This window comes from Butyrivibrio sp. YAB3001, assembly GCF_900112195.1.
In the GTDB taxonomy this organism is placed as follows: Bacteria; Bacillota; Clostridia; order Lachnospirales; family Lachnospiraceae; genus Butyrivibrio.
Genome location: NZ_FOKR01000023.1, coordinates 1 through 57,671, shown reverse-complemented (window position 1 = coordinate 57,671; position 57,671 = coordinate 1). Strand labels below are relative to the sequence as shown.

Here is a 57,671-nt window from a genome sequence, read left to right as displayed (position 1 = left end):
TTTACACTTGTCCATTTGGCAAGAAGCCACAGCGAGGAAATGCTATGCATTTTTTAGTGCGGAACTGAATGGCTAAATATAAAAACCAAATAAGGTAGGAGGAATCAAAATGGCAAGAAACATGAAAACCATGGACGGTAACGAAGCAGCTGCATATGCTTCATATGCTTTTACTGAAGTAGCTGCTATGTACCCGATCACACCATCATCTGTTATGCCAGAGCATGTAGATGAATGGGCAACAGCCGGAAAAAAGAACATTTTCGGTCGTACAGTTCAGATTACAGAGATGCAGTCTGAGGCTGGTGCAGCAGGCGCTGTACACGGATCACTTGTAGTAGGTGCTCTTACATCTACATACACAGCTTCACAGGGACTTCTTCTTATGATCCCTGATATCTACAAGGTAGCCGGTGAGAGACTCCCTGGAGTATTCAACGTATCAGCTCGTTGCGTAGCTTCACATGCATTGAACATCTTCGGTGATCATTCCGACGTTTACGCTTGCCGTCAGACAGGTGCTGCTATGCTTTGCGATTCTAGCGTACAGGAAGTTATGGATTTAACACCTGTAGCATATTGCGCAGCAATCGAGGGAAGAATTCCTTTCATTAACTTCTTTGATGGATTCCGTACATCACATGAAATTCAGAAGATTGAGGTTTGGGATTATAAGGATCTTGATGAGATGGTTAACCATGAGGCAATTGATGCATTCAAGGCTGGCGCTCTTAATCCAAATCATCCTTGCCAGATGGGATCTGCACAGAACCCTGATATTTTCTTCCAGACAAGAGAAGCTTGCAACACAGGCTATAATGAACTTCCTGACATCGTTCAGAAGTACATGGATAAGGTTAATGCTAAGATCGGTACAGATTACAAGCTCTTTAACTACTATGGAGATCCTGATGCAGAGGTAGTTATCGTTGCTATGGGTTCTGTAAACGATACAATCGAAGAGACAATCGATTATCTTGAAAAGCAGGGTAAGAAGGTTGGTGTTGTTAAGGTTCGCCTTTACAGACCATTCTCAGCTAAAGCTCTTGTTGATGCAATTCCTGCATCTGTTAAGAGAATCGAAGTTCTCGACAGAACAAAGGAGCCAGGATCATATCGTGAGCCTCTTGCTCTTGATGTTATCGCAGCTCTTAAGGGAACAAAGTTCGAGTCAGTTCCAGTATTCTGTGGACGTTATGGACTTGGTTCAAAGGACACGACACCTGCACAGATCGTTGCAGTATTTGAAAATGACAAGAAGGAAGAGTTCACAATCGGTATTGAGGATGATGTAACAAATCTTTCACTTGATGCTGGTGCTCCTCTTGTTACAACTCCAGAGGGAACAACAAACTGTAAGTTCTGGGGACTTGGCGCTGATGGTACTGTTGGTGCTAACAAGAACTCTATCAAGATCATTGGTGATAACACAGACATGTATGCTCAGGCATACTTTGATTATGACTCTAAGAAGTCAGGTGGTGTTACAATGTCTCACCTTAGATTTGGTAAGAAGCCTATCAAGTCAACTTACCTCATCAAGAAGGCAGACTTCGTAGCATGCCATAATCCATCATATATCCGCAAGTTCAATATGGTTCAGGAACTTGTTGATGGTGGTTCATTCCTTCTTAACTGCCCATGGACAGTTGATCAGCTTGAGGCTGAGATTCCTGGACAGGTTAAGAAATTCATGTATGATCACAAGATTAACTTCTACATCATGAATGGTTCTAAGATTGGTGTTGAAGTTGGTATGGGACCTACAAGAATTAACACAATCCTTCAGTCAGCTTTCTTCAATATCACAAAGATCATTCCTGAAGCTGATGCTATTAAGTTCATGAAGGATGCAGCTCAGAAGACATACGGCCGTAAGGGTGAAGATGTCGTTAAGAAGAACTGGGATGCTATTGATGCAGGTGCTGATCCTAAGAACCTCATCAAGGTTGAGATTCCTGAGAGCTGGAAGGATGCACAGGACGAAGGTCTTGACTTCAAGAAGGCAGAAGGCTCAAGAAAGGATGTTATTGACTTCGTTAATAATATTCAGGCTAAGGTTAATGCTCAGGAAGGTAATACACTTAAAGTTTCAGATTGTCTTCCTTACGTTGATGGTGCTACACCTTCAGGTTCAGCAGCATACGAGAAGAGAGGAATCGCAGTTAATGTTCCTAAGTGGGATTCTACAAAGTGCGTAGAGTGTGGATTCTGTTCACTCGTTTGTCCTCACGCTGCAATCCGTACTATTGCTCTTACAGATGACGAAGTTGCTAAGGCTCCGGAAGGACTTGAGACAAAAGAACTTACAGGAATGCCTGGTTACAAGTTTGCAGTTGTTATTTCTGCTCTTGACTGTACAGGATGCGGTTCTTGCGCTAATGTATGTCTTGGAAATAAGCAGGGTGAGACACTTAAGATGGGTGCTATCGCTGCTAATAAGGAAGAACAGAAGTACTTCGATTATGCAGTTACACTTCCAATTAAGGAAGATGTTGTTGCTAAGTTTGGTGAAGGAACAATCAAGGGCTCACAGTATAAGCAGCCTCTCCTTGAGTTCTCAGGCGCTTGCGCAGGTTGTGGTGAGACACCTTATGTTAAACTTGTTACTCAGCTCTTTGGTGACAGAATGTATGTTGCAAATGCTACAGGATGTACATCAATCTGGGGTAACTCTTCACCTTCAACACCTTACACAGTAAATGCTAAGGGACAGGGTCCTGCATGGGATAACTCACTGTTCGAAGATAATGCTGAGTTTGGTATGGGTATGGTTCTTGCTCAGAATGCACTTCGTGATGCAATCAAAGAGCAGGTTGAGAATATCGTTGCTGCAGGTGGTCCTGCTAAGGATGCTGCTCAGAAGTGGCTTGATACATTCAACATCGGTTCTGAGAACACAGCAGCTACAGATGCTCTTGTAGAAGCACTTAAGGGCGACAGCTCAGATGCTGCAAAGTACGTTCTTAAGAATAAAGACTTTGCTGCTAAGAAGTCACAGTGGATCTTCGGTGGTGACGGATGGGCATTCGATATCGGATTTGGTGGTCTTGACCATGTACTTGCTTCCGGTAAGGATGTAAACGTTCTTGTTGTAAACACAGAGGTTTACTCAAATACTGGTGGACAGTCATCAAAGGCTACTCCTACAGGTGCTGTTGCACAGTTCGCTGCAGGCGGTAAAGAGATTAAGCAGAAAGACCTTGCTTCTATCGCAATGAGCTATGGTTATGTATATGTTGCACAGATCGCTATGGGTGCTAACATGCAGCAGACCATCAACGCAATTAAAGAGGCTGAGGCTTATCCAGGACCTTCACTTATCATCGCTTATGCTCCATGTATCAACCAGGGTCTTAAGGCTGGTATGAACAAGGTTATGGACGAAGAGAAGAAGGCTGTTGCTACAGGATATTGGGATATGTTCAGATTCAATCCTCAGGCAGAGAAGAAGTTTACTCTTGATTCCAAGCCTGCAACAGAAGACTTCCAGAGCTTCCTTGATGGTGAGGTTAGATACCTTTCACTTAAGCTCAAGAATCCTGAGAGAGCAGCTAAGCTCAACGCTGCTGCAGCTCAGCATGCTAAGGAGCACAGAGCTTATCTTGAAAAACTTGTTAACCTTTATGGAAATGAGTAATTCATAGGTAAGAGCATAATATAATCACAATCGGGCAGGAGACGGTTCGTCTCCTGCCTGTTTTTATCAATTACTTTCTGCTTAATAAATAAATGTTCTGATATGAACGTTGCTGGTTACAAAGAGTTACAAGCAATTATTTGTTCTAATACACATTTTATGTAACAGATAGTTTTGTACGCGATTGCATATGAAAAGAAAAAGACCGATTCAAATGAACCGGTCTTTTTTAAATCATATTCAAATCTTAGAAAGTGTCTGCACAGCATTATCTTTAACAAGAGTTGTATAATGTTCATCTAAGTATTGAACTTCTGCTGTACTGCCAAACTCTGTCTTGCCATATTCTGTAAGTAAAGAACAGATATTGGCGAAAATGTTGTCATCCAGATCTCCCTGATGAAGAATGAGATAATATTTATTGTTATTCTCGTTCTTATAAAGAGTGTTTAAACCATTGAATTTCTTGCTGACTATTGCTGCAAATTTTGTAACTTCATGAATGGAGTCGAAAGAAAAGATCTTGAAGCCTTTTTTGCTGAGCTGTCCTTTCTTCTTTGTGTTTGCAGTTTTTTCCTTAAGCTTTTTTGAATCGGAGAAAGAACCACTAAATGACGGTTCAAAATTGTCATTCATATTACTGTGCTGTAACCGTCTGAAGAGTCCCATAACATCCTCTTCATCGTCTTCCTCGTAATCGTCGTCCTCATCGTAATCATAGTCGTATTCATATTCGTCATCATCTTCGTGAACTGATGGGGCGAAATTGGAGAACCTGGTGTCAAGTTCTTCCGGATCTTCAACCTTGGTGATGATCAGGACGATGCATTCAGAGTTGATTGGGATAGCTTCTATCATAAGAGGCGTATCCTCTGCATCAAAACCATATTGTAAATTAGCCTGTTGCATCATGTCCTGAAACAGCTCTTTGGCCTTATCGGTGCCATATGCAAGCTCTGTAATCTTAAGGTCACGCTTCGCAAGGTCATCTTTGGTAAGTGTGCATCTGATCTGGTGATCATTGACTTTTTCAATTTTCATGATGCTTACCTCCTGACTTTGGAATACATTGATACTAATTTAAAGACTATTATATGTCAATAGATGTATCGTCATAAATGGGAAAAATTATTATTTTTTTTCCATCTACATAAAATCTTAAGAATTTTCGATGGTAAATCTTAAGAATTTTATGATAGCATTGTTTTTGTGAGGCGCCTGACCGAGTATTTGAGCCCGGAAAGGAGGAGTCTGATTTAGAACATTAAAGTCTTACTTTTCAACTATTCCGTTAAAAAACGGGATGTCTTACTAGAAAGTTTCGATTTAAGTTCTTAAAATTATTCACAAACAACAAACGCATAGACAAATAATAGTACTTTCCTACTATTATTATACCATATTTGGTATGACGACACATACAATATACTAAGGGTTTGGTGAATGGCGCTTCTTTTTATTAATTTACGTCAACTGTTGAAAAGGTCTTTTGCGGCTTTTATGGGATTTATCACGGCAAGACAGCCTTTTGGTTCATAAGCGCAAAGCTTATTCAGGAAAAGAAGTTGCAAAATATCAAGAAAAAATGTTACAGTTCATGCAGGAATGCTCAAATCAGATTCTGAAGCGAGTTGATTGTGAGTGAACGGTAACGAAAAATTATTGAATAGATAGAGGACCCCGCCTTGACATATACAATGATCATTAATATATATAATTTACTTTTTATATTATTGTTTTGATAGATAGCAACATGACTTTCATAATGACGTAAACTTAATAGTCTGTTATAATAAAGGGCGATTGTAAAGGAGCCAGGAAAATGAAAAAGAAAGTGATTCCGGCGATTATTATAATCGCCCTTATTTTTGTTATTGGCGGAGTGTATGCCGCTCAGATTTTTATGAAAAAGTATTCATACAGCACAGAAAAAGCAGACCTTAATGATTACTTCGACATTCAGGATGATACAGATGTCGCGATCATTCTTGGTAATGAGCGTATAGAAGAAAGAGCAAGACTTTTTGATGATCATTATTATATGGATTTTGCTTCAGTTCAAAAATATCTGAACAGAAGATTTTTTTATGGAAAAGCTGATAACTTAATCTTTTATACCACAGCAACTAAAGTTATACATTCTGAGATTGGAACTTCTATTTGGGAAGATTCAGATGGAAATAATGAAGATGTGGGATATGCAATTTCAAAAATGGAAAACGATACATTGTATCTTGCATTGGATTTTGTAAAGAAGTTCACCAATTTTGAATATGAAGGCTTTACAGGTCCAAATCACATGCAGCTTACAACTAAGTGGGATGATGTGACAGTGGCAACCGTTTCCAAGGATACACAGCTTAGATTACGTGGCGGAATAAAAAGCGAAGTTTTAGAGGAACTTAGTAAGGGCGACAAGGTTATTGTGCTTGAAGAGCTCGAGAACTGGTCCAAGGTAAAATCGGGAGATAGCTTTATCGGTTATGTTGAAAACAAGAAGCTTTCCGACACTACAACAGAGAGTCCGATTCCTGTGGAGGATTATGTTGAGGAAGAATATACTTCTTTAAATAGAAATAAGAAGATAAACCTTGGCTTCCATAATATAGGCGGCCCGGCAGGAAATGATACATTAGTTTCTACTGTGTCAGGGGCTAAGAGCCTTAATGTTGTCTGTCCGACCTGGTACAAGATTGGTAGTGAAGATGGCACTATAGAGAGCATTGCTTCTACAGCTTATACTAAGAAGGCACATGAACTTGGGCTTGAAGTGTGGGCACTTGTGGATAACTTTACAAGTAGTCAGGAGGTGTCTACCTCAGAGTTTTTATCCAGATTTTCCAGCAGACAAAATGCTATAAATAATCTTATGTCACTTGCGGCTGAGAATGGCGTTGACGGAATCAATCTTGATTTTGAGACTATTTCTACAGAAGATGGACAGGCTTATATAGAGTTTGTAAGAGAATTATCAGTTGCCTGCAGAAAGAACGGACTTGTTTTTTCTATAGATGATTATGTACCTATGAATTTCAATGACCACTATGACATTAAGGAGCAGGGAATAGTTGCGGATTATGTGATCATAATGGGGTATGATGAGCACTATGCAGGTTCTGCTGAGGCAGGTTCTGTGGCATCACTTAGTTATGTTGAAAACGGACTTAAGAATACTGTAGCGAAGGTTGATCCTTCAAAGGTAATTAACGCAGTTCCTTTTTATACAAGAATATGGCATACTACAAACGGAGCGCTTTCAAGTGAAGCGGTTTCAATGAAGGTTGCTCAGGAATACATAGCAAACCATAATATAGAACTGACATGGAATCCTGATGAAGGACAGAATTATGGTGAATTTAGATCTTCTAATGGCACCTTAAATCAGATATGGGTTGAGGATGCTACTTCTATCAAACAGAAGATTGATTCAATGAGAGCTCAGAATATCGCGGGAATCGCAGAATGGTCACTTGGAATGGAGACCAGTGATATCTGGGATGTGATAGCAAGTTATATCGAGGAATAAAAAGTGGAAACAAAAGTAATAGTAATAGATGAAAATGATATAGATGAAACGGCGCAGGCCGGACTTGAAGAGGCAGGAAGAATAATAAAAGAGGGCGGTCTTGTTGCTTTTCCTACAGAAACAGTATATGGACTTGGCGGAGATGCGCTTAATCCTGAATCTTCCAAAAAGATATATGCTGCAAAGGGAAGACCTTCGGATAATCCACTTATTGTGCATGTGGCAAATATGGAGGATCTTGCTGATATTGTAAAAGAAGTACCGGAATCAGCAAAAAAGCTTGCAAAGGCATTTTGGCCCGGACCACTCACAATGATAATGAATAAAAATGAAAAAGTGCCCTATGAGACTACAGGCGGACTTGATACTGTGGCGATAAGAATGCCAAATAATAAGATAGCGCTTGAACTCATAAGACAGTCAGGCGGCTATATTGCAGCTCCAAGCGCTAATACTTCCGGTAGGCCTAGTCCTACAATAGCAAGGTATTGCGAAGAAGATCTTTCGGGCAAGATTGAGATGATAATTGATGGCGGCCAGGTGGGAATTGGCCTTGAGTCAACAATCGTTGATCTTACATCAGATGTCCCAATGATATTAAGACCGGGATATATCACTGCTTCTATGCTTAAAGATGTGCTTGGTGAGATAAGCATAGACAGGACGATAATAGATGGTTCTTCTGCGGAGAAACCCAAAGCTCCGGGAATGAAATACAGACATTATGCTCCAAAGGGCCAGCTTATGATCGTGCAAGGGCAGCAGGACAATGTTGTCGATTATATAAATAAGAGCACGAAAGAAGCAATGGCAGAGGGCAAGAGAGTAGGCATCATCGGTACTGATGCTACGATGAAGCTTTATAGTGCTGATGTTGTCAAAAGCGTTGGCAACAGAGAAGATGAGAGAACTATTGCTCATGAGCTTTTCAAGGTCTTAAGAGAGTTTGATGATGAAAATATTGATGTGATGTTTTCAGAATCTTTTGATGATAGCGGAATCGGACAGGCTATTATGAACCGATTATTAAAGGCAGCAGGACATAACGTAAAAGTGGTATAATCATTAGTAAATGTCATTACTGTTTATAAAGAAATGATTCAGTAACTAAATGTCAGAAAATCTGTCGTTTAGTTTATAGAAAAAATCATAATGAAAAGGAAGATAAGGAAATGATAGCAATAGCAAGTGATCATGGTGGATTGGAATTAAAGGAATCAGTTAAAAAACACCTTCAGGAGAGAAATATAGAGTACAAGGATTTTGGAACATATGACAACAGTTCCTGCGATTATCCTGATTTTGGAGCAGCAGCAGCTAAGGCAGTAGCAGCAGGAGAATGTGAAAAAGGCATTGTTATCTGCACTACAGGAATTGGAATTTCAATCGTTGCAAACAAGATAAAAGGTATCAGATGCGCTCTTTGCTCCGAGACAACAACAGCGAGACTTACAAGAGAACACAATGATGCAAATGTCCTTGCTATGGGTGGCGGTCTTGTAGGACCTCTTCTTGCAAATGAGATTGTAGATACATTCTTAGATACTCCATTTTCAAATCTTGAAAAACACAGCAGAAGAATAGCTAAGATTGCAGAACTTGAGAAATAATAGTTACCGGGCAGACAAAAAATGCGCACTGTTCTGTGTGGGTTGTGAAAAAAGATTTAATAGTGATATAGCAAAAGATAAAAATGATAATCTTTGTTTTAAAAATAGGAGGCGAATATGGGAAAAGTAGTTATTATGGATCATCCGTTAATACAGCATAAGATAGGTTTTATCAGAAGAACTGATACAGGTACGATGACTTTCAGACAGACTATCAGCGAGATTGCTATGCTGATCTGTTATGAGGCAACAAGAGATCTTCAGCTTAAGGATGTTGAGATTGACACACCTATCTGCAAGACAACTGTAAAAGAGTTAAAGGGAAGAAAACTGTGCGTTGTTCCGATTTTAAGAGCAGGTCTTGGAATGGTTGATGGAATGCTTGCACTTATTCCTACAGCCAAAGTCGGACATATCGGTTTGTATCGTGATCCTGAAACACTTAAGCCTGTCGAGTATTATTGCAAGATGCCGGCTGATGTTGCAGAGAGAGAAATCTTTGTAGTCGATCCAATGCTGGCAACAGGCGGTTCATCTGTAGCTGCTATTCAGATGCTCAAGGACAGAGGCTGCAAGCATATTCATTTCCTTTGCATCATTGCTGCGCCTGAGGGACTTAAGGCTATGCAGGAAGCTCATCCTGATGTTGATATCTATGTAGGTTCTTTGGATGAGAAGCTTAATGAGCATGGATATATTGTTCCGGGTCTTGGAGATGCAGGCGATAGAATATTTGGAACAAAGTAAGGACGGATGGGAATTACTGTTCAGACAAAAAAGTCGCGAATTAGTTACTGGAGTAAGCCGGTAGCGAGTGAACAGTAACTGATGAATCTTCGGAGGATTTAATGAAAAGAGAAGATTATATTAGTTGGGATGAATACTTTATGGGAGTGGCAAAGCTTGCCGCTATGAGGTCCAAGGATCCTAACACTCAGGTTGGAAGCTGCATAGTAAGTGAGGATAACAATATCCTTTCTATGGGATATAACGGTTTTCCCAAGGGATGTTCAGATGAGGATTTCCCATGGGAGAGAGACGGAGAGGATGAGATGTCAACTAAATATCCTTTCGTAACTCACAGTGAACTTAATGCAATTCTTAACTATCGGGGCGGAAGTCTTGTAGGAGCTAAGATTTACGTTTCTTTATTCCCATGTAATGAGTGCGCCAAAGCAATCATTCAGGCGGGAATTCGCACTGTTGTTTATGATAGTGATAAATACAGTGATTCAGTGACAACTAAGGCATCCAAGAAAATGTTTGATGCTGCAGGGGTCAGATATTATAAATATCAGCCAAGTGGCAGAAATATAAAGATTACTATTTGACTTGAACTATGCAAAAAAGAGATGCCAGGGGAAGCAATTTCATAAAGAGATTAGCAGGCACAGGGGTGGTGCTTTTGAGCGTTCTTGCTTTATCTATGACTTCTGTATCAATAAGAGCTGATGCTACAGAATCTACAAGAAAAAAGCTTGAGGATGCAAAAGAAAAAAAGAAACAATCCCAGAATGAGCTTGATAATACAAAAGATGATATCGTGGAGATGAACGAAGAAAAGTCATCACTTCAGGGGCAGCTTAACAAGTTGAATACACAGCTTTCTGAAGTGAGCAGTAATCTTGCAGATCTGGAAGAGCAGATTGGAGATAAAAAGACTGAAATAGAAAATACAATAATGGAGCTTGAACTGGCAAGAAAGACTGAAGAAGATCAGTATGCCAGCATGAAAAAGCGTATTCAGTTTATTTATGAAAAGCAGCGATTTGTTTTTGTGGATATGCTTTTGGGGGCTACAAGTTTTGCGGATTTTCTAAATCAGAATAATTATATTGAACAGCTCTCAGCCTATGATAGGAAAATGTTTTTGAAATATATCGAGAACAGGGAAAATATCGAGGCAAAGGAAGCGGCTTTGCAGCTTGAAAGGGAAGAACTTGAAGATTATCAGGTAAAAGCCAAGGCTGAACAGAGCAGAGTTTCTGGATTGGTGTCACAGACTTCGGGTTCTATCCAGCAATATGCCAATGATATTTCAGGCGCAGAGGCGAAAGCCCAGGCACTTGAAAATCAGATAAAGGCACAGGAAGAAGATATTAAGAACCTTGAGGCTAAACTTGCAGAAGAAATACGTTTATCCAAGCTGGCAGCTTCGTCTGCGTGGAGAAATATTTCTGAGGTGACATTTGCTGAGGGAGACAGATATCTTTTGGCAAATCTGATCTACTGCGAAGCAGGTGGTGAACCCTACGAGGGAAAAGTTGCTGTTGGCGCAGTCGTAATTAACAGAGTGCTCAGCTCAGTTTATCCTGATACTCTCGTTGGTGTTATTTACCAGAACAAACAGTTCTCACCGGTAGCTAGTGGAAGACTTGCTCTTGCACTGGCAGAGGGAAAAGCATCTGCAGCTTGTTATCAGGCGGCGGATGAGGCTATGAGCGGATATTCAAATGTTGGAAACTGTGTTTATTTTAGAACGCCGGTTCCGGGGCTTTCCGGAATAAATATTGGAGGGCACGTATTTTATTAAATAGGAGATTAAGCATTTTCTGAGATTATTTTCTCTATAGGAGCAGTAAGCGAAGAAATGTCGTTTTCGTAAAGATCATTAAGGAGCTTGTTCAGTGAGAGCAGGCTCTTTTTAAGAAGAGTTTCATCTATAAGTCTTTGCTCAAAGGCTTCTGATAACTCATCGAGATCTACTATTTTCATTTGTCCGTCAGGGAAGATTTTGACATCTGCAAGAAGATCGATAACAAGAAGAGTATTTTTGTCGGAGTCATATTCCCAGGTTATGATGTCGCAGTACCAGCACAAAAGACTTCCGTCATCACGCAGAAATTTACTGATTTTATAACCGCGGTCAAGGTAATAGCAGGAATACCCGTGGGAAAGATCGCATCTTTTTCTAATGGTATTCCACTTGGTTATGATCATGGTGTCAGTGCATTCCAATATAATATCGTTATTAAGAAGAACGCACTCATCAGGGATAAATCGTTTGCGGTACAAGATTGGATGTTTCATATTAACTCCTTTCATGAGAAAACAGCAAACAACTTAAATTGTATTACGAAAATATTACTATTATTCAAATTGAAAGTCAATTATGCAAGAAAAATCTGTCAAAATAACGTTATTAAAGTCAATATATGCGATATTGGTATTTGTTATAGCAGTGCTTGTTATCAGCAAGTTTTCAAATGAGGATAATGCTGATATGACAGCGCAGATGTCAGAAGCGACTCTTCCCACAGTGACATTTACCAGTGGTCATAAGAAAATAAATCCACTTCATGGCTACCTGACTGAAATGGATGTCAGTCATATGCGTGGGACTATTATACCTATAGGCAGCAACAGAGATGTTTCCTTTAAAATAGATACCTATGGAAAAAGTGTGTCCAATATTTCTTTTGAAGTGAGAAATATAAATGGTTCAGGACTTGTGGAAAGCACAGAGCTTCAGGACTATAAAGATGATTCCGGAGTTATCAAAGGCTCTTTTCAGGTAAAAGATCTTATAGCGCAAAATACAGAGTATATGCTTGTAATGCTGATGGATACTGAGAGGGGAAGAGCAAGGTTTTACACAAGGATTATCTGGACGAATGATGATAGCAGATATCATATTGATGATGAAGTTGAATTTGTAAGATCATTTAGCGAGGCGACTTTTGACAAGGAAAAAGCTTCAGAGTATTCAAGATACCTTGAGTCTAATTCAGAAGGTGACAATACATCTTTTAACAAAGTAAATATTCATAGCAGTTTTAATCAGGTCACCTGGGGAGACCTGGAAGTATCAGGACATACAGAGCCGGAGATATATGTTACTGATATTCACCCACAGACTGGAAGTTATAAGCTGCTTTACAGAGTCAGCATCAAGGAAGGTGCGTCTAATAAAATATATGACGTTGAAGAGGCTTTCAGAGTGAGATATACATCCGACAGGATTTATCTTCTCAACTATGAAAGAACCATGAATTATGTATTTGATTCGAATTCTTTTTCCATTACCAAGAATACGATAGGACTTAGTATTTCAAGTCCCGATATACAGCTTGTGGAAAGCAGTTCAGGAACAGCGTTTGCCTTTGTGTCCGAGAACAGGCTTTATATGCTCAATAATTCAGAAAACAAGCTGGCATATCTTTTTGGGTTCTATGACAATGAAAATGATGACATAAGAACAAGATGGGATAAGAATGACATAAAGATATTAAAGGTAGATGAAGCCGGAAATGTAAAGTTCGCCGTTGCAGGATATATGAATAGAGGAATGCACGAAGGCGAGACAGGAATTGCTGTTTATGACTATAATTCTACGCTTAATGCAGTTGAGGAACAGGTTTTCATAGAAAGCAGATTTGATCCTGAAATAGTAATGGAATACGTCAATACTATAGCTTATGCAAATTCCAGTGAAGTATTTTTTGTAATGCTGGATCAGAATATCTATGAGATAGATTTAAATGAAAGATCGGTTTCGCTTTTGGTTGAGTCAATCGGAGGCGGCAATTATAAGATTTCTGATTCAAAGAGCACAATTGCATGGCAGAACGAAGATTTAAAGAGCCTTAACATGATAAATCTAAGCACGAAAGCCACTTCAGTGATAATCGCTGATAGTGGAGATCTGATAAGAATTCTTGGATTTATGGGCGAGGACATGGTATATGGTCTTGTTCATGAAAGTGATGTTTTAACTGACCAGATGGGAAATCCTGTTTTTGCCATGTATAATATAAGAATACAGGACAGCCAGGGAAATATACTGGAAAACTACAAACCGGAGGGGATTTATGTTACCTCTGCGCGTATAGTTGATAATCAGATTAAAATGACCCGTGTGGTAAAAGATGAAGAAGCAGTTAAGTATGTAAGCACCTATGACGATCAGATTGTAAGCACGCTTAAACCTGAGAGTGGAAGTAATGTGGTATCTGTGGTCTCTGTAGACGTTTATGAAAAGATTGTGCAGATAAATGCAAAGAGTGAGATAAAGACAAAGCAGTTAAGAGTGCTTACTCCGGCGCAGACTTTGTTTGAAGGCGATAGAAATGTCAAAATAGATTCAGGCCGGGACAGCAAAGAAAATCCTTTTTATTATGTTTATGGCCTGATGGGAATGGAAGGCATTTACTCAGATTCCGCGCAGGCTGTAAAAACAGCTTATTCGTCGCCAGCAACCGTTGTCGGCGATAATAATAAGTATGTATGGGTGAAGGGAAATCTTTTAAAGTCGAACCAGATAATGGCTATTACAAGAAATGCAGAGAACTATGAGGATATGACTTCCAAGAATCCTGTGGCAGTATGTCTTGAGATGATTCTTTCATTTGAGGGAATAAGTCGTAATGTGGAGACGCTTCTTGAATCAGGACAGGGCGTGAATCAGATACTTGAGAAGTCGCTTCCAAGTGCGCAGATTATCGACCTTGATGGATGTCCGATGTCAGCTATGCTTTATTATGTAAATCAGGATATTCCGGTAATGGCTATGCTTAACGATGGGACAGCGCTTCTTTTGATCGGTTTTAATGATCTTAATACTGTACTTATGAATCCGATGACAGGCACAGTGTATAAATATGGAATGAATGATTCGGAAAAAATGTTTGAAGAAAATGGAAACCATTTTATAACCTATTTGATGGAGGATAACTAAATGGAGAATTTTGATTTTGAAATGGTTAAAAACCCTGAGATTTTTAAGGATAATGTTCTTCCTGCGCATGGAGATTTTGTGGCATATGCGACTGAGGATGAGCTTTTTGAAAAAGTATCATCACTTAGATTGTCTTTAAACGGTCTTTGGAAGTTTCATTATGCAAAGGCATATAGAAACACAGTTAAGGGGTTTGAAAAAGAAGACTATGACTGTAACTTTTGGGATGATATTAGAGTTCCTGCACATATGCAGATGGAAGGCTATGATGTTCCTGCCTACATAAATGTTCAGTATCCCTGGGATGGTCATGAGAAGATTGAACTTGGTCAGGTTCCGGAGGAGTTTAACCCCGTTGGAAGCTATGTAAAGTATTTCAGACTGCCTGATAGTTGGGATGGAAAGGAAGTTCATATTGTATTTGAAGGCGTAGAGAGTGGGTTTGCATTGTGGCTTAACGGAGAATATGTTGGCTATAGTGAAGATACCTTTACACCTTCTGAGTTTGATCTGACGCCTTACCTGAAAAAAGGAATCAATAAACTTGCTGCGCAGGTTATAAAGTGGACTTCTTCAAGCTGGATGGAAGATCAGGATTTCTTTAGATTTTCAGGAATATATAGGGATGTTTACCTTCAGCTAATTCCTGAAGTACATTTAAATGATGTGAAGGTTCGCACAGTATTAAATGATGACTTTAGTGAGGCAGAGCTTGAGCTGACTATTGATGCAAAGGGTGAAGGCTGCACAACGGAGTATGTTCTTTATAGAAACAATCATCAGGTTGTCAAAGGAACTGTTTCAAATGGAAAAGATGTTGTGGCAACTGAGAAGGTCTTTTCACCAATGCTCTGGAGCGCAGAGGATCCGCAGCTCTATCAGCTTGTACTCCGCGTAAAGGATTCTCAGGGAGAGATTACTGAGGTTGTCAGACAGAATGTCGGCTTTAGAAAATTTGAGATGAAGGATGGGCTTATGCTCATCAATGGCAAGAGAATAGTATTCAAGGGAGTTAACAGGCATGAGTTTTCCTGCGAGACAGGGCGTGTAGTTACTTATGAGGAGACTCTTAAGGATATTATTACTATGAAGAAAAATAATATCAATGCCATAAGAACCAGCCACTATCAGAATTCTGCAAAGCTCTATGAACTATGCGATATCTACGGACTTTATATGATAGCTGAGAACAACATGGAAACCCATGGAAGCTGGTCACATCTTGGCAATGAGGCGGCTATACCTTATGCGATTCCCGGCAGCAGAGAGAACTGCATGGCTGTCATGCTTGACAGAATTAATTCAACTTATCAGCTTGATAAGAATCATCCGTCCGTGCTTATCTGGTCAATTGGTAATGAGTCTCATGGCGGAAAGGTGCCTTATGAGATGTCACAGCTCTTTAGAAAGCTTGATCCGGACAGACTTGTTCATTATGAGGGAATCTGCCATGACAGAACCTATAATGATACAAGCGATATGGAAAGCCAGATGTATCCTTCTGTAAGCAGCATCGAGAAATTTTTGAAGGAACATACGGATAAGCCTTTCATTTGTTGTGAGTATACACATGCCATGGCAAATTCCTGTGGAGGTATGTTCAAATACACTGATCTTGCAGACAGGGAGCCGAGATATCAGGGTGGCTTTATTTGGGATTATGTTGATCAGTCTATCCGCAAGAAAAATAGATTTGGTGAAGAATTCCAGGCTTATGGCGGTGACCATGGTGAAAGACCATGCGACTACAACTTTAGCGGAAATGGAATAGTTGATGGTCAGAGAAATCCTTACGCTAAGATGCAGGATGTTAAGTTTAACTATCAGAGCATCAAGGTAACTGTGGAAGCTGACAATGTTAAGATCAGAAATACAGCTCTTTTCACAAATACAAATGAGTATGACTGCATAGTTGTTCTTGAAAGAGACGGAAAGAAGATTCTTGAAAAGCGCATGGCAACAGATGTTGAGCCTCTTTCTGAAAAAGAATATGAGCTTCCTGAGGCTATCAGAGAAAAGATGGCAGTTGTTGGAGCTGAAAGCTATAACGAGAATGGGCCGTTCCCTCTTGAAGAGTATGCAGTTACTGTTTCATTCAGATTGAGAGAGGATACAAGCTGGGCAGAGCGCGGACATGAAGTTGCTTTTGGACAGGGAGTATTTAAGACCTCTGCATCAACTTATGTAAGCTGTGGGGAACTAAAGGTAATCAAGGGCGACTATAACCTGGGCGTAAAGGGCAATCATTTTTCTGTACTCTTTAACCGAGATATGGGAAATATTGTGTCATATCGCTATGGCGGAAGAGAACTTATCGAGAGCGTTCCCAAAGCTAATTTCTGGCGTGCGCCTGTTGATAATGATAAGGGAAATAGGATGGCTGCCAGATATGCCCAGTGGAAGCTTGCAAGTCTTTATGCTTCACCATCCCCAATCATGGAGGAATCAAATGATTACAAAAATGGTGACTGGGAAGAACGTTCCAAGTATCCTATTGTAAAAGAGGATAAATGCAGTGTTAGTGTGACTTTCAAGCATTATCTTCCAACAGTGCCGGCATCAGCTGTTCTTATTACATACAATGTTACAGGAGATGGCAGAGTATGGATAAAAGAGGAATTTGAGCCTGTAAAGGGACTAACACCAATGCCTGAATTTGGAATGCTGTTTAAGTTCAGCGCAGACTTCAATAAGGTTGAGTATTATGGAAATGGTCCTGAAGAGAACTATGTTGATAGAAATAAGGGCGCAAAACTTGGAATATATAGTCGCAGTGTTGAGGATATGATGGAGAAATATCTGCGTCCACAGGAAACTGGAAACAGGACAGGAGTTCGCTGGGCTAAGATTATGGATAATAAGGGAAGAGGTCTTTTGTTTGAGGCACCTGATACCATGAACTTTAGTGCTCTTCCATATACACCGGAAGAACTTGAGGCAGCAGAGCATCCATACGAACTTCCAAGGTATTGCAAGACAGTTGTTCGTTGCAGTAGCATGCAGATGGGAATAGCAGGAGATGATTCATGGGGAGCTAAGACTCATTCGGAATTCCTTCTTCCTAATGACAAGAAACTTACATTTGTTATGAGCTTTAAGGGAATCTGAAATTATTAGAGGTTACAAAAAGAAACTGGCAATTGTTATTTTTGATGTAGGATAACGATAAATAATTAAGATTTTGACTACTTGGGGAACTGTGCTATCAAGCAAACAGACAAGAAGTTGGTCTGGTTATTTAAGAAACGATGTACTAGTAGGAGAGATGGCTATGGACGAAAATATTGTAAAAAGGAATGAACTTTTGGCACAGAAGGTTATTAAAGGGCTGGAGTCAAGAAATATGACCGGGTATTATGCCGCTAATAAAGAAGAGGCTCTTAAGAAGGCACTTGAGATTATTCCTGAGGGTAGCTCAATTGCAATGGGCGGAGCAATGAGCGCTCACGAGATTGGGCTTGTAGATGCAGTTAAAACCGGCAATTACAGATTTATTGACAGAGATAAAGCAGAAGATAAGAGGGCATGCATGCTTGAGTCCTACGATGCAGATTTCTTCCTGGCAAGTGCAAATGCTATGACTGATGATGGAATTATCGTGAATATTGATGGTAATTCGAATCGTGTTTCCATGATAGCTCAGGGACCTAAGAAAGTTCTTTTCATAGTTGGGATGAATAAGGTCTGCGCTGATATTGATAGTGCAATGAAGAGAGCAAGAAATGTTGCAGCGCCTACGAATGCTCAGAGATTTGGGCTTTCTACTCCTTGTGCAAAGCTTGGTACATGCATGGACTGCAAATCACCTGACACTATATGCTGTCAGTTCCTTATTACAAGGTTTTCAAGGCATAAAGACAGAATACATGTGATCCTGGTCAATGATAATCTGGGATTCTAAAGAATGACTTATCAAATCATTAGGGAAACGCTTTGATTAGCGTTTCCCTAGTGATTGCAGGTGTTCATGTTATTTTTATGGAACAGAGTAATTGGGGGAATAGATGAAACTACGAATTAACTGTGAAACTTGTGACGCTAGAAGAATCAATGAAGACAACTATAGGGAGTTCAGCCAGATTCGTGTTTATACAGAGAAACTGATTGTTGATGACCGAAGCAAAGAGGTACTGAACAGATTACCTTTTAATATTAAGGCTGAAGAAGTAAGAACGAAAGATTTTACAGAAGAACCGGGATGTAAGACTCAGAATGTCAATGGAATATATGAGATAGCGCCTGATTCTTCAGTTCCGGAAGGAACATCAATAGCTGTAAATGGTATGTTAAAGATAGCGCCCGGAAGCCAGGAGGTACTAAAGAGATTTAGCAGGATAACTGTTAACGGTGTTATTCTGTGCCCAAGAAGTATTGCATCTCTTTTGCCATTCCCGGGGCTTACCATCAATGGTATAACAAAGGCATATCCAGATGATTATGTGCTCATGGACAATCAGTACAGACTGGATAAGTATTTCCCGCTAAGAGCGCAGGAAAATACAGGTTATTATGCTGCGTCGTTTATTTATGACGGGGATATTGAAACTGATTTTACAAAGCTTGCTGCGAAAAATGTTAAGTTTTCAACCGGTAAAATATATATTAGAAAAAGCCATCTTGAAACGGCACTTCCACTTTTTAATATAGAAGCTAAGATTGTAGAAATTCCGGATAATTGCAATGTGATCGTGGCTGACCAGAATGAACTTGACGAGCAGTTTGTAAATACTTATGGAACTAATCTTTATATCATTGGTCATTTGCACGTTGCTGCTGAGAACATGCATGCGCTAAATAGGATTGAGTCTCTTTTTGTAGAGGGAGATATTACTACGCAGAAAGAATGTGTTCTTAGGCTGAATGAGATTAAAGCAATCTGCAGCAATATGATAGTCAGCCGAGGCGTGGTAATGGAAGATATGGCAATGGCAACCCTTGACAGAACAACTCTGGAAAGAGCTACAGAGGGAGTGCTTGTGAGAGATTGTGCGCTTCTTAAGATCGAAAAAGATGTTCCAGAAGAACTTATAAGGCAGCGCCTTAAGATAAGGGACTGCGCAAAAGTCAACTGTTCAAACGAGCAGAAAGCTGCTGTTAGCGCGGTTTCAAGCGATGTCGCATTTATTGGAACAAGTAGCGTGAAATCATTGTTTGGAAATTTATTCGGAAATGGTTCTGCAGAAATGGAATTGCAGCCAGAGACATCGGCGTTTGAGGATGATACAAGGTATATCAATGCGGAGTACTATGAGCTGTGATTTATTCATAAATATGTTCTGATAAAAATGGAAACAGATAAGTAATTATTGGAATGGTGCTTTATGAACATTGCGCTGATAATGTAAGTTAATTTGGAGACACATTATTTAAGAAAAGAGAAATTGATGAAAAAAGACATAAAAGCTGTCATATTTGATCTTGACGGTACGCTCACAGATACAGAAAAGTTTTATCAGAAAGCCTGGCCGGAGGCACTTGAACACTTTGGATATAAGTGTGAGCCCTGGATGCCTTTAGAACTTAGGTCTTTGGGGCGACCATTTGCTCCTCTTAAGTTTAAAGAGTGGTTTGGTGAAGACTTTGACTACGATAAAGTGCGCGAGTATAGGAAAGAGATTGTAGTAGATATGATAAAAGAAAAAGGGATACCCTTAAAGCCCGGAGCAAAAGAAATCCTGATGTGGCTTAGGGAGAACGGGATTCTTACATGCATAGCAACTGCAAATGATTATGAGCGCACAAAGGGGTATCTTAATAAGCTTGGATTATTTGAGCTTTTTGATAAGATAATCTGTGCTGATATGGTAAAAGAGGGTAAACCTTCACCGGATATTTACTCCTATGCCTGTGAGCAGCTTGGACTTTCGCCAAAGGCGACTTTTGCTGTAGAAGATTCACCTAATGGAGTTACCAGCGCTTATCTTGCAGGATGTAATGTAATCATGGTTCCGGATCTTACACAGCCTGATGAAGAAACAAGAGGAAAGCTCTTTGCCTGTGTGGATAAACTTATGGATATATGTGAGCTTTGAAAAACGCTGCCAACTTTTGAATTGAAAAGTTGGCAGCGTTCATTTTATTAAATTTAATTATTCTGCTCCATTGAAGCTTTAAGTTCGCCACTATTATAGCGCTCAATGATGCTGTTAATACGCTCAACAGGATTGAGAAGGTCACTGATTGATGCATCGTGGTTAAGAGTATCGATAAGATAAGCAATGTACTTACTCATATCACAGCTGATGTACCATTCACGTGAGAGAAGTTCAGGAGTCTGGTAGATAAGGTTTGTAGTAAGAATCTTATCAATGATTCCGTTCTCATAAGCTTTATCAAATTCTTCAAGACCATTTGTGAAAAGACCAAATGTTGAGAAAGCATAGATTCGTGCAGCCTTACGATCTTTAAGGGCCTTAGCGACATCTATAAGACTTTCACCTGAAGAAATCATATCATCAACGATAATAACTGATTTGCCTTCAACGCTTGTTCCAAGGAACTCATGTGAAACGATAGGATTGCGTCCATCAACAACCTGAGTGTAATCACGTCTTTTGTAGAACATACCAACATCAAGACCAAGAACGCTTGCAAGATAGATTGCACGTCCCATACCGCCTTCATCAGGGCTGATTACCATCATGTGATCTGAATCAATCTTAAGATCCCAGACGTTGCGAAGAAGCGCTTTAATAAACTGATAAGTTGTACGTACGGTTTCAAAACCGTTAAGTGGAATAGCATTCTGGACTCTTGGATCATGAGCATCAAATGTGATTATATTATCAACACCCATGTTTACAAGTTCCTGAAGAGCAATAGCACAGTCGAGAGATTCTCTTGAACTTCTCTTGTGCTGTCTTGACTCATATAAGAAAGGCATGATGACGGTTATTCTTCTGGCTTTACCGCCAACAGCCGCGATGATTCTTTTTAAATCCTGATAATGATCATCAGGAGACATATGATTTACCTGACCAAAAAGAGAGTATGTCTGTGAATAATTACATACATCTACAAGAAGGTAAAGATCATCTCCACGCACGGAGGCTTTGATGACTCCTTTTGCTTCACCGGTTCCAAATCGCGGAACGTCTGCATCAAGGATATAAGTTGGACGTTCATATCCAGTAAAGGCGAGACTGCCTTTGTGTTCGTTCTCTCTTTCAGCTCTCCATTTTACGAGATAGTAATCAACTTTTTCTGCAAGAGTACTGACTCCCTTAAGTGGAATAATTCCGAGTGAACCGACGGGAATCGTCTCCAGATTACGTTTCTCTTCTCTTTTTGGCATTACTGCAAATCCTCACTTTCTTTTTTGGCAATTTTCTTTAGTTTTCGGATATCCTGACCAGTCATTTTTAGTAGTTTGTAATTGCTGATGATTCTGGAAATGATTCTGTCTGAGTAAATAGCCTGTAATTGTTCCAGTGAAAGGTTAGTTGTTATAATAGTAGATCTCTTTCTGTTATCTCTTTCGTTGAGGCAGGAGAATAATTCTGATGCCACAAAGCTGTTAGTGCGTTCAGTGCCAAGGTCATCGATAATAAGAAGTTCGCAGTTGTACAGGTCATCATAAATACTATGAAGCTCCTGCTTGGCCTTGGCATCAAAGACATATTCGGAAAGCAGATTGAATAGTCCTGATGAACTAAAATATATAACAGAATGGCCTTTTTTCAATAATTCATTCGCAACACAAATTGACAGGAATGATTTGCCAGTACCAACTGTACCATAAATGAATAAATTTTGGTAGTCAGAGTTAAAATTATTAATAAAATCTTCACTTGTATGGACTGCGCCCAGAAATCTTTTAAGATCTTCGCCAGAATAATACTTGTCTGACATGCGCTTGAAATTTGCGGATTTTGTGAGTAATTTCAGATTTGATTTATCATAGAGTGTTTCAATGATTTTCTGCTTGAAACAGTGACATTTTTCGTTGCCGACATATCCGGTATCCTTGCAATCCTGACAGGTATAGCCCATATCAAGATAATCTGAAGAAAAACCGGCATCAGTTAAAAGAGTAAGTTTTTTACCTGCGATTTCAGCAAGCTGCTTTTTTAAAATGGAGCGGTCAAGTCGTTCGCCCATCAGAAGTCTTTTACCAAATTCAACGGAAGCGCTTGCTGTTTCATCTTCAAGTTCTTTATATCCGGGAACATTATCATAAACGTAGCGCTGCCTCTCTTCAAGCTCCTGCCTGTGAAGAGAGCGGCGCTCCTCATATTCGTGCATTATAGCGTCATACTGAGTATTGGTTAATGCCATCGTGGACTCCTTTTGCCGAATTTATCATTGAAATAATAATGCTTAATTGTCAAGAATCTGCTTTTCGAGCTCAGCAAAGTTATATGTGTTCTGCTGGAACTGATTGAAACGGTTCTGGTTTGCGCTTGTGCGAATATATGATTCGCCTGAGCGATTCTTCATATTGATGGATGATATGGAAGCAACTGCGGCCTTGCTTTTTAAATTAGCAGTGTGTGTGGCGTCAAGTCTGGCAATATCCTCCCTTGTTGATACCTTATTTTCATGCCAGGAACGAAGTATTGAGTCACAATACTTTAATCTGTTCTTCTGAGTAGCCATTACAGTGCGGTCGCAGGCTTCCATAATGATATCCATCTTGAATCCCAACTCCCCACGCCAGGAACTGATAATAGTTCCTTCTTTTACGGTAGGCGCATTCTCCATGCCTAAAGATCTCATAACTGTGATGACATCTTCATCATGTCTCATAACCTCTGTACGAGCCTGCTTTGGAGTTTTGATGCCTTCCTGATTCCAGTTGATAGCAACTTTTTCCATGTATCTGAAATCAGATTTATGATTATCGACGCAGTACTGCATCAGATAGTCCAATAACTCATCACTAAACTTAAGTTCATCATGTATATAGTATATAGTAGACATCTCTGTAGGGTTAAGTGGTCTTCCGTAATACTGTTCTGCAATGAACATGATGCCACTTCCTTCAGACAGCTTGAACTCTTTAAGCTGAGAAGCAGTGTAGGAAGGCTTTGCAGGATAGCTTGGTTCAGGAGCCTGTACAGGCTGACTTGGAGCAGCAGTAGGAAGTGCTCTTAAAACTGTATCCTCTCTACGTCTTCCATAGCTTGAACGTGTAGTGATATCTTCCATATGAATGCTGGTAAGATTCTGGGCAGAATCATACTCAAGACTGATGAGTCCCTTTTTCTCCCAGTACTTAAGAGCGCGAACAACGTCTTTTTCTGTATGATTGAATTTGTCAGCCAGATCAGGTACGCTGGTTGGCAGATTGGAACTCATCATGCGCAGAAGATAAAGGTAAATCTTAAGCTGAGCATCATTTGCATCCTGCATATATTCATCTATAAAAATATTGGAAATACTAGTCGCTTCATCCCCCATGTTATGACTAATAGTAACTTTCCCCATCATCGATCTAATCACCTCATGCAACAATTTTAGTTGTTCGGAGAACTCTTTATCCACCGGACTTTCCCTCGAACAATTGGAATTATAGCATGACACTTTTTTAAATGATATGGAAAAAGTGACGAAGAAATATAGTACACATGGGAGTTTCCGGTTGTGGAATATAACTGTGGAATTTGTGGATAACGTGGATTATTAAATTTTTATAAATAAAAAATAGCCAGTCTATAAGCTTTTTCATAAAATTTTATAAGCTTTTTTAGACTGGCTTTTATCCACCGAAAACGATTTACATAAAATCACAAATAAAAGTGGAAATGTGGAAAAGTATTATTTACCAAGGAGTTCATCGCCTATTTTCACAATATCTCCGGCTCCCATAGTTATCAACAAATCTCCCTTAGTGCAATTTTGCAAAAGAAATTTTTCTATCTCATCAAAGTTTTCCAAAGAAGGAAAATAATTGCATTCATGGCCCTTTTCAACAATCTTGTCGCGAAGAGTACGTGAACTAATGCCTAAGGTATCGGTCTCTCTTGCAGCATAAATGTCTGCAAGCACGACGTGATCAGCCAGTGACAGAGCATCTGCGAACTCATTTAACAGAGCTTTGGTTCTTGTGTAGGTATGTGGCTGGAATACACACCATATCTTTTTATGTGGATAATTCTGTGCAGCTGTCAGGGTGGCCTTTATCTCTGTTGGATGATGTGCATAATCGTCGATTATTGTCACTCCGCCAATCTCACCCTTATATTCAAAACGTCTGCTTGTTCCGCCAAAAGCAGAGAGTGCTTTTGCCACATGTTTGTGATCAAAGCCAAAGATATCGGATACTGCAATGGAAGCAAGGGCATTGTAGACATTGTGGATTCCCGGAACGGCAAGCTTGATGTCTAATGTTTCATTATTAGGAAGATGAGCAGTGAAAGATGGATATCCCTGTTCATCATATTTAATATCTGAAGGGTAATAGTCAAATTCTTCCTTGGAACCATACTTTATAATACTGCAAGGCAAACCATCTGTGATGAATTCTACATTTTCAATGTCGCCGTTTATTACTAAAGTACCATCTGCCGGTAAAAGATTGGCGAATTTCTTAAAGGAATTTCTGATATCATCAAGGTCCTTGAAGAAATCAAGGTGATCAGCATCAATATTGGAAATAATGCTTATCTTAGGGAAAAAGCTTAAGAAGCTGTTGGTGTATTCACAGGCTTCTGTAACAAAATATTCGGATTTACCAACGCGGATATTCCCTGCAATATCTTTAAAAATTCCACCGATTGAAAGAGTTGGGTCAGTGTCAGCTTCAAGAAGAATCTTGGATAGCATGGAAGTTGTTGTTGTCTTTCCGTGTGTTCCGGCAACAGCTACAGGAAGCTCGTACTGTTTCATGATCTGGCCGAGGAGTTCAGCTCTGGTAAGCATTGGAAGGTTTGCCTTTTTTGCTGCAGCAAATTCCGGATTATCGGGATGAATGGCAGCAGTGTAAACAACTACATCAATGTCCTTGGTATTAGTGATGTTTTCAGACTTCTGGCCATAAAAGACATTGATGCCTTTTTTCTCAAGAGCCTCTGTTATTGCGGATTTTTTGGCATCTGAACCGGAAACCTTAAAATTTTCTGCGATAAGAATCTGTGCGAGACCACTCATGGAAATGCCGCCGATTCCGATGAAATATACATGAGCAGGCTTTTTGAAATCTATCTGATACATAAAATAACCTCGATTCTTCCTTATAATTAATATAGAAAAATTTTATCTTTTTACGGATTTAATTCTAACACTTATTTGTTCATTGTCAAAAAATGGAAAATCAAGTTGGAATTTAATAATGAATAGCAACTTAGTAGCCAGCTTAAACGTTTACGTTATTTTTTTTATCAAAAAAAGTAAAAAGCACGTCTACAATGTAATTTCTTATGATATACTTTATATAGGAAAAAAGCGATTTTCTGTGACATGAATATATGAAGATTCATGTTTGGTGTATCAAAAATAAGTTATTGCATCTCGCAATAACAATACAGCAACGAGGTGGAACATGATAAAGAAAGAAATGATCGCCATGCTTTTGGCTGGGGGCCAGGGCAGCAGATTGGGCGTGCTGACGGCCAAAATGGCGAAGCCAGCCGTTTCATTTGGGGGAAAATACAGGATAATTGATTTCCCTTTGAGCAATTGTATCAATTCAGGAGTGGACACTGTAGGTGTTCTGACACAGTATCGACCACTCAGACTTAATTCTCACATTGGCATTGGTATCCCGTGGGATCTCGACCGTAATTTTGGTGGCGTAACTGTTTTGCCTCCTTATGAAAAGAGCTCTAACAGTGAGTGGTATACCGGTACAGCCAATGCTATTTACCAGAACCTGGAATACATGGAATATTATAATCCTGATTATGTGCTCATCCTTTCCGGTGACCATATTTATAAGATGGATTATGAGACCATGCTTGATTTCCATAAATCAAGCGGTGCGGATGCGACTATCGCTGTTATGCCTGTTCCTATGGAAGAGGCAAGCAGATTCGGAATCATGATCACAGATCAGAACAAGAGAATTATTGATTTCGAAGAAAAGCCTGAACATCCACGCAGCAATCTGGCATCTATGGGTATCTATATTTTCTCATGGAAAGCACTTAAAGAGGCTCTTATTAAGAATAAGGATCAGGCAGGACTAGATTTTGGTAAGCATATTATTCCTTATTGCAAAGATCATGGCCAGTCACTTTATGCCTACGAGTTCGATGGATACTGGAAGGATGTTGGAACTCTTACTTCTTATTGGGAAGCTAACATGGAGCTTATCGACATTGTTCCTGAGTTCAATCTTTATGAGGAATATTGGAAAATATATACTTCCAGCGATGTACAGCCACCACAGTATTTGGGACCTGAGAGCGCGATTGAGCGTAGTATCGTAGGTGAAGGCTGTGAAATTTACGGAAGAGTTTATAATTCTGTAATCGGCCCCGGCGTTAAGATAGGTAAGGGTACGGTTGTAAGTCATTCCATCATCATGAATGAATCAGAGATCGGTGAAGGCTGCAACATCGAAAAGGCTATCATTGCTGAAAAAGTTAAGATCGGTAACGGCGTAACGCTTGGTGCTTTTGAAGAAAAAGAAAATGAGACTAAACCAAACATCTATTGTGAAGGTCTCTGCACTATCGGTGAGAAGTCAGTTATTCCTGACAACGTTCAGATTGGTAAGAATACAATGATTTCCGGAATAACTACTGCTGAGGATTATCATGACGGAATCCTTGAAAGTGGCAGAACATTAGATAAGGCAGGTGATTGACATGAGGGCGATTGGCATAATTTTAGCAGGTGGTAGCAGTAGCAGAATGCAGGAACTCTCTAAGAGAAGAGCGGTTTGTGCTATGCCGGTAGCAGGTTTTTACAGGAGTATCGACTTTGCGCTGAGTAACATGACAAACTCTCATATTCAGACAGTTGCTGTTTTTACACAATATAACGCAGGAAGTCTTAATGCGCATCTTAGTTCTTCTAAGTGGTGGGACTTCGGACGTAAGCAGGGTGGTCTTTACGTATTTACTCCTGCAGTTAAGGCATCAGGTAATCTCTGGTACAGAGGAACTGCTGATGCTATAGCACAGAATCTTGATTTCCTTAGAAGTTGTCATGAGCCTTATGTTATCATCACTTCCGGAGACTGTGTCTATAAAATGGATTACGCTAAGCTTCTTGAATATCATATTCAGAAGCAGGCAGATATCACAGTTGTATGTAAGGATATGCCGGCCAGCATCGATACAGAGAGATTTGGTACTATCCGCATGAACGAGGAGAGCCGAATCGAAGAGTTCGAGGAAAAGCCTGTAGTATCAAGATCAAACACTATTTCCTGTGGTATTTATGTAATTAGAAGAAGACAGCTCATTGAGCTTATTGAGAGAGCTGAATCAGAAGAAAGATATGATTTTGTAAGAGATATCCTTGTAAGATATAAGGATATGAAGAGAATCTACGGGTACAAGATCAAGGAATACTGGAACAATATTGCTTCTGTAGAGGATTACTACAGAACAAATATGGATTTCCTTAAGCCGGAAGTAAGACATTATTTCTTCCGCGAGTATCCAAGTATTTATACTAAAGTAGTGGATCTTCCTCCTGCAAAATATAATGTAGGAGTTAATGTAAAGAACAGTCTTATCTCCAGTGGATGTATCATCAACGGAGCGATTGAGGATTCTGTGATATTCAAGGGGGCATTTATAGGAAATAATTGCTATATCAAGAATTCTATTATCCTGAATGATGTTTATATCGGAGATAATTCTCATATTGAGAACTGTATCGTTGAGAGCCATGGAACTATTCAGGCAAACTCTTACTATAAGGAAGATAATGGAATTAAGATCGTTGTTGAAAACAACGAAAGATATGTACTTTGACATTACTAATTAAATAAATTGTTGATAAACATTGATACTTCAGTATAATTGCTAAGACTATCTGGCAATAATAGCTTTGTGGCCTTGGCGATATTAACCAAGAGGGGGTTACATAATGAAGATTACAGATGTTAGAGTTAGGAAAGTTACTAAGCAGGGAAAGATGCGCGCAGTTGTTTCAGTTACTTTTGATAATGAATTTGTTGTTCATGATATCAAAGTAATTGAGGGCGAGAGAGGCTTGTTTATAGCAATGCCAAGCAAGAAATCTACTGATGGTGAGTATAGGGATATCGCACATCCTATTAACTCTGATATGCGTAAAGTGCTGCAGGATACAATTTTAGAGGCATATGATAAGGCTGCCGATGAAGTTCCTGTAGAGGGGGAATAAGCTTTACGCTATATATCAATGAATGACTTCAAAGGAAGGAGGGTTTATATCGACCTTCCTTCTTTTTTAATGAATAGAAAATACCTATTTTACTTGTTTACTAAGGCAGTTCATGTTAATATGAAGCTGATGGGGCGGGGGCTTAGATTTAAGTTCCCGTTAATTTTTAGCGCAGAAAATGCTTAAAGCGGTTTCCTGCGCATAAATGCGTGGGCGAATATAAAAATCATTTGTCAGCATGTGGGATAATGGACCAGAGTAGGATTGAAAAAGTAGTTTATATGCTGGTAATAGGACTGAATAGATGATTAGGTGAGGAGAGAAAATTTTGTTAGGGGTATTTAGGAAATTATTTGGGATAAAAGATAAAGAAGAGGAAACAGGAAAGATGTATATAATTGCAGGACTTGGAAACCCTGAAAAAAAGTATTTTGGAACCAGGCACAATGTAGGCTTTGCTACAATTGATGCCCTTTCTGACAAGTATAAGATTGAGCTTACGGAGACCAAGTTTAAGGCAGCTTTTGGAAAAGGCAGGATTGGTTCAGAAAGAGTTATTCTTGTAAAGCCTTTGACGTACATGAATCTTAGCGGAGAAGCAATAAGACCAATCTGCGACTACTTTAAGGTGGATACAAAAGAGGAACTTATTGTAATCTCAGATGATGTTGAGCTTGATGTTGGAAATATCAGAGTAAGACCAAAGGGAAGCGCAGGTGGACATAATGGGCTTAAGAATATCATCGCTTTGCTGGGACACGACGAGTTTAACAGAGTAAGAGTAGGCGTGGGTAAAAAGCCCAAGGAATATGATATGGTGGACTGGGTTCTTGGACATTTCGATGGTGAAATGGCAGTTGGAATAAAGGAAGGCATAGACAGAGCGGTAAGCGCTGTTGAGGAGATAATTGAGAACGGCGTTGACAGTGCCATGAACAAGTACAATTCCAAGAAGAATTCATGACTTTTTTAGCAAGCATATAGTTGACCAATGATAATAACGAGGATGTGCGCATATGAGAGCAATTACTACACCTTTGCATGAACTTAGCCAATTTGAAGAGATAAATGAGTACCTGAATAAGCCGTTTGCCTGTGCGGAAGTTACAGGATGTGTGGATTCACAAAAACTTCATTTCATAGATGGCCTTGGCGCGGATTTTAAGTATAGGATTATTGTTACATATTCTGACTTAAGAGCAAAAGAAATATATGAGGACTATAAGTTTTACGACAGAAATGTCACAGTCTATCCTGCCAAAGACCTTATTTTTTATCAGGCAGATGTTCATAGCAATGAAATTGTAAGACAGCGCATAAGGACTATGAGAAGGCTTCTTGAGGGGAGACCTGTAACTGTAGTTACTACTTTTGCTGCTCTTATGGCGCCTCAGATAAAACCGGAAATAATAAAGGACCATATTCTTGAAATAGATAAGCACAAACCCATAGATGAGGCTGAAATCGCGGAAAAGCTTATAACAATGGGGTATATCAGGAATTATCAGGTTGAGGGACCTGGCGAATTTTCAGTTCGAGGAGACATAGTTGATGTCTTTGATCTGACGGAAGAAAACCCATATAGAATTGAACTGTGGGGCGATGAGATCCAGTCCATAAGAAGTTTTGATATCCTTTCACAGAGGTCACTTGAAAAACTTGAATCAATCGAGATATATCCGGCCTCAGAGATTATTCTTGACGATAAGATTCTCCATGAAGGAATGGACAGGATTCAGGAAGAAGCTGATAAGAGAGTGGAGGCACTTAGAGCCGGGTTTAAGACAAAGGAAGCTCATCAGCTAAAGACTCAGATTGAGGAACTTCGTGAAGAATTGTTTGAACTAAAGTCGATGGTGAATCTGGAAAGTTATATCAAATACTTTTATCCGGACACTGTGACTATGCAGGAGATGTTCCCCAAGGGCAAAAGCTGTATTTTTATAGATGAACCGGGAAGAGTTCAGGAGCATGCGTGGGCTGTTGAGACTGAATTTAAGGAGAGTATGACGCACAGAGCTGAAGTGGGATATATTCTTCCAGGTCAGATGGATCTTCTTTATTCTATGGATAACTGCATTGCAAGAATGGGAAACGGAAGACGAGTGCTGATCTCAGCTTTGCAGATGCCCAAGAGTCAGAATCTTTTCATGCCGGAAAAGAGCTGGGACATAACTGCAAGAAGTATTGCTCCATATAATAACAGTTTTGAGTCGCTGGTAAATGACCTTAAGAATTATGCCAGTAAAGGCTACAGAGTTCTTATTTTATCAGGTTCAAGGACAAGGGCAAAAAGAATTGTTGATGACCTTAGGGACAATCTTGTAACTGCTTTTTACAGCGAGGATCCGGGAAGAGTCCTTAAGCCCGGCGAAATAATGACCTATTACGGAAGGATACTTAAAGGATTCGAGTATCCTGCAATCAAATTTGCGGTAATTGCTGAGAGCGATATTTTTACGGAGCATACAAAAAAGCGCAAAAAGAAGAAAAAGAGTGATTTCCGCGGAGAGAAGATTTCGAGTTTCTCTGACCTTAAGATTGGTGATTATGTGGTGCACGAAGATCATGGACTTGGAGTGTACAGAGGAATTGAGAAAATTGAGACTGACCGAGTGGTAAGGGATTACATAAAGATTGAATATGGAGATGGCGGAAATCTCTATGTTCTTGCAACGGGGCTTGGTGTAATTCAGAAATATGCATCCGGCGGTGATGATGAGACTACCCATAAACCAAAGCTAAATAAGCTTGGCGGAAATGAGTGGACTAATACCAAGAAAAAAGTAAAATCTGCAGTTGAAGAAGTGGCTCAGGACCTTGTTGAGCTCTATGCAAAGCGACAGGCGGCGCAAGGTTATCAGTTTAGCAGCGACACAGTATGGCAGCAGGAGTTTGAAGATGCCTTTCCTTATCAGGAGACTGATGATCAGCTTTCGGCCATAGAAGATACCAAGAAAGATATGGAGTCTTCTATGGTTATGGACAGACTTGTCTGCGGTGACGTAGGTTTTGGAAAAACTGAGATTGCAATACGCGCTGCATTCAAAGCTGTGCAGGACGGAAAACAGGTTGCGGTACTTGTGCCAACAACAATTCTTGCCCAGCAGCACTATAATACTTTTTCTGAGAGAATGAGAGACTTCCCTGTCAGGGTGGACCTTATGTCAAGGTTCAGAACTGATGCGGAGCAGAAAAAGACAATTACAGATCTTAGAAAAGGTCTGGTTGATATTGTTATCGGAACCCACAGACTTCTATCAAAGGATGTGAAATACAAGGATCTGGGGCTTTTGATAGTGGATGAGGAGCAGCGCTTTGGCGTAACTCATAAGGAAAAACTAAAGACATTAAAAGAAAATATTGATGTTCTTACTCTTTCTGCGACACCTATTCCAAGAACTCTTCATATGTCTCTTGTGGGAATAAGGGAGATGAGCGTTCTGGAGGAAGCTCCGAATGACAGAATGCCTATCCAGACCTATGTCATGGAATATAATGATGAGCTTGTAAGAGAAGCAATTGTAAGGGAACTTTCAAGAAACGGCCAGGTTTATTACGTTTACAACAGAGTAAATACCATAGCAGACGTAGCTGCCCAGATACAGAAGCTTGTCCCTGAGGCAAATGTTGCTTTTGCTCATGGCCAGATGAAGGAATCTGAACTTGAGAGAATCATGTACGATTTCATTGACGGAACTATTGATGTTCTGGTTTCGACCACTATCATTGAAACTGGCCTGGATATTCCAAATGTTAATACCATGATCATACATGACTCAGATAAGATGGGACTTTCCCAGCTTTATCAGCTAAGGGGAAGAGTTGGCCGTTCCAACAAGACGGCATATGCATTCCTTATGTATAAGAAGGATAAGATGTTAAAAGAAGTTGCTGAAAAGAGACTGTCAGCAATACGTGAATTTACTGACCTTGGTTCCGGATTTAAGATTGCCATGCGAGATCTTGAAATTCGTGGCGCTGGAAGCCTTCTTGGAAGAAAGCAGTCAGGACATATGCAGGCAGTTGGATATGACCTTTATTGCAAGATGCTGGGTGAAGCGGTTAAGCATAAAAAGAATGATGTGCCTGATGGAGATTACACACTTGATGAAATAAATACCAGCATTGATCTTGATGTCAGCGCCTTCATACCTGATAACTACATCCTTAATGAAGAACAAAAACTTGAAATCTACAAGCGCATTGCCAGTCTGGAAAATCAGGCAGAATGCGATGAGATGAAGGATGAGCTTATCGACCGTTTTGGAGAAGTGCCTGAGACGGCGATAAATCTTTTACGCATATCTCTTCTAAGGACAAGAGCGCATAAACTGTACATCCTGGAAATCAAAGGTGGCAATGGAACGATTGAGATCAAGGTAAGTCCTGCGGCTAAGATAGATTCCGGTAAGATTCCGGGATTTGTGGCAAGCTTTAAGGGAGCCATGACATTCCACAGTGCAGCTATTCCTGTTTTTGTATATAAATATAAGTGGAGCGCTAACTCACAAAAGGCGGAAATGCAGCTTTTAGCAGATGTTGAGGAACTCATCGGTAAGATGGAAGATATGCTCATCAAGTAGGAGATTAACAAAAAATAACGATTTGAAATAAAACTTGTAAACCTTGTTGCGATTATGCAATAAGGTTTCATTTTGCATGAAAAAAGCTCTTTTTTTAGTATTACTGGAATAATCTATGTGATACTCTTAAGTTAGGAGTAGAGTAGTAAATTGTCTCAAACAGGATGTTTGAGATGGCTTTAACGATAGGAGGTCATATTATGAGTGGTGTATCTTCCGTAGGCGGTTATTCCTCATATTCAAACTATTCAGTAATTTCAAGCGGCGGCGCAATTACTAATGCAGCGCAGGATGCATCCGGGCTTGCTATTGCTGAAAAAACTGAAACACAGACAAGAGGTCTTGATCAGGGTTCTCAGAACATGAAAGATGCAAAATCTGTTTTGAATGTTGAAGACGGAGCTCTTGACGGCATTACTGATTATCTTCAGTCAATAAGAGAACTTACAATACGTGCCGGAAATGACACATTATCAGACGAAGACAAGAGTTATATCCAGGGACAGATAAATCAGTATCTTCAGGGAATTGATGATATAGCAAAGCAGACAACATTTAATGAAAAGCACCTTTTAGATGGCTCTAACGGAAACATGACAGTTTCATCTGATTCCGATGGGACTACTATTGGAGCATCAACCCATGACAGCACAGTTGCAAGTCTTGGACTTTCCGGATATGACATCACAAGTGGCAATTTCAGTCTTGATGATATTGACAACGCTCTTGCAACAGTACAGAACAGCAGAACTACAGTTGGCTCGGAGACCAACAGAATAGATCATGCGCTTAATTATAATTCACGCGCATCTCTTGAACTTAATGGTTTCCAGATGAACAAAGCAGAAGACAGAGCTATCGAGGCTTTGCAGGAAATGAAAAAGAAACAGGCTCTTGATCAGTATCAGATAATGCTTCAGAAAAAGAAAATGGAAGATGAGGAACAAAGAGGACGCATGTTCCTTATGTGATGGTTTGTACATAGCTTAATAAGTTTTAACGCAGGACGATTGCAATAGTTGTCCTGCGTTATTTTTCCTTGTTAAAAGAAATAAATCACTATAAAATGATTATACTAAGAAAAAAGATTATTAAGTAAATAGATTGGACTGATAAAAACTAAATGAAGATAAGTGAAAGAATATTCGAGATTTTAAAAGATAAAGGGATGACACAAAAAGAATTCTCTGCAAGAACAGGCATTCCTCAGAGCACTATCAGTGATTGGAAGAATAAAGAAATGAATCCCTCTGCCGATAAATTATTGATTATAAGCCAGGTTCTTCAAACCAGTGTTTATGACATCCTTGCATCATCCGATAACACAAAAAACGCGAAAGTTGATTATGTTTTTTTAGATAAGGATTCTAAAGAAAAAGAACTCATAGATATGTATAGAAATTTGCCTGAGACTAAGAGAGAAAGGCTTTTAGGATACGCAGATGCACTAAATACCGATACTTGACCTGGTACGATTAATAGGATATAATTCGTGATATCGAATCGATTATATTACTTCAGTTTTGATAATTGTTTAGATTGTTTTTTTGAAGTAATAACTTTTTCCAGCTGGATATATTTTATTTAATACTGGAGGTATTGGCTATGACAAGTGAAGAAAAGATTGATTTTTTAATTGAAACGATGGGGCGCTTTGGAAAGAAGTTGGATTCCTTCGATGAGAAATTTGATAAGATAGATGAGAAATTTGATAAGATAGATGAGAAATTTGATAAGATAGACGAGAAATTTGATAAGATAGACGAGAAATTCGATAAGATAGATGAGAAATTCGCTAGGATAGATGAAAGATTTGATTCTGTGGAAAATAGACTTACAAATCTAGAAAATGATGTTTCAGGTATAAAGCTTCAGATTGAGAATGAAATTATCCCTAATATCCAGCGTGTCGCAGAAGGCCATCTGGATCTTGACAGAAAATTGCGAGAGGTTATTAAGACCAACGCAGATTATGAAGTTCTTACGCTTAGGGTAAATAGCTTGGAAGCTAAGGTCGCCAGGATAGAACAAAAAATTACATGATATTTCAGATTTTACCGGTAGTTGCGGGAATAAGTATGAACGAAGATATACACAATGCAGATGTGTTTAAACAGAAAATTGAGTATCTTGACACAATTGGTGAAATTGTGAAAAATCATTCACGACAGATACAGGAATTGCGATTAAAGCAAGCCTGATATATATTAATTAGCTTGTAATAGCTGATTGTTCGGATAATATAAGTGTAGTAGAGGTTAGAAAGATGACATTAACAAAAGAAGATTTATTGGCCATAAAAGGTGTAGTAGATGAAAGCACACAGGAAATAAAAGATAGGCTTACGGTAGTAGAAGATAAAGTCACAGCAGTAGAAGAACGTCTCACAGTAGTAGAAGATAAAGTCACAGCAGTAGAAAACCGGCTTACAGCAGTGGAAGATGAAATTGCAGAAGTAAAAGACAGACTTACAGTGGTAGAAGACAGACTTACAGTGGTAGAAGACAGGCTCACGGTAGTAGAAGATAGAATTACTGCAGCAGAGGAAAACATAAAAGAAATCAAAATTGTACAACTCGAAAACTGCGTAATTCCTGTACTTAGAGAAGTTGTAAAGTATCAGGGTGATGTTTATGAAAGATATTATGAGGGGGCTAGGCGATTCGAAGAAAAGATAGAACTGATAGATGAAACTGCCAAGACAGTTGAAGAACATTCAAAAATAATCCGTGAATTACAGCTGAAACAGGCATAAGGTTTTTGACAGTAAATAGTAATGACAGAACACCTTTTAGATGCATTTAAATAACAAAGATTAAAAATAGATTAAAAGATACGATCCCGTTATAAAGTATATGAATGCTTTGTGGCGGGATTTTTTGTCGCGGATATTCGTAATGACAACAGATTATGCTCATAATATAGAATTGCAATAGCGAAAAAATATAACGAAAATAGTCAATATTGAAATAATATTTTATACTGTGTAAAATATTATTATGGTGAAGCGTTAAAATTAACAGTCAGGGAAATATGAAAAAACGCATAAATACTGCATTATATGAATTTGTATCAAATAAACTAAGTCAATTTAAGTGATGTAGTTTACTAAAATTAACAGTTTGTTTTTATAGAAAGATGGCTAAGGAATCAATGAATTATGCAATTATACTGGCGGCTGGAGTTGGACAGCGAATGCGCAGCGGTGGCTTGCCAAAACAATTTCTAAAATTGATGGGAAAACCAATAATTGTCTATACATTGGAAAAATTCAGCGATTGTGAGGCTGTGGATAAGATTATAGTTGTTTGCCATAGTGCCTATGTTGATCTAATGAAGGAGTATATTGAACTGTATAAAATTAGAAAGATACAGGCAATATGCGTAGGCGGCAAGGATAGACAAGGCAGCATCTGCAATGGAATCGATGAGGCTAAAGCATCTGGGGCTACAGATGAAGATATAGTGATAATTCATGATGGTGTAAGACCACTGGTTGGAGAGAATACAATTCGAGAGAATATTAGAATCGCAATGCAGTATGGATATGCAATGACTGTTCATCCGGTTTCAGAATCAGTTGTTGTTTCGAAAACAATGGAAATAGGTATTAATGATATAAGCAAGAGAGATGATACTTATAGCATGACATCACCACAGACATTTAAATTAGGGCTCTTGATGGACGCATTTAATAATGATATAGGTGATGACGATGAAGTTCCAATGCTTGATGCGGCTATGGTATGCGCTAAAGCAGGGAAAAAGATAAACTTAGTAAAAGAATATAATAATAACTTAAAAATCACAACTCCGGAGGATTTTTATTATCTAAAAGCAATGCTTGAAATGGAGGAAAATAAGAGGGTATTTGGATTGTGATTATCTTAACGCGCAAAGATTAACAGTATGGGTTTATGTAAAATGGTTGAAAAAAGAGATGTAGATATAATACTGAATAATCCAATAGATTGGGAAAAGTTTAAGAATAAGACAATTCTTGTCACAGGTGCCACAGGCAGACTTGGAATGTTCTTTGTTGAATCAATACTAAAAGCGGATATAGATTACAACTTAAACTTAAGAGTTATAGCATTGGCAAGAAGTAAGGAGAAATTAAATAAATGTTTTAATGAAACTTTAAATCTTCCCAATGTGTCTTTGCTGGTTCAAGATATTACAACTCCGATACATGTAGAAGATGGAGTTGATTTTATTATTCACACAGCAGGCGCAGCCAGCCCTAAAGATTTTACAGAAAATCCTGTAGAAACATTGTGGGGACATGTTCAAGGAACCAGAAACGTTTTGGAACTTGCAAGGGAAAAGAAAACACAAAAAGTACTATATGTTTCAACTGTAGAAATATATGGGCAATTAAACCAAGAAGCTAAAATTAAAGAAGAGGATATGGGTGCTTTAAAGTGTGATGAGGCCAGATCATGCTATCCGGAAGCAAAAAGATTATGCGAAGCTATGCTGGCAAGTTATGAAGCTGAGTACGGAATAGATTATGTTTGTACCAGACTTTGTCATACACTTGGCCCTGGAATTGTATTGGATGATGGAAGGGCATTTGCTGAGTTTCTAAGGTGTGTGATTGATGGAAAAGACATTGTTTTACATACTGCAGGAAATGCTATGAGAACATATACATATGTCGGAGATGCAGTTGGTGCAATGCTATTAACTCTTACTAGTGGAAAACAGCATCATTACAATGTAGCAAATATTAATAATCTAATCAGCATAAAAGACTTAGCAGAGCTGATTGCAGCGATGAATTCAAAAGGTACTACAAAAGTAGTTATTAAAATTAAAGATGAAGATTATAAGTACCTTCCGTTTAAATTGGGAATCATGAATGTTGATAAGATAATGAAACTTGGGTGGTATCCTCAAGTGGGCATAAAAGATACATTTAAGTATACATTGGATTCTTTTCTGCAGCAGGTATAGGTATGATAAATGAGCAATTATATATATGCTGGAGATTAACAAAAGCATTCATTCAGAGTATTCCCTTTTATCTGTTTAGGGTAGTGCCAATAAATCCTGACAGAATTGTTTTCACCACAATAGAAGGAACTACAGGGTTTACGTGTAACCCCAAGTACATCGCGTTGGAAGCGATAAAATTAATAGTTAGGGATAATAAAAAATATGAACTTATATGGCTTGTAGATGATACCACTAAGGTTTTTCCCGAGGAAATTAAAAAGGTAAAGAATACACTTATTAATAGGGCTTTTTATTTATCTACTGCAAAATTTTGGATAGATAATAGTAGAAAACAATTAGAATGCAGGAAACGCAAAGGGCAGATTTACATACAGACTTGGCATGCAAAGCTGGGATTTAAACCAACATGTTTAGACAGAGGAGCATCATTTTCGAGAATAGCCTATCTTGTCAGCAAACATGACTCTGACATGGTTGACTATTGGCTTTCAAATTCAGATTGGTACGATAACACCTTGAAAACAGGTTCTCTATATGAAGGGAAAACGTTAAGAACCGGCTCACCAAGATGCGATTGTTTAGTGAAAGCATCTAAAGAGAGAGAATTAAAAGACAAAATTAAGACTGGGTTAGTTGAAAGATTTGGATTATATCAAGATAACACCAAGAGTATTGATAATGTACATTTCCTCATGTATGCCCCAACTTTTAGAGGCGGAAATCAGAATATAGATAGAAAACTTGCTTCTGATCAGCATGCTCCTGATTATAATCTTTTACTATCATCTTTGGAAAAAAGATTTGGGGGAACATGGTTTATTTTACTTAGACTACATCCACAGATGACTGTGCGAGGAATTAAGGCAACAGATAGTAAAGATTTATATTCAAAAAAGTGCATAGATGTAAGCAAAGTCGATGACATGTATGAGATTCTTGCCGGATGCGATGCATTTATGACAGACTATTCCAGTTCAGCCTTCGATGCGGCAGTGATGAATATACCAATATTTTTATATTGTGATGATTATTCAGATTATGAAAATGAACGTGGAAAACTGCTTTGGGATTTGAAAAAACTTCCGTTCCCTATGGCTACAGATACAAGACAACTACAGCAAGTAATAGAAGAATTTGACGAAAATGCTTATCTTGCTTCTCTAAAAAGACTATGGGAAGAGAATAAAATTATTGAGGACGGCAAGGCAAGCAAAAGAGTGGTAGATTTTATCCAATCAACTAATTGATGAGTAAATAAAGCGTACCTTGATAATTTCATACTTTACATCGGAAAAAGAAAATGTTATATTTAACAGGCATTGTTCGTATGCATTTGAGGTATCTTGGGCAAATCGTCCGTGACTCCCATAATGATTTAGATGTTTAGAATATAACGATTTTCATTTTCGCTTTCTTATAAAAGTAAAATTACACATTACGAGGATCAGGATGACAAAGAAAATGCGAATGCTGTGTTACATTTGTTTAGAATGGCGAATAAGACATTGATTGATGAAATGAGAGGTGAGAATGATATGGTATATGAAGCATTTAGAGATGTATATGAAGAGCTTATCACTGAGGCAAAGGCAGAAGGAAAGGCAGAAGGAGAAGCTATAGGAGTGGCTAGTGGAGAAGCTAAGGGAGAAAAACGACAAAGAGAAACAGACCTCAAAATCTTCATAGAAGACAAAATCGAAGATGGAGTCCCAGCTGAAAAAATTGCTGCAAAGCTTGTTAAGTTGTATGGTTTTACTGAGAGCACAGCAAAGGAGTATGTTGAGAAGTATTCACCCGTTTCTGCTGAAAAGTAATTTGATAAAATTAAACATTATTCTAACAATAAGATAATTAAATTCCCGATGTGAAGTATAGAATGTACTTTATGTCGGGATTTTTGTTTTCAAATGGAGAATTAAAAATCAGTGAGCGATAAAACTAAATTAAATTGCCTGTCAGACAATGAATGGCAAGATTTAAAGAATATTATAATATTTGGCATTGGCCGCCAGGGTAAGAAGATGTTTCAGACTCTAGCGGATAATTTTAATATACTGGCCATTATTGATAATGATGAAAAAAAAATAGGAACAATCTACCAAGATTATAAGATAAAGAGACTTGACGATGTTGCTGAACTGATAAAAGAAACCAAGATAATAGTTACAACTTCACAATACTATTATAAAGACATTAGAAAACAACTTGAAGGAAAAGGACTTGTTGAAAATATCGATTTTGTAATGTATCAGCAGTTTATTACAGAATGGTTTTATAAATATCAGAAAAAAATATATTTGCTAAAAACAGATATATCACTAACGACAAGATGCACCTTAAATTGTAAAAACTGTATGCAATTCTTACCATATTGGGATGAAGTTGGTGAGAATTCACTTGAATCGATTGACGAAAATTTAGAGTGCTATTTTGATTGCGTAGACTATCTGTTTGATCTGGATATAGTTGGCGGCGAACCCTTTTTATATAGCAAATTATATGATTTTGTGGAACTGATAGGAAGAAATTATAGGGATAAGATAGGCTATGTTGGCTTTATTACAAATGGGACGATAGTTCCTAAGGATGAAGTTTTGGAACTGATGTCAAAATATAATTTTCAAGTATCTATAACGGATTATTCTCAGAATATTACATACAAACATCGGATACCGGAGCTGATAAAAAAACTTGAGCAATATGGCATTACTTATATGAGAAATATCAATATTGACTGGTTTGATTTTGGCTTCCCGGAGAAAAAGTATTGTTACGATGATAAATATGCGGTTACGCACATGGCAATATGCAATTCAATAGAGCATGTCCTGGATAATCAAAGATTATACTACTGTGGTCTTGAGTGGTCAGCTCAAAAAGGAAAACTATTTGAAGATGAGGAAAAAGCATACATAGACTTGCAAAGATTAAGAGGGAGAACACCAGAAGAAAGAAAACAGATTCTCGAAATGATACTAGGCAATATTGAAGGCGGGTACCTTGAGTTCTGCAAGTATTGTGGAGGATTTGGAATTGATAATAATAACAGGGTGAATACTGCAGAACAGATGCCACGGAGGAAGTGACTATGATTTTCACGGACTTAATAAATGGTATTAATAGGATAAAAGCTGAAACAGATGGATTGTATATATATGGAGCCGGCTTTTATGGTAAGGATATCTTTCGAGTATTACAAAACCACGGTATAGATATAAAAGGTTTTATTACAACTAATGGCAAATCCGATGGCCTTGTTTTGGGAAAAGATGTATATCCTGCGAAGGAAATAATAGAAAATAATGTTGGCGTGATAATTGGTGTTAGTGATACATATATTGATCAGGTTATGGAATATCTGAAAGAGCATAACTTCAATATGAATCACGTTATAAACGGTGGCAGATATATAACAGACACCGGTGGCAGAGAGGACTTACGTGATAGTAAGGCTTTGGAAATATCAACAATAATGGGATGCAGTGTTAATTGTCATTATTGCCCGCAAAGTTTATTTCTCCATACTTATTTTAAAGATGATAAGAATAGACAGCGCGTTATGACGATTGAAAACTTTCAGACAATATTAGATCATACACCGGATGATTGCATAATAGATTTTTCAGGTATGACAGAGCCATTTAATAATAAAGATTGCATAAAAATGATTGAAATGGCTTGTGATGCAGGCAGAAAAGTTTATTTATTTACTACATTAGCAGAAGTGGAGGAATCGATAGTTGAAAAACTGATAACTTTGCCGATATATTATATGACGCTGCACGTGGCAGACAAACTTGGATACGCGTATATACCTACGACAGAAGCATATTATAGAAATGTCGAGAGAGTTATTAATGCAAAAAAGAAAGATGGAACCCCTTTTGTAGATTTTATAAATGCACAGACCGATCCGGATGAGAGAGTTGCAAAAATTGTAGGCGATAAATATGAGATTATGCGTTCTGTTCAGAATCGAGCAGGAAATGTAAAAGATGAAACTGCTCAACACAGAAAAGAACTTATCAGACCAGACCAAAAGATAAAATGCTGCTTTTGTGGCGATGATTTATCAAATAGTGTCGTTCTTCCAGATGGGACAATGCTCATCTGCAATATGGATTATGGGATGAAGCATGTTCTTGGAAATCTGTATGAAGAAGACTATGACACAGTCAGAAGTAAGGGCGAGTTGCAAAGAGTTTTAAGAGCATTGAAATGTGAAGAGCAGATGGATGAGTTGTTATGTAGAAGCTGTTTGTTGGCGAGGATAGCAGATGATTGAGAAGCTAAAAACGTCTCAAAATGAAATATGGATTTATGGTACTGGTCGTTTAACCGCTTTATGGTGAATAATGAGAGGCAATATATGGTAGATGATGCTTTAGTTGTTGAAATGATTGGAAGATATAAAAGGGAATTCTCATTGTATAGGATGCAATATTTGACAATGGGGAGACTTTTGGATGAGCAATATATTCGATTCTTCTTGGAAAAATATCCTAGAGAAATGGTTTATGTTATTGGAGATAATTATCTTGGAATGCAGATGATCCATGTGCTTAAAGATAAACACAAGGATGTTTGTGTTGTAAATTATGGTGGCGGAGAAAGATGGGGAGAGAATACTGATGTACTTAGTGGGATAGAGCAGATTAGTATGGATGCTTTTTTTGATAGTTATTGTGAGGGTGTGGTAATCATATGTATTCTTAATGAAGGAGAAAGGTTGAGAAAACATATCTCTGAACGAGTTCCAATAGATAAAATCTATTTTGCAAATGAATTGATATTAGGGAGATGACTATGCTTTATATTACATATGGTAATGCGATTCCATTAACTGTTGGTGTCCATAAAAAGGTTAATAATCAAGTTGAAGTTTTTTCAAAATATTTTTCCAATGTTTATTTAATGAAAGTAGCATTTGGAATTGCATATCTATATTTCGAGGGTACTGTGATAGAGAAAAGGCTCGCCTTAGATACTAGAACGCAATTGGAGTGTGCTAAAGAGTGGATAAGGGAAAAGGCATTACATTATGTATATATTCGAAATAAACCGCCATTAGAAAAAGAGGTTATAGATTTCTTCAGTGCTATGAAAAACGATGGTGTGAAGGTATTAATGGAGTTTCCTAATTATCCAGTTGAAACAGAAATAATAAATAGACCACTACTTGCAGAAGATTTTTTAAACCGTCCTTATTTAAAAGATAATATAAAACTAGTGACTACATTTTCTGAAACTAATGATATTTATGGGGTTCCGGCAATTGTTCTTCATAATGGAGTTAGTTTGAAAGAAGAGAAGCAAAGAAGTGTTAGGGTAAGAAGCAAAGAAATACATTTATTGTCGGTGGCTACGATGATGAATCATCATGGTTACGAACGTCTATTAGAAACATTATTTAAGGGAAAGATGTCGGACTCCGGATATACAATAAAGTGTAAACTTGCTGGTGAAGGAAAAGAGGTTGAAAAGTATAAATCTTTAGTTCATGAATTGGGATTAGAAAATGACGTATTTTTTTGTGGAAAGAAGACAGGAAAGGAATTAGATGATTTATATGCATGGGCGGATATTGGTATTGGTGCATTAGGCATGTATAAATGTGGATATGATTCTGCGTCTCCAATTAAAACCAAGGAATACTGTGCAAGAGGTTTGCCATTTATATATGGATATGATGATATTGGATTTTCCGGAGAGGAAGAATATACCAGAAGAGTATCTAATTCAGATGAGGATATTGATGTCAATGTAATAATTGATCTCTATGAACAAACTGTTGGCCGTCAAGAAGTGATTGATGAAATGCGTGAATATACCATAAAGTATTTTACGTGGGATGTAGTTCTAAAACCTGTAATAGATTTTTATTTGGATGAACCACAGGTATAAATGATTTAAGTGAGGCATCATTAAGAATGAAAAAACCGATAGCTATATATGGAGTTGGAGTGATAGCTGAAAAAGTGATTGATTCACTTATGAGAAGTTTTGATATTATCTGTGTGGTAGATGGTAATCCTAAAAAAGCGGGAACATTATGGCATGGATTTTTAGTTGAAACACCGGATTCTTTGAGAGGTTTTTGCTATGATGTGGTTGTTACAGCGGCTGATAAGTATTTTTATGAGATAACCGAAAAGTTGCTACATATGGGTGTTTGCAAAAAAAATATATATCGGATACAGCATCAACAGTATGACCAGAAAGAGGAACTGTTATCTTATGAGTATATTTACGGGGGTGCTGGAAAAACTGTTAAGAATTTAGAAACACGGCCTGTTATGAATATAGTTATGATTTTTTGTGCCTTTTATTCAGTTTATACTATTAGATTGGTGAAAAATGTAAAAAGGCAACATCCTGAAATCAAATTTGGTGTATTTTCAAATTCTGAACGTTATGAGAATGAACTTGCAGGAATGGTAGAAGAGTTTTATGTTTATCATTCTTATGAAGAATTAGAGAATATACTGAGTGAAATGCCTAAATATACTGTGTTTCAATTTTTATGGATTGAAAACATATGGGTTGTATATAGAAATTATTTACGCAGTAAGTGTGAAAAGATGAATTTATGCATAGGAGGTAGTGATTTTTATAAATCTAGCTTAACAGAATTGGAGTATAAAAGAAAACTAATAGAAGTTGCTGATAGAATTAGCGGGGAAACAGATGATATAATAAATGATTTTTTGAAAGTTTACCCAGAAAAAGAAAATAGTATTGAAAAAGTAAATTATGGAGTAGATGTTTTAAGAACTATCGATTGCGTAGATGAGCTTAAGGTAAATATATTTAAACGTGTCAAAACTATTCCTAACGATAAGATAATTATTACATGTGGGTATAATGCTGGAGGCAGTCAGCAACATGGTGAAATGATTCGTGTATTGAATATGTTAAATACTGAAATTCTTGATGGTTTATTCTTGGTATTTCCGATGACATATCCTGAAAATCAGAATGAGTATATAGAAAAAATTGAGAATGAGTTATCTCAGAGTCGTTTGAATTATAAGATATTGCGAGATTTTATGGACGATGACGAAATGGCTTGTCTGGCAAAAACAACTTCCATTTTTTTGAATGTTCAGAAAACTGACCAGTTGAGTTCAACAATGTTGGAACAAATGTACGCTGGAAGCATTGTCGTCACGGGAAGATGGCTCAATTATGGAATGCTGAGAAACAATGGATTTAAATTTTGGGAAATTGAAAATATAGATGATTTAGCAAAGGTTCTTCCTAAAATTGTATATAATCTTGACAAATATAGTGAAGACAGCAAGCACAATAAGAAATTGGTTTATGAAATGTCATCGTGGGAAAAGGTCTCTTATAAGTGGTTGAATTTGTGGTTTAGATAGAAAAACTAGAGAGGTGTAAATATATGAAGTTTGCATTGATAGGTTGCGGAAGGATATCGCCTAATCACATTGCTGCAGCACAGGCGAATGAATTAGATTTTATTGCTATGTGCGATATTGATGAAAGTTGCATGGAAGATAAGGCATTAAAATTCAGACTTGGAAATAACGTAAAAAGATATACAGACTATATATTTATGCTTGAGGAAGAAAAGCCCGATTTGGTTTCCATATGTACTGAAAGTGGTAAACATGCCGCTATTGCATTGGAATGTATAAAACGGGGGGTTAATTGCATAATTGAGAAGCCAATTGCATTATCCATAAAAGATGCGGATGCTATAATTTCGGCGGCGATAAAAGAACATGTGAAGGTGTGTGCATGTCACCAGAATAGATTTAATAGATCAGTTCAAATTATAAGGGAAGCAATAGATATGAATAGATTTGGGCGTCTATTTTATGGTACTGCGCATGTTCGTTGGTGCAGAGATCATGAATATTATGATAGAGCTTCTTGGAGAGGAACATGGGAGCAGGATGGTGGAGCTCTTATGAATCAGTGCATTCATAATATCGATCTGCTTAGATGGATGATGGGAAGTGAAATTGATGAAGTTGTTGGAATGACGGATCGACTTAGTCATCCGTACATTGAGGCTGAAGATTTGGGAATAGCACTTATTAAGTTTAAGAATGGAAGCTATGGAATTGTTGAAGGAACAACAGATGTATATCCAAAAAATCTTGAGGAAACTCTGTATATTTTTGGAGAGAAGGGAACGGTAAAGGCTGGTGGGCAGTCTGTTAATGTTATTGAAGAGTGGAACTTTTCAGATATGTTGGATGATCCTGTCGCAGTAAAGGAAAGATTCCATGAAAATCCACCTTCAGTCTATGGATTTGGCCATAAACCATTATATGCAGATATGATTCACGCGATAAAACAAGATAGACAACCATATGTCAATGCAGTTGAGGGAAAAAAAGCTTTGGAATTGGTTTTGGCTATATATAAATCTGCTGCAACGGGAGAGATTATTAAGTTTCCTCTTAAAGATTGTGCAACTATTGATTTTAGAGGAAGGTTTGGAAAATGACATTTGAATTTAGGGATTTACATAGGCAATATGTAGCAATAAAAGATGAAATTGATTGTAGAATTCAGTCTGTAATTGATAAAGCTTCATTTATTCATGGCGAAGAAGTATCTGAATTGGAGAAGTTGTTGGCTGAGTATGTTGGCGTTAAACATTGTATTACTTGTGCAAATGGAACAGATGCTTTAGAACTAGCGTTAATGGCATGGGGGATTGGTGAAGGAGATATCGTTTTTGTACCGGATTTTACGTTTTTTGCAAGTGGTGAAGTCGTTTCTGCTGTTGGGGCTGTTCCGGTATTTGTAGATGTTGATAAAGAAACATATAATATGAGTCCTTGTGCGTTAGAACGAATGATAGTGCAGGTGGAATCAAGCAAAGGACGACCAAGAGCTGTTATTGCTGTTGATTTATTTGGGCAAACTGCAGATTACAATGAGATACGGAAAATAACAGATAAATATGATTTATTATTATTAGAGGATGGCGCGCAGGCATTTGGGAGCAAATCATGTGGAAGAAGAGCATGTTCATTTGGAAATATATCAACAACAAGTTTTTTTCCAGCTAAGCCATTTGGGTGTTATGGAGATGGAGGAGCTGTATTTACTGATAATGATGATTGGGCGGAGCTTATTAGATCATATTGTGTTCATGGCAAAGGGAGCAATAAATATGATAATGTTAGGATAGGGATGAATTCGAGGCTAGATACCATACAAGCTGCAGTTTTACTTGCAAAGTACAATCAATTTGAAAACTATGAATTAAATTTTATACAAGAACTGGCTGTTGATTATAACTCCAGATTAGAGGGGATAGTCGATATTCCTGTTATAAATGAAGGAAATTTTTCAAGTTGGGCTCAGTATACTGTAAAAGTTAGAAGCAATCATGAGAGAGAAAAACTAGTCTCGGATTTAAAAAAAGCAGGTATTCCAACAGCTGTTTATTACCCAAAGCCAATGCATAGTCAGTTAGCTTTTAGGGAGTATAAGTATAGTGATAATAATTATCCTAATGCAAATAGCTTGTCAAGCACAGTTATTTCGTTGCCATTTCATCCATATATGAAAGAAAATGAAGTTGAGTTGATTGTTAAGGAAATTAGAAAATCGATAGGAAGATAAGATGGATTTTTTTGTTCATGAGAGTAGCTATATAGAGGAAAATGTTGAAATTGGAAAAGGAACGAAAATATGGCATTTCTGCCATATTCAAGCAGGAGCAAAAATTGGAGAAAATTGTTCTTTGGGGCAGAATGTTTATGTGTCTAGCAATGTGAAAATAGGTAATGGCGTAAAAATACAGAACAACGTTTCAGTTTATGAAGGAGTTGAGTTAGAAGATAATGTTTTTTGCGGACCTTCATGCGTATTTACTAATGTTCTTATTCCTAGATCAAAATTTCCTAAGGGCAAAGATAATTATAAAAAAACATTAGTAAAAAATGGAGCTTCGATTGGTGCAAATGCAACGATTATATGTGGGCATACTATAGGGATAGGTGCAATGATTGCGGCTGGAGCAGTTGTTACGTCTGATGTGCCTGATTTTGCTTTGATGGTAGGAGTGCCAGCTAGACAAGTGGGGAGTGTAGATATGGAGGGGCAGATTATAAGTAGGATTAAATAAATATCTTATTTAAGATGCTGATATGTATACTTTTGTAGTCTTAGCATGAGTGTTTGTTAGGAGATGGTTTCAAAAGATTTGAGAAATGATAATAATGAAATCCTCATTCATAGTGATTACCACTATGACTATAATATGTATCCTGTACATTCCAAAAATAAAGAGAGAGCACATAGGATAGTTAAGGAGTATAGCTTGGGCAAAATAAAACTGTGGGGTATTTGGAAAGCTTAGCATTGTTAAGCGGGTGCAAATGTGTAGCGATGGATTCTGTAGGTCTTCAAAGAGAGGCTTTTTTGCCCAAAAAAGTGTGTTACTGTTTTAGATTTTGCTGTTTGGCCTGAAACACTTGTGGATGGCAGAAAAGTGTTGGGATCACCTTATGAAAAGGATTTTTTGGATAAGATATGTGAGGAACAATTTATAAACGAAAAATATTGTCCATTTGGTGATGGACATGCTGCGGATGTGATTATTAATGGGATTACGAATATATTATAGTTTTTGTCGTCTTTTAAATGTCTATAGGCTATTCTAATTGTGAGGATTATAAGTGTGAATAATTATTGGGACCCTTTTGAGTACAATAAACTAAAATTATTGCTAAATCCAGGGAAAGTTGAATCTATATTAAAAGTTAGTAAAGGTGAAAAACAATACGATGATTTGTTTCCAATAAGTATTGATTTACATCTTACTACTGCGTGCAATTTGAAATGTTCATGGTGTACAGATCAACTATTGATGAAAAAAGTGTCAACTATGGCAACGGAAAAGGCGTACTCTTTATTGGACGAATTTGCCGCTCATAATACTGGAGTGACATTGGAGGGCGGTGGAGAGCCGACTTTACATCCACATTTTTCTGAAATAGTTGATTATGCTTTTAATAAAGGAATTTGTTTGGGTTTAATTACAAATGGAGTAAGAAATATTGATAAAGATATTTATAAGTTTCGGTGGGTAAGGGTATCATTGGATTCGTGCAATGAAAAACAGTATTTACAGGAAAAAGGAAAGAATTATTTCTCTGAAGTTTTGAAAAATCTATCCAATTTTTCAAAAGCAAGAAATCCGCAGAAAACATTTTTGGGTGTGGGGTATGTTATTACAAAGAGAAATATGGAGTATTTAGAAAAACTGATTGATGAGTTGGATGAAATAGGGGTGGATTATATATATTTTAGGCCAGTTGAAGAGGCAGAGGATATTCTGCCATCTGTGGAAGAAATGCTCAATCTAAAGAAAGATTTATTAAACTGGACAGAAGGAAAACGAATAAAGCACCTTATAAACATTTATGATCGTGTGGTTAAAAATAATAATCATTTACCTTGTGTAGCACATTCTTTGACGTCGATAATTCATGCAGATGGTACGGTTAATCTTTGCGAGAAAAGAAGGCATGATGAAATATGCTTGGGTAATGTGAATGAGACGTCATTCGAAGAACTATGGAATTCGGATATTCGTAGACTGGCATCAAACAAACTTTTATGCGCAGATTGTCAAAATGGATGTGATGTATGTAGGGTAACAGGTTTTAATGATGTTTTTTACAGATTACAAAATATTAATACTAGTCAGTTTATATGAATGTTAGGAATAGAGTAGCAGGAGGAAGATATGGTAATTCCATTTGATGAAGAGTGTAGGAAAAGATATTATGGCTTATTAGACAAAGTATTTGATTCAAATATGTGGTCAGATGGTAAGATGCAAAGACAATTCGAGAGCATGTTTGAAGAATATTGTGGATTGGGGAGTTGTGCAGTATCTAGTGGTGGAACAGGGCTAATAACAATTTTGGATTACATTGGTATTGAAGGAAAAGATGTTGTTGTACCAGCAAATACGTTTTGGGCTACTGCGCAAGCGGTAAAAAAATGTGGCGGTAATGTGGTATATGCGGATTGCAACAGAGATGATTTGTGTCTTTCGTTAGAATCTTTGAAAAATGTTGTGACACCAAATACTAAGGCAGTAATTGTTGTACACATTGGTGGACATATCGCCTTTCAGATAGAGAAGATAAAGGAATTCTGCAATCAAAATAGCATTTATCTGATTGAAGACTGTGCCCATGCGCACGGAGCAGACTGGAATGGGAAAAAGGCTGGTTCCTGGGGATTTGCAGGAAGCTACAGCTTTTATGCTACAAAAACACTGCCGTTGGGAGAAGGCGGTATGGTTGTTAGTAGTAACAAAAAATTTATTGAATTTGCTAAGAAATATCGCAATTATGGCAAAGAAGTGATAGAAGGTCACGTGACATATCCAATCAAGAATGGATTCAACTATCGAATAAATGAAATGACCGCAGCGTTAGGAATTGTTCAGATGGAACAATTTGATAGGATACTTGAGTGGAAAAGGTGTCTTGCAGAAAAATATGATAAGGTGTTCGAAAATCGTGTGCACTTCCCGGAAGGGATGACTTCTGGATATTATAAATACATAGTTTTTGATTATGAATTGACAGAAGTAACAGGTCAGGTGTTTGGTTATGATGATTTAGGATACAGAATTGAAGGTAAGAGCATAGAATTACCGAATAGTGAATGGGTAGTAAAACATCATCAATGTGTTCCTATTTTTTATGGCTGGGATAAAGCGGAACTTGATTCTGAAGAACTTAGAAAGTGCCTTGTGAGGTAATGATAAATGAATGAATTGATGAGTGTGATAATTCCAATCTATAATGTGGAACGTTATTTGGAGAGGTGTTTGAACAGCGTAATCAATCAATCGTATAGGAATCTTGAAATAGTTCTTGTAGATGATGGTTCAACAGATAAATCTGGCAAGATATGTGATGACTATGCTTTTAAAGATGATAGGATAGTAGTTATTCATAAAGAGAATGAGGGGCTTGTTAGAGCAAGAAAAAGTGGATTAGAGATAGCTCGAGGAGAGCTTATTGGCTTTGTTGACGGGGATGACTATATAGATTCAGATATGTATAGTTCCTTGAAAAATAATATGGATAAGATCCAGGCAGATATAGTTAGTTCGGGATACATTATTGATGGCAGAGGCATTTTTAATAATAGGAGTAACCTGTATGAAGTGTCAGCTAATAATCGAGCTTCTTTGATAACAGAAAGGATAAACTGTGCTGATGATGCTATAATTGCTTCACTATGTGTGAAACTATTTAGGAAAGATATTATAAAAAAAACATATGTGATGGTTCCTGATAGTCAATCGTATGGTGAGGATTATATCTGTTTTTTGGCTTGCCTTTTGTTTTCAGGTAAGATAAGCGTTATGAATAAGGCTTTTTACCACTATACAGTTCGTGAAGATTCTATATCACATAGATCATTTCCAGACATGATAATGAATGAGGCTTCTTTGTGTGGAACTATGAATCGATTACTGATGGCAGAGTATAGGGGAGAAAACTTTAATGAAACTATCGATAACAGATTATGTAAATTTTTATTAACTGAGATTAGTCATTTAAAACATAAAACGGATGACTGTTTTAATAATCAGCTATATTCATTTCCGAAAGTTGAAATGCTGAAAAACCACAAAATAGCATTATATGGAGCTGGTAAGGTTGGACAAGACTATTATATCCAAATTTCTAGATATAATAATTGTCATATTGTCTTATGGGTAGATATGAATTGGGAAAATTATGAGTTTGATTATTGTGAAGTGGTTAATCCAAAGGAACTATTAAGTGAAGCATATGATTATGTAATAGTGGCTATTAATCAGAAAAGTGTTGCGGATGAGATTAAAGGTGCGTTAATTTGTGAAGGAATTAGTGAGAATAAGATTATATGGGAAAAACCAAAACATAATTTCTGATTAAAATCAGTAAGATATAGAAATAACTTTTTGGGAAAGAATTCATTCTTTATTGGAATAGCGAGAATCTAATAATTTTAATACGTGATATCAAAATATCATTTTACTGGTGGATGATAAAGATAGGAGTATGCGACCATATGGAAAACAACATAACAACATCGCTATTTCATTATACAAACAGTATTGATGCATTAAAAGGAATAATATCAGAAGGATTATTTGCTAATTATTGTGCTGAAAAGTTTTCATTCAACAGTCAAGAGGAAACAGTTGGTGTTCCGATGATTAGTTTTTGTGATATCCCCTTGAAAAGAATAGATGGATTTACTGAGAGATATGGTAATTATGCTATTGCATTATCAAAGGATTGGGGATTGGAACATAGGATAAATCCTGTGTTTTACGCGGCTAATGAAGATGTTATAGCAGGTTTGTGGTTTTGGCGTAATTATACACAAAAGATTAAAGATGATCTTGCAAAAGTTGGGAGTGATGGCAAGAAAATATCATTTAGCCTAGAGGCAGGTCCTATTCCGGGACTTGCAGATTTTTTTAATTATGGAAATGCAAAAGAAGCAATGCTTATTTTTTATGCGTTAATCAAAAAGTATGAAAGTGAGCATAAGGGAACTATGCAGACTAATTACATAGAGAGCGAATGGCGCTATGTTGTAAAAGAAGATGATAATATAAAATGGCTGTGGGGAGAAGATTCCTATAGAAATTGGCGAGGAGATGGAAAGCATAAACCAGAGCCATCAAATGAGTTAAAGAAGAGAAGGCTAGGATTCTCGGCCTCAGATATAAAACACATAATTATTAAAGATGAAATTGAGCGTACAATTCTTATAGATTGGATGGGTGATTTAGCAAGTATTGGCGGTGGAAAGATTTTAAATGATGATGATAAGAAATTGCTCATATCTAGGATTAACTCAATGGAAGAAATAAGAATGGATTATTAGTGGCTGTTTTTTTCTATGAACCAATTAGGAATCATGAGAGATTGTTTTTGGGAAATAATTGTATTTGCTCAATAAAGAATGTATTCCGCTAAAAAAATCCTCGTTGAATTTATGATTGTCGCAACGTAAAGTGGCGGTTGGTATTGATGATCTTAATGCTGATAGCAGCTGCTTCCTTAAAAATGGAGCTTTTTTATGTTGACGGTTTTAAATTAAAGAGAAAATGCCTTAAAGATATTCCTTGAGGCAAATTGATAAGATATTTGCTTGGCGTTATTGACATGATATATTACAAGCGGTCTTTCATCGTAACAATATACGATGGAGTTTGCCTTTATAACTGACATATATCCAAAGAAGAAATCATTACAATTAGAGAGAGTTTGGAAATATAAGTTGTTTTCTGTTATGAAAGATCTTTTATACATTTTGTTCCATGGAACAGGCATCCAAAAACTAAACGCATCTTCACCAAGTTCTTCTAGTGAAAAGACACGGTCAGTAATACCGCTAATTCTTTTGGAGCGGATAGGACTTGTTTCATTATTTGAGGTGTCAAGCATTAAAAGATTACAAACACAGACGTCTGCGTTTGCTTGATCTAGGGTATTGGACATGGATAGAAGAAGGTCATTATGAAATAAATCATCGGAATCTAAAAAGATAATATATAGTCCTGATGATTTTTGGATTCCGAGATTTCTACATTCCGCTGCGCCAAGATTGTGGTCTTGACGAAAAAGTTTAAATCTTGAATCGAACCTGGAAAATGTTTGCTCTGTAGAAATGGTCAGTTCATCAGTTGAGCAATCGTCAATCATTAGTACTTCGAAATCTTTTTCTTTTTGTCCCAATAGGCTCATAAGAGTTTTATAAAGCTGCGGACCGGTATTGTATATTGGCATTATGACAGAAATTTTTGGCATAATCTTTTTCCCGAGGATTTGTTAATATAATAGTAAATGGGTTTACGGAATTTGCTAAACATAATTATATCAAATTGCAATTGTTGATTGCAAATAAGTATACATGTGCATATTTAACATAACAACAGTAAGGTGGCTTAAATGACAATTAGTGACAGAATTTTTCAAGTTTTAGAAGAAAAGAATATATCGCAGAAAGATTTTTCGATATTGACGGGAATACCGCAAAGCACAGTAAGCGATTGGAGAAAAAAAGGAACTAATCCTGCTGCGGATAGGATTATGATCATCTGCAAAGTTTTAGAAGTGAGCCCGGAGTGGCTTCTTTCTGGCATACAGGCAGATGGAACCAGAGGCAATCAGTTGGATTGGTTTGTTATTGATAGAAAGTCAGAGGTGGGGCAACTAATCGAGACATATAATAAACTTAAGAACAACCAAAGAATAAGGCTCCTGGCTTATCTGGAAGGTATTTTAGGAAAATAATTTACAAAATCCGTAAAATGGATATAATTTTAATAAACACTATTTTGATCGTAGGTGTCAAGAAATAGGAAGGAAGTTATGAAAGAGATAAATGAGTAATAGTTATAAAAATGTACCTGATGAAATGTGCGTTATGATAGATAACTTACCAATAGAACAACCTATAACAGGGATAGTATATAGAGTATCCAAAAGTGGAATAATAGATGAAGGAACATTTGACAATACATATTGTGAAATGTTAAATGGAACTACGGGATTAAAAAAGGACTTAAGTGAACCAGGGACTTACTCAACATCTGTATATTTAACTCCGGATAGTTGTTTCAAATTTATTAATTTTTTGGCGAAGAAACATAGAGATAAGTATCCATCTCCTGCTGTCATTTTTGGAGAAATATGCTATTCTGACGGAAGAGCACAGCTTACTACTGAACGAATACAGAATTATCCGGAACCTGTTCACGTGGATTGGTGGATTTATACAGGGAAAGAATCTGAAGTGGCTAAGAGATTCAATTATTATGTTGCAGGTGAATAAAGATGTTTGAAAAATTTAAGTTTTTAGGAAAAATGAGTATTGAACGTGTTCTTTTTAGTTTTGAAAATGAGCCTATTGTATTTATATGTAAGAATAAGAGTGGTATTAGATATATCTGCATAAATACGGGTTATGGATATGAGCCTAGTTGGCTCTTGGCTCGATCGTCAAAAAGAACAATAATTAAAATGCTTAGGGATGAAATCTCTGTTTTAGAAGCTATGGCAGAGTCTTTATATGATATTGTCTTTATCCATGAAACTGAAGGTGAAATAAGGTGCGAACGATTACCTTTTACATCAATTGATGAAAAAGAACTACCAGATGCAAATGAAAAGCTTCAAAATGGAAATATTTCAGATTATATCCAACAATTGGAAAATGAAGAAATATCAAAGGACTATGTGTGTAGTAGAAAAGAAAAAATGATTATTAATGAAGTATTTACAGCCCCTGAAAGCTCAATTATTGATTATGATAATTATTGCAAATCTAAAAAAATGGGCCAAATAAAGAGTTTTATCGAATATGCAGAGGGATGAGATGAAAGTTTTTTGTCAGAATTTAATTATTAATAGAATAGTTTTTGAAAGAAATATGAAGGAGATGGACAATTCAGGAATCGAATTGAGTATCGTTCCCAAGGTGGCTCAAAATCGAGATGAGAACAATAAAAGAGTTAGGTTAGAGACGGAGATAATTATAGGAGAAAAAGGAAAGACTTCGTTTTGGTGTGAGATGAATATTATTTCGATTCTTAGCTGGAGTGGAGAGACACATAATTTTGATGAAGAGATTATAAGATTAGGAATTCCCTATGTTATGTCCTTTGCTAGAGTAAAGGTGATTGAATTATGTCAGCAAGCGGGTGTGAAGCCGGTCTATTTGCCAGAACTGGAGTAGACAGTGGTGACAGGCACCAATGTCGTGGTTTGCACTTCACTTATGGAATGCTTGCCAACGACAGCAATTGAAGGTTTTATGCATAAGTGTGTTGTTATTGTACCAGATACTGCAGGCATTTCAGATTATATTGAAAACGGGAAGAATGGATTTATTTATAAATGTAACAATAAGGAAGCGCTCGCAGAGTCTATAAAATATGTAATCGATAATCGAGAAGCTATGGCTGAAGTTAAGGAAGAAGCTAGAAAGACTTACGAAAGATTTTTTCAATACGATTCATTGAGAAAAGCGTTTCTTAAAGAGCTGTCAATAAAAGAATAGTTAGTTAATGTTCAGAGGTAGCAGGAAGCGCTACGCCGCTGACTGCGTAAGAATATGATTCAGGAGTGAGCGCATTCCTCGCCGTAGGCGAATTGGAATGAATGCGCGAATTCGTTACTGGAGAGAGCTGCAGCGAGTGAACAGTAACAATAGTTATACAATTTGTGTACATTGAAATTATGATACTTTACATGAGCAAATAAAAGTGGTATCGTAGCATCTGTAATTTTCTTCATACGTGGTATTCAGGCAATTCGCCAGATTATTCCCAAAAGTTGAATGGATTATATGATGTGATGGTATGAAGTATTTCTTGAATTTCATTTTTGCTTCATTTTTCTTTTTCCATGTATGTTGGAAGTTGCAAATAAGACAACATACGGAGGAAAATGTATGGAAGTAATTTATTCAGATACTGCCTACGATGACGCTTTCAGAACTATGGAAACAGAATGTGATGATCTTGTTATTCCATTTGTGAATCATATGTTTGGAGAGAAGTTTGATAATACGGCAGTAATCAAAAGATTAAGAAATGAACACTTTATTGAAAAAGAAGATGGCTCTGAAGAAAGGCGTGTCACTGACTCACATTTTGAAATAATATCATCGGAGATTACAAAGAGATATCATTTGGAATGTGAGAGCAAGAAGTATGATGGTACTATTCTTGTGAGAATTTTTGAGTATGATGCTCAAGTTGCAATTGACGAGGGAGATAGGAATATTGAGAGGCTACGTGTGAAATTTCCTAATTCTGGATTACTCCTTCTAAGAAAATCAGGAAGAGCACCGTCAAAAGCCTCTATCGAAATGGAGATGCCTGATGGGAATGTGGCATCGTATACAGTACCTATTATCCAAATGTCAGATGTTACTTTGGAAGAGATTTTTGTTAAAAGGCTGTATCTTTTGATTCCGTTTTATATGTTTAATTATGAGGAAAGATTAAAATAAATACGGATGAAGAAAAGTTATCATCGATGTTTAATGAGTATAGAAATAAAATGTACCCTATAAGGTGGACATTTAAGACAAAGGGAATAAAAGTTCAGTCTGCATCAAACGATGTTATGATGAACTGTAAAACTGCTTGATGGATCCACATTTACATACAATGTCAAAGGGGTAAAATCCCTGATTCTGGACAACTGGATGAGGGGAATGATTCTGGACAATGGACATTGTATAGAAGGTAAAAACCCATATTTGTGTACAGACTAAGCATGTATACAATCCCATTTCATGGACGGTAGAAACTTGTATGAAATCCAGTTGAATGGACACCTAAAGATGGTTTATTACAGCACAGAAA

50 protein-coding genes are annotated in these 57,671 nt (G+C 37.5%); 43 read left to right on the top strand and 7 right to left on the bottom strand.

What is annotated here, in order from left to right:
- Positions 1-109: 109 nt before the first annotated feature.
- Positions 110-3,640: a pyruvate:ferredoxin (flavodoxin) oxidoreductase gene (nifJ, locus tag BM086_RS17785; RefSeq protein ID WP_092330473.1), complete on the top strand. Its 3,531-nt coding sequence runs from the start codon at positions 110-112 to the stop codon at positions 3,638-3,640.
- A 240-nt stretch (positions 3,641-3,880) separates the two neighbouring features.
- Here nifJ and BM086_RS17780 read toward each other — a convergent pair whose 3' ends face one another.
- The gene (locus BM086_RS17780; RefSeq protein ID WP_092330468.1) at positions 3,881-4,681 is read right to left on the bottom strand and encodes an adaptor protein MecA; all 801 of its coding nucleotides are present in this window, start codon (positions 4,679-4,681) and stop codon (positions 3,881-3,883) included.
- Between the two features lie 781 nt (positions 4,682-5,462).
- Between BM086_RS17780 and BM086_RS17775 the strand changes: the two genes are divergently transcribed.
- From BM086_RS17775 to BM086_RS17750, 6 genes are all read left to right on the top strand, one after another.
- Entirely contained in the window at positions 5,463-7,166 is a 1,704-nt protein-coding gene (locus tag BM086_RS17775; protein ID WP_092330463.1) for a glycosyl hydrolase family 18 protein, read from the top strand.
- Positions 7,167-7,169: 3 nt separating this feature from the next.
- Positions 7,170-8,228 carry an L-threonylcarbamoyladenylate synthase gene (locus tag BM086_RS17770; protein ID WP_092330460.1) on the top strand — a complete coding sequence of 353 codons (1,059 nt, stop codon included), beginning with the start codon at positions 7,170-7,172 and terminating at the stop codon, positions 8,226-8,228.
- Positions 8,229-8,338: 110 nt separating this feature from the next.
- Complete coding sequence (rpiB, locus tag BM086_RS17765; protein ID WP_092330456.1) at positions 8,339-8,776, top strand: ribose 5-phosphate isomerase B; 438 nt, start codon at positions 8,339-8,341, stop codon at positions 8,774-8,776.
- A 117-nt stretch (positions 8,777-8,893) separates the two neighbouring features.
- Positions 8,894-9,523 carry a uracil phosphoribosyltransferase gene (gene upp, locus BM086_RS17760; RefSeq protein ID WP_092330451.1) on the top strand — a complete coding sequence of 210 codons (630 nt, stop codon included), beginning with the start codon at positions 8,894-8,896 and terminating at the stop codon, positions 9,521-9,523.
- A gap of 101 nt (positions 9,524-9,624) precedes the next feature.
- Positions 9,625-10,107: a deoxycytidylate deaminase gene (locus BM086_RS17755; RefSeq protein WP_092330446.1), complete on the top strand. Its 483-nt coding sequence runs from the start codon at positions 9,625-9,627 to the stop codon at positions 10,105-10,107.
- A gap of 8 nt (positions 10,108-10,115) precedes the next feature.
- The gene (locus tag BM086_RS17750) at positions 10,116-11,309 is read left to right on the top strand and encodes a cell wall hydrolase (protein ID WP_175560358.1); all 1,194 of its coding nucleotides are present in this window, start codon (positions 10,116-10,118) and stop codon (positions 11,307-11,309) included.
- A gap of 8 nt (positions 11,310-11,317) precedes the next feature.
- Here BM086_RS17750 and BM086_RS17745 read toward each other — a convergent pair whose 3' ends face one another.
- Complete coding sequence (locus BM086_RS17745; protein WP_092330442.1) at positions 11,318-11,806, bottom strand: DUF402 domain-containing protein; 489 nt, start codon at positions 11,804-11,806, stop codon at positions 11,318-11,320.
- Between the two features lie 82 nt (positions 11,807-11,888).
- On the opposite strand from BM086_RS17745, the gene BM086_RS17740 reads away from it, so the two are divergent.
- The 5 genes from BM086_RS17740 (at position 11,889) to BM086_RS17720 (ending at position 20,485) form a co-directional block, all read left to right on the top strand.
- The gene (locus BM086_RS17740) at positions 11,889-14,453 is read left to right on the top strand and encodes a hypothetical protein (RefSeq protein WP_092330437.1); all 2,565 of its coding nucleotides are present in this window, start codon (positions 11,889-11,891) and stop codon (positions 14,451-14,453) included.
- A complete protein-coding gene (locus BM086_RS17735; protein WP_092330433.1) occupies positions 14,454-17,561 on the top strand; it encodes a glycoside hydrolase family 2 TIM barrel-domain containing protein in 3,108 nt (1,035 codons plus the stop codon).
- A 163-nt stretch (positions 17,562-17,724) separates the two neighbouring features.
- Positions 17,725-18,354: a lactate utilization protein gene (locus tag BM086_RS17730; protein WP_092330429.1), complete on the top strand. Its 630-nt coding sequence runs from the start codon at positions 17,725-17,727 to the stop codon at positions 18,352-18,354.
- Between the two features lie 103 nt (positions 18,355-18,457).
- On the top strand, positions 18,458-19,711 hold the full coding sequence (locus BM086_RS17725) for a hypothetical protein (RefSeq protein WP_092330425.1): 1,254 nt from the start codon (positions 18,458-18,460) through the stop codon (positions 19,709-19,711).
- A gap of 126 nt (positions 19,712-19,837) precedes the next feature.
- Positions 19,838-20,485: an HAD family hydrolase gene (locus BM086_RS17720; protein ID WP_092330422.1), complete on the top strand. Its 648-nt coding sequence runs from the start codon at positions 19,838-19,840 to the stop codon at positions 20,483-20,485.
- A gap of 53 nt (positions 20,486-20,538) precedes the next feature.
- Here BM086_RS17720 and BM086_RS17715 read toward each other — a convergent pair whose 3' ends face one another.
- The 4 genes from BM086_RS17715 to murC form a co-directional block, all read right to left on the bottom strand.
- Positions 20,539-21,747 carry a ribose-phosphate pyrophosphokinase gene (locus tag BM086_RS17715; protein ID WP_092330417.1) on the bottom strand — a complete coding sequence of 403 codons (1,209 nt, stop codon included), beginning with the start codon at positions 21,745-21,747 and terminating at the stop codon, positions 20,539-20,541.
- Positions 21,747-22,730 (bottom strand): ATP-binding protein, encoded by a 984-nt coding sequence (locus BM086_RS17710; protein WP_092330413.1) that lies wholly within the window; start codon positions 22,728-22,730, stop codon positions 21,747-21,749. The genes BM086_RS17715 and BM086_RS17710 overlap by 1 nt, the downstream gene beginning before the upstream one ends.
- 42 nt (positions 22,731-22,772) lie before the next feature.
- Positions 22,773-23,885, bottom strand: coding sequence for a DnaD domain protein (locus tag BM086_RS17705; protein WP_242952255.1), 1,113 nt, complete (start codon positions 23,883-23,885; stop codon positions 22,773-22,775).
- Between the two features lie 327 nt (positions 23,886-24,212).
- Entirely contained in the window at positions 24,213-25,607 is a 1,395-nt protein-coding gene (gene murC, locus BM086_RS17700; RefSeq protein WP_092330407.1) for a UDP-N-acetylmuramate--L-alanine ligase, read from the bottom strand.
- A gap of 328 nt (positions 25,608-25,935) precedes the next feature.
- On the opposite strand from murC, the gene BM086_RS17695 reads away from it, so the two are divergent.
- The 25 genes from BM086_RS17695 to BM086_RS17575 all read left to right on the top strand — a co-directional run bounded on the left by BM086_RS17695 (position 25,936) and on the right by BM086_RS17575 (position 53,176).
- The gene (locus BM086_RS17695; RefSeq protein ID WP_092330403.1) at positions 25,936-27,204 is read left to right on the top strand and encodes a glucose-1-phosphate adenylyltransferase; all 1,269 of its coding nucleotides are present in this window, start codon (positions 25,936-25,938) and stop codon (positions 27,202-27,204) included.
- Between the two features lies 1 nt (position 27,205).
- Entirely contained in the window at positions 27,206-28,324 is a 1,119-nt protein-coding gene (gene glgD, locus BM086_RS17690; RefSeq protein ID WP_092330400.1) for a glucose-1-phosphate adenylyltransferase subunit GlgD, read from the top strand.
- A 115-nt stretch (positions 28,325-28,439) separates the two neighbouring features.
- Entirely contained in the window at positions 28,440-28,718 is a 279-nt protein-coding gene (spoVG, locus tag BM086_RS17685) for a septation regulator SpoVG (RefSeq protein WP_092330396.1), read from the top strand.
- Between the two features lie 388 nt (positions 28,719-29,106).
- Positions 29,107-29,682 carry an aminoacyl-tRNA hydrolase gene (pth, locus tag BM086_RS17680; protein WP_092330501.1) on the top strand — a complete coding sequence of 192 codons (576 nt, stop codon included), beginning with the start codon at positions 29,107-29,109 and terminating at the stop codon, positions 29,680-29,682.
- A gap of 52 nt (positions 29,683-29,734) precedes the next feature.
- A complete protein-coding gene (gene mfd, locus BM086_RS17675) occupies positions 29,735-33,304 on the top strand; it encodes a transcription-repair coupling factor (RefSeq protein ID WP_092330391.1) in 3,570 nt (1,189 codons plus the stop codon).
- Positions 33,305-33,504: 200 nt separating this feature from the next.
- Positions 33,505-34,275, top strand: coding sequence for a flagellin (locus tag BM086_RS17670; RefSeq protein WP_175560357.1), 771 nt, complete (start codon positions 33,505-33,507; stop codon positions 34,273-34,275).
- 152 nt (positions 34,276-34,427) lie between these two features.
- Complete coding sequence (locus BM086_RS17665; protein WP_092330382.1) at positions 34,428-34,769, top strand: helix-turn-helix domain-containing protein; 342 nt, start codon at positions 34,428-34,430, stop codon at positions 34,767-34,769.
- Positions 34,770-34,909: 140 nt separating this feature from the next.
- Positions 34,910-35,347, top strand: a complete 438-nt coding sequence (locus BM086_RS17660) for a hypothetical protein (RefSeq protein ID WP_242952254.1) — start codon at positions 34,910-34,912, stop codon at positions 35,345-35,347.
- Between the two features lie 223 nt (positions 35,348-35,570).
- Entirely contained in the window at positions 35,571-36,059 is a 489-nt protein-coding gene (locus BM086_RS17655) for a hypothetical protein (protein ID WP_092330378.1), read from the top strand.
- A 383-nt stretch (positions 36,060-36,442) separates the two neighbouring features.
- Entirely contained in the window at positions 36,443-37,186 is a 744-nt protein-coding gene (locus tag BM086_RS17650; protein ID WP_092330373.1) for an IspD/TarI family cytidylyltransferase, read from the top strand.
- A 42-nt stretch (positions 37,187-37,228) separates the two neighbouring features.
- The gene (locus BM086_RS17645; protein ID WP_175560356.1) at positions 37,229-38,263 is read left to right on the top strand and encodes an NAD-dependent epimerase/dehydratase family protein; all 1,035 of its coding nucleotides are present in this window, start codon (positions 37,229-37,231) and stop codon (positions 38,261-38,263) included.
- 2 nt (positions 38,264-38,265) lie between these two features.
- Positions 38,266-39,513, top strand: coding sequence for a CDP-glycerol glycerophosphotransferase family protein (locus BM086_RS17640; protein WP_092330365.1), 1,248 nt, complete (start codon positions 38,266-38,268; stop codon positions 39,511-39,513).
- A gap of 288 nt (positions 39,514-39,801) precedes the next feature.
- Positions 39,802-40,080: a hypothetical protein gene (locus BM086_RS17635; protein ID WP_175560355.1), complete on the top strand. Its 279-nt coding sequence runs from the start codon at positions 39,802-39,804 to the stop codon at positions 40,078-40,080.
- Between the two features lie 111 nt (positions 40,081-40,191).
- Complete coding sequence (locus BM086_RS17630; RefSeq protein WP_092330355.1) at positions 40,192-41,352, top strand: radical SAM protein; 1,161 nt, start codon at positions 40,192-40,194, stop codon at positions 41,350-41,352.
- A gap of 2 nt (positions 41,353-41,354) precedes the next feature.
- Positions 41,355-42,551, top strand: a complete 1,197-nt coding sequence (locus tag BM086_RS17625) for a radical SAM/SPASM domain-containing protein (protein ID WP_092330350.1) — start codon at positions 41,355-41,357, stop codon at positions 42,549-42,551.
- Positions 42,552-42,635: 84 nt separating this feature from the next.
- Positions 42,636-43,070 carry a hypothetical protein gene (locus BM086_RS17620; RefSeq protein WP_092330346.1) on the top strand — a complete coding sequence of 145 codons (435 nt, stop codon included), beginning with the start codon at positions 42,636-42,638 and terminating at the stop codon, positions 43,068-43,070.
- 2 nt (positions 43,071-43,072) lie between these two features.
- The gene (locus BM086_RS17615) at positions 43,073-44,170 is read left to right on the top strand and encodes a glycosyltransferase (RefSeq protein ID WP_175560354.1); all 1,098 of its coding nucleotides are present in this window, start codon (positions 43,073-43,075) and stop codon (positions 44,168-44,170) included.
- A 26-nt stretch (positions 44,171-44,196) separates the two neighbouring features.
- Positions 44,197-45,648, top strand: a complete 1,452-nt coding sequence (locus BM086_RS17610) for a glycosyltransferase family 1 protein (RefSeq protein ID WP_092330337.1) — start codon at positions 44,197-44,199, stop codon at positions 45,646-45,648.
- A 23-nt stretch (positions 45,649-45,671) separates the two neighbouring features.
- Positions 45,672-46,748: a Gfo/Idh/MocA family protein gene (locus BM086_RS17605; protein ID WP_092330333.1), complete on the top strand. Its 1,077-nt coding sequence runs from the start codon at positions 45,672-45,674 to the stop codon at positions 46,746-46,748.
- Positions 46,745-47,878 carry a DegT/DnrJ/EryC1/StrS family aminotransferase gene (locus BM086_RS17600; RefSeq protein WP_092330329.1) on the top strand — a complete coding sequence of 378 codons (1,134 nt, stop codon included), beginning with the start codon at positions 46,745-46,747 and terminating at the stop codon, positions 47,876-47,878. Before BM086_RS17605 ends, BM086_RS17600 begins: the two co-directional genes overlap by 4 nt.
- 1 nt (position 47,879) lies before the next feature.
- Positions 47,880-48,383 carry an acyltransferase gene (locus BM086_RS17595; protein WP_092330324.1) on the top strand — a complete coding sequence of 168 codons (504 nt, stop codon included), beginning with the start codon at positions 47,880-47,882 and terminating at the stop codon, positions 48,381-48,383.
- A gap of 555 nt (positions 48,384-48,938) precedes the next feature.
- Complete coding sequence (locus BM086_RS17590) at positions 48,939-49,979, top strand: radical SAM protein (RefSeq protein ID WP_141107779.1); 1,041 nt, start codon at positions 48,939-48,941, stop codon at positions 49,977-49,979.
- Between the two features lie 30 nt (positions 49,980-50,009).
- The gene (locus BM086_RS17585; RefSeq protein WP_092330317.1) at positions 50,010-51,041 is read left to right on the top strand and encodes a DegT/DnrJ/EryC1/StrS aminotransferase family protein; all 1,032 of its coding nucleotides are present in this window, start codon (positions 50,010-50,012) and stop codon (positions 51,039-51,041) included.
- A gap of 6 nt (positions 51,042-51,047) precedes the next feature.
- On the top strand, positions 51,048-52,208 hold the full coding sequence (locus BM086_RS17580) for a glycosyltransferase family 2 protein (RefSeq protein ID WP_092330313.1): 1,161 nt from the start codon (positions 51,048-51,050) through the stop codon (positions 52,206-52,208).
- A gap of 140 nt (positions 52,209-52,348) precedes the next feature.
- Positions 52,349-53,176 (top strand): abortive infection system antitoxin AbiGi family protein, encoded by an 828-nt coding sequence (locus tag BM086_RS17575; RefSeq protein WP_175560353.1) that lies wholly within the window; start codon positions 52,349-52,351, stop codon positions 53,174-53,176.
- A 212-nt stretch (positions 53,177-53,388) separates the two neighbouring features.
- Here BM086_RS17575 and BM086_RS17570 read toward each other — a convergent pair whose 3' ends face one another.
- Entirely contained in the window at positions 53,389-54,102 is a 714-nt protein-coding gene (locus tag BM086_RS17570; RefSeq protein WP_092330304.1) for a glycosyltransferase family 2 protein, read from the bottom strand.
- Positions 54,103-54,243: 141 nt separating this feature from the next.
- On the opposite strand from BM086_RS17570, the gene BM086_RS17565 reads away from it, so the two are divergent.
- The 6 genes from BM086_RS17565 to BM086_RS17540 all read left to right on the top strand — a co-directional run bounded on the left by BM086_RS17565 (position 54,244) and on the right by BM086_RS17540 (position 57,313).
- The gene (locus tag BM086_RS17565; protein ID WP_092330300.1) at positions 54,244-54,588 is read left to right on the top strand and encodes a helix-turn-helix domain-containing protein; all 345 of its coding nucleotides are present in this window, start codon (positions 54,244-54,246) and stop codon (positions 54,586-54,588) included.
- 91 nt (positions 54,589-54,679) lie between these two features.
- Complete coding sequence (locus BM086_RS17560; RefSeq protein WP_092330296.1) at positions 54,680-55,129, top strand: hypothetical protein; 450 nt, start codon at positions 54,680-54,682, stop codon at positions 55,127-55,129.
- 2 nt (positions 55,130-55,131) lie between these two features.
- Positions 55,132-55,671: a DUF6575 domain-containing protein gene (locus BM086_RS17555; RefSeq protein ID WP_092330291.1), complete on the top strand. Its 540-nt coding sequence runs from the start codon at positions 55,132-55,134 to the stop codon at positions 55,669-55,671.
- Positions 55,658-56,032, top strand: coding sequence for a hypothetical protein (locus tag BM086_RS17550; RefSeq protein WP_141107778.1), 375 nt, complete (start codon positions 55,658-55,660; stop codon positions 56,030-56,032). The genes BM086_RS17555 and BM086_RS17550 overlap by 14 nt, the downstream gene beginning before the upstream one ends.
- Positions 56,033-56,038: 6 nt before the next feature.
- Positions 56,039-56,356: a glycosyltransferase gene (locus BM086_RS17545; RefSeq protein ID WP_092330285.1), complete on the top strand. Its 318-nt coding sequence runs from the start codon at positions 56,039-56,041 to the stop codon at positions 56,354-56,356.
- A gap of 393 nt (positions 56,357-56,749) precedes the next feature.
- A complete protein-coding gene (locus BM086_RS17540; RefSeq protein WP_092330282.1) occupies positions 56,750-57,313 on the top strand; it encodes a hypothetical protein in 564 nt (187 codons plus the stop codon).
- Positions 57,314-57,671: the final 358 nt, after the last annotated feature.

Excerpts from the sequence above, each read along its gene's own strand:
- nifJ (WP_092330473.1), top strand. The coding sequence starts at position 110 with ATGGCAAGAAACATGAAAACCATGGACGGTAACGAAGCAGCTGCATAT.
- BM086_RS17780 (WP_092330468.1), bottom strand. The coding sequence starts at position 4,681 with ATGAAAATTGAAAAAGTCAATGATCACCAGATCAGATGCACACTTACC.
- BM086_RS17775 (WP_092330463.1), top strand. The coding sequence starts at position 5,463 with ATGAAAAAGAAAGTGATTCCGGCGATTATTATAATCGCCCTTATTTTT.
- rpiB (WP_092330456.1), top strand. The coding sequence starts at position 8,339 with ATGATAGCAATAGCAAGTGATCATGGTGGATTGGAATTAAAGGAATCA.
- upp (WP_092330451.1), top strand. The coding sequence starts at position 8,894 with ATGGGAAAAGTAGTTATTATGGATCATCCGTTAATACAGCATAAGATA.
- BM086_RS17755 (WP_092330446.1), top strand. The coding sequence starts at position 9,625 with ATGAAAAGAGAAGATTATATTAGTTGGGATGAATACTTTATGGGAGTG.
- BM086_RS17750 (WP_175560358.1), top strand. The coding sequence starts at position 10,116 with ATGCAAAAAAGAGATGCCAGGGGAAGCAATTTCATAAAGAGATTAGCA.
- BM086_RS17745 (WP_092330442.1), bottom strand. The coding sequence starts at position 11,806 with ATGAAACATCCAATCTTGTACCGCAAACGATTTATCCCTGATGAGTGC.
- BM086_RS17740 (WP_092330437.1), top strand. The coding sequence starts at position 11,889 with ATGCAAGAAAAATCTGTCAAAATAACGTTATTAAAGTCAATATATGCG.
- BM086_RS17735 (WP_092330433.1), top strand. The coding sequence starts at position 14,454 with ATGGAGAATTTTGATTTTGAAATGGTTAAAAACCCTGAGATTTTTAAG.
- BM086_RS17730 (WP_092330429.1), top strand. The coding sequence starts at position 17,725 with ATGGACGAAAATATTGTAAAAAGGAATGAACTTTTGGCACAGAAGGTT.
- BM086_RS17725 (WP_092330425.1), top strand. The coding sequence starts at position 18,458 with ATGAAACTACGAATTAACTGTGAAACTTGTGACGCTAGAAGAATCAAT.
- BM086_RS17720 (WP_092330422.1), top strand. The coding sequence starts at position 19,838 with ATGAAAAAAGACATAAAAGCTGTCATATTTGATCTTGACGGTACGCTC.
- BM086_RS17715 (WP_092330417.1), bottom strand. The coding sequence starts at position 21,747 with ATGCCAAAAAGAGAAGAGAAACGTAATCTGGAGACGATTCCCGTCGGT.
- BM086_RS17710 (WP_092330413.1), bottom strand. The coding sequence starts at position 22,730 with ATGGCATTAACCAATACTCAGTATGACGCTATAATGCACGAATATGAG.
- BM086_RS17705 (WP_242952255.1), bottom strand. The coding sequence starts at position 23,885 with ATGATGGGGAAAGTTACTATTAGTCATAACATGGGGGATGAAGCGACT.
- murC (WP_092330407.1), bottom strand. The coding sequence starts at position 25,607 with ATGTATCAGATAGATTTCAAAAAGCCTGCTCATGTATATTTCATCGGA.
- BM086_RS17695 (WP_092330403.1), top strand. The coding sequence starts at position 25,936 with ATGATAAAGAAAGAAATGATCGCCATGCTTTTGGCTGGGGGCCAGGGC.
- glgD (WP_092330400.1), top strand. The coding sequence starts at position 27,206 with ATGAGGGCGATTGGCATAATTTTAGCAGGTGGTAGCAGTAGCAGAATG.
- spoVG (WP_092330396.1), top strand. The coding sequence starts at position 28,440 with ATGAAGATTACAGATGTTAGAGTTAGGAAAGTTACTAAGCAGGGAAAG.
- pth (WP_092330501.1), top strand. The coding sequence starts at position 29,107 with ATGTATATAATTGCAGGACTTGGAAACCCTGAAAAAAAGTATTTTGGA.
- mfd (WP_092330391.1), top strand. The coding sequence starts at position 29,735 with ATGAGAGCAATTACTACACCTTTGCATGAACTTAGCCAATTTGAAGAG.
- BM086_RS17670 (WP_175560357.1), top strand. The coding sequence starts at position 33,505 with ATGAGTGGTGTATCTTCCGTAGGCGGTTATTCCTCATATTCAAACTAT.
- BM086_RS17665 (WP_092330382.1), top strand. The coding sequence starts at position 34,428 with ATGAAGATAAGTGAAAGAATATTCGAGATTTTAAAAGATAAAGGGATG.
- BM086_RS17660 (WP_242952254.1), top strand. The coding sequence starts at position 34,910 with ATGACAAGTGAAGAAAAGATTGATTTTTTAATTGAAACGATGGGGCGC.
- BM086_RS17655 (WP_092330378.1), top strand. The coding sequence starts at position 35,571 with ATGACATTAACAAAAGAAGATTTATTGGCCATAAAAGGTGTAGTAGAT.
- BM086_RS17650 (WP_092330373.1), top strand. The coding sequence starts at position 36,443 with ATGGCTAAGGAATCAATGAATTATGCAATTATACTGGCGGCTGGAGTT.
- BM086_RS17645 (WP_175560356.1), top strand. The coding sequence starts at position 37,229 with ATGGTTGAAAAAAGAGATGTAGATATAATACTGAATAATCCAATAGAT.
- BM086_RS17640 (WP_092330365.1), top strand. The coding sequence starts at position 38,266 with ATGATAAATGAGCAATTATATATATGCTGGAGATTAACAAAAGCATTC.
- BM086_RS17635 (WP_175560355.1), top strand. The coding sequence starts at position 39,802 with ATGGTATATGAAGCATTTAGAGATGTATATGAAGAGCTTATCACTGAG.
- BM086_RS17625 (WP_092330350.1), top strand. The coding sequence starts at position 41,355 with ATGATTTTCACGGACTTAATAAATGGTATTAATAGGATAAAAGCTGAA.
- BM086_RS17620 (WP_092330346.1), top strand. The coding sequence starts at position 42,636 with ATGGTAGATGATGCTTTAGTTGTTGAAATGATTGGAAGATATAAAAGG.
- BM086_RS17615 (WP_175560354.1), top strand. The coding sequence starts at position 43,073 with ATGCTTTATATTACATATGGTAATGCGATTCCATTAACTGTTGGTGTC.
- BM086_RS17610 (WP_092330337.1), top strand. The coding sequence starts at position 44,197 with ATGAAAAAACCGATAGCTATATATGGAGTTGGAGTGATAGCTGAAAAA.
- BM086_RS17605 (WP_092330333.1), top strand. The coding sequence starts at position 45,672 with ATGAAGTTTGCATTGATAGGTTGCGGAAGGATATCGCCTAATCACATT.
- BM086_RS17600 (WP_092330329.1), top strand. The coding sequence starts at position 46,745 with ATGACATTTGAATTTAGGGATTTACATAGGCAATATGTAGCAATAAAA.
- BM086_RS17595 (WP_092330324.1), top strand. The coding sequence starts at position 47,880 with ATGGATTTTTTTGTTCATGAGAGTAGCTATATAGAGGAAAATGTTGAA.
- BM086_RS17585 (WP_092330317.1), top strand. The coding sequence starts at position 50,010 with ATGGTAATTCCATTTGATGAAGAGTGTAGGAAAAGATATTATGGCTTA.
- BM086_RS17580 (WP_092330313.1), top strand. The coding sequence starts at position 51,048 with ATGAATGAATTGATGAGTGTGATAATTCCAATCTATAATGTGGAACGT.
- BM086_RS17575 (WP_175560353.1), top strand. The coding sequence starts at position 52,349 with ATGGAAAACAACATAACAACATCGCTATTTCATTATACAAACAGTATT.
- BM086_RS17570 (WP_092330304.1), bottom strand. The coding sequence starts at position 54,102 with ATGCCAAAAATTTCTGTCATAATGCCAATATACAATACCGGTCCGCAG.
- BM086_RS17565 (WP_092330300.1), top strand. The coding sequence starts at position 54,244 with ATGACAATTAGTGACAGAATTTTTCAAGTTTTAGAAGAAAAGAATATA.
- BM086_RS17560 (WP_092330296.1), top strand. The coding sequence starts at position 54,680 with ATGAGTAATAGTTATAAAAATGTACCTGATGAAATGTGCGTTATGATA.
- BM086_RS17555 (WP_092330291.1), top strand. The coding sequence starts at position 55,132 with ATGTTTGAAAAATTTAAGTTTTTAGGAAAAATGAGTATTGAACGTGTT.
- BM086_RS17550 (WP_141107778.1), top strand. The coding sequence starts at position 55,658 with ATGCAGAGGGATGAGATGAAAGTTTTTTGTCAGAATTTAATTATTAAT.
- BM086_RS17540 (WP_092330282.1), top strand. The coding sequence starts at position 56,750 with ATGGAAGTAATTTATTCAGATACTGCCTACGATGACGCTTTCAGAACT.